Annotated in this window: 51 protein-coding genes (2 of these 51 only partly in view); 25 read left to right on the top strand and 26 right to left on the bottom strand. The window is 62.2% G+C overall.

What is annotated here, in order from left to right:
* Both ahpF and AC0J1C_RS17200 read left to right on the top strand, forming a co-directional pair.
* On the top strand, positions 1-186 hold the 3' portion of the coding sequence (gene ahpF / locus AC0J1C_RS17205; protein WP_473044982.1) for an alkyl hydroperoxide reductase subunit F. 1401 nt of this gene lie to the left of the window's left edge; 186 of the gene's 1587 nt are visible here — the last part of the coding sequence; its start codon lies off the left edge, out of view; the stop codon is at positions 184-186.
* Positions 187-365: 179 nt separating this feature from the next.
* Positions 366-1097: a hypothetical protein gene (locus AC0J1C_RS17200; RefSeq protein ID WP_473044981.1), complete on the top strand. Its 732-nt coding sequence runs from the start codon at positions 366-368 to the stop codon at positions 1095-1097.
* A 77-nt stretch (positions 1098-1174) separates the two neighbouring features.
* On the opposite strand, the gene AC0J1C_RS17195 is transcribed toward AC0J1C_RS17200, so the two are convergent.
* Positions 1175-1843 carry a transglutaminase-like domain-containing protein gene (locus AC0J1C_RS17195; protein ID WP_473044980.1) on the bottom strand — a complete coding sequence of 223 codons (669 nt, stop codon included), beginning with the start codon at positions 1841-1843 and terminating at the stop codon, positions 1175-1177.
* Positions 1844-1958: 115 nt separating this feature from the next.
* Positions 1959-2687, bottom strand: coding sequence for a TrmH family RNA methyltransferase (locus AC0J1C_RS17190; protein ID WP_473044979.1), 729 nt, complete (start codon positions 2685-2687; stop codon positions 1959-1961).
* Positions 2688-2843: 156 nt separating this feature from the next.
* On the opposite strand from AC0J1C_RS17190, the gene rlmE reads away from it, so the two are divergent.
* Complete coding sequence (gene rlmE, locus AC0J1C_RS17185) at positions 2844-3464, top strand: 23S rRNA (uridine(2552)-2'-O)-methyltransferase RlmE (RefSeq protein WP_473044978.1); 621 nt, start codon at positions 2844-2846, stop codon at positions 3462-3464.
* 1 nt (position 3465) lies between these two features.
* On the opposite strand, the gene AC0J1C_RS17180 is transcribed toward rlmE, so the two are convergent.
* Positions 3466-4500: a histone deacetylase family protein gene (locus AC0J1C_RS17180; protein WP_473044977.1), complete on the bottom strand. Its 1035-nt coding sequence runs from the start codon at positions 4498-4500 to the stop codon at positions 3466-3468.
* A 118-nt stretch (positions 4501-4618) separates the two neighbouring features.
* Here AC0J1C_RS17180 and AC0J1C_RS17175 point away from each other — a divergent pair, with 118 nt between their 5' ends.
* The gene (locus AC0J1C_RS17175; RefSeq protein WP_473044976.1) at positions 4619-5167 is read left to right on the top strand and encodes a YgjV family protein; all 549 of its coding nucleotides are present in this window, start codon (positions 4619-4621) and stop codon (positions 5165-5167) included.
* A 7-nt stretch (positions 5168-5174) separates the two neighbouring features.
* Here AC0J1C_RS17175 and AC0J1C_RS17170 read toward each other — a convergent pair whose 3' ends face one another.
* The gene (locus tag AC0J1C_RS17170) at positions 5175-6044 is read right to left on the bottom strand and encodes a carbohydrate kinase family protein (protein ID WP_473044975.1); all 870 of its coding nucleotides are present in this window, start codon (positions 6042-6044) and stop codon (positions 5175-5177) included.
* Positions 6045-6257: 213 nt separating this feature from the next.
* Between AC0J1C_RS17170 and AC0J1C_RS17165 the strand changes: the two genes are divergently transcribed.
* Positions 6258-7784 carry a flavin-containing monooxygenase gene (locus AC0J1C_RS17165; protein WP_473044974.1) on the top strand — a complete coding sequence of 509 codons (1527 nt, stop codon included), beginning with the start codon at positions 6258-6260 and terminating at the stop codon, positions 7782-7784.
* A 13-nt stretch (positions 7785-7797) separates the two neighbouring features.
* Here AC0J1C_RS17165 and AC0J1C_RS17160 read toward each other — a convergent pair whose 3' ends face one another.
* Positions 7798-8865: a transporter substrate-binding domain-containing protein gene (locus AC0J1C_RS17160; RefSeq protein WP_473044972.1), complete on the bottom strand. Its 1068-nt coding sequence runs from the start codon at positions 8863-8865 to the stop codon at positions 7798-7800.
* Positions 8866-8917: 52 nt separating this feature from the next.
* Positions 8918-10291, bottom strand: coding sequence for a membrane-bound lytic murein transglycosylase MltF (gene mltF / locus AC0J1C_RS17155; RefSeq protein ID WP_375193619.1), 1374 nt, complete (start codon positions 10289-10291; stop codon positions 8918-8920).
* A 358-nt stretch (positions 10292-10649) separates the two neighbouring features.
* Here mltF and AC0J1C_RS17150 point away from each other — a divergent pair, with 358 nt between their 5' ends.
* Complete coding sequence (locus AC0J1C_RS17150; RefSeq protein WP_473044971.1) at positions 10650-11972, top strand: DEAD/DEAH box helicase; 1323 nt, start codon at positions 10650-10652, stop codon at positions 11970-11972.
* Positions 11973-12113: 141 nt separating this feature from the next.
* On the opposite strand, the gene AC0J1C_RS17145 is transcribed toward AC0J1C_RS17150, so the two are convergent.
* Both AC0J1C_RS17145 and AC0J1C_RS17140 read right to left on the bottom strand, forming a co-directional pair.
* On the bottom strand, positions 12114-12830 hold the full coding sequence (locus AC0J1C_RS17145; RefSeq protein WP_473044969.1) for an OmpW/AlkL family protein: 717 nt from the start codon (positions 12828-12830) through the stop codon (positions 12114-12116).
* 158 nt (positions 12831-12988) lie between these two features.
* The gene (locus AC0J1C_RS17140; protein ID WP_473044967.1) at positions 12989-13459 is read right to left on the bottom strand and encodes a winged helix-turn-helix transcriptional regulator; all 471 of its coding nucleotides are present in this window, start codon (positions 13457-13459) and stop codon (positions 12989-12991) included.
* Between the two features lie 89 nt (positions 13460-13548).
* Here AC0J1C_RS17140 and AC0J1C_RS17135 point away from each other — a divergent pair, with 89 nt between their 5' ends.
* A complete protein-coding gene (locus AC0J1C_RS17135) occupies positions 13549-14661 on the top strand; it encodes an NADH:flavin oxidoreductase (RefSeq protein ID WP_473044966.1) in 1113 nt (370 codons plus the stop codon).
* 140 nt (positions 14662-14801) lie between these two features.
* Complete coding sequence (bamE, locus tag AC0J1C_RS17130) at positions 14802-15113, top strand: outer membrane protein assembly factor BamE domain-containing protein (protein ID WP_208603390.1); 312 nt, start codon at positions 14802-14804, stop codon at positions 15111-15113.
* A gap of 72 nt (positions 15114-15185) precedes the next feature.
* Here bamE and pntB read toward each other — a convergent pair whose 3' ends face one another.
* The 3 genes from pntB to AC0J1C_RS17115 all read right to left on the bottom strand — a co-directional run bounded on the left by pntB (position 15186) and on the right by AC0J1C_RS17115 (position 18926).
* Positions 15186-16577: a Re/Si-specific NAD(P)(+) transhydrogenase subunit beta gene (gene pntB / locus AC0J1C_RS17125; RefSeq protein ID WP_473044964.1), complete on the bottom strand. Its 1392-nt coding sequence runs from the start codon at positions 16575-16577 to the stop codon at positions 15186-15188.
* Between the two features lie 12 nt (positions 16578-16589).
* Positions 16590-18167 (bottom strand): Re/Si-specific NAD(P)(+) transhydrogenase subunit alpha, encoded by a 1578-nt coding sequence (locus AC0J1C_RS17120; protein WP_473044963.1) that lies wholly within the window; start codon positions 18165-18167, stop codon positions 16590-16592.
* 123 nt (positions 18168-18290) lie between these two features.
* Complete coding sequence (locus tag AC0J1C_RS17115; protein WP_473044961.1) at positions 18291-18926, bottom strand: TetR family transcriptional regulator; 636 nt, start codon at positions 18924-18926, stop codon at positions 18291-18293.
* 391 nt (positions 18927-19317) lie between these two features.
* Between AC0J1C_RS17115 and AC0J1C_RS17110 the strand changes: the two genes are divergently transcribed.
* The 7 genes from AC0J1C_RS17110 (at position 19318) to AC0J1C_RS17080 (ending at position 31417) form a co-directional block, all read left to right on the top strand.
* Positions 19318-20919 carry a flavin-containing monooxygenase gene (locus AC0J1C_RS17110; protein WP_473044959.1) on the top strand — a complete coding sequence of 534 codons (1602 nt, stop codon included), beginning with the start codon at positions 19318-19320 and terminating at the stop codon, positions 20917-20919.
* A 109-nt stretch (positions 20920-21028) separates the two neighbouring features.
* Positions 21029-22090 carry a zinc-binding metallopeptidase family protein gene (locus AC0J1C_RS17105; RefSeq protein WP_473044958.1) on the top strand — a complete coding sequence of 354 codons (1062 nt, stop codon included), beginning with the start codon at positions 21029-21031 and terminating at the stop codon, positions 22088-22090.
* A gap of 9 nt (positions 22091-22099) precedes the next feature.
* Positions 22100-23560 carry a circularly permuted type 2 ATP-grasp protein gene (locus AC0J1C_RS17100; protein WP_473044957.1) on the top strand — a complete coding sequence of 487 codons (1461 nt, stop codon included), beginning with the start codon at positions 22100-22102 and terminating at the stop codon, positions 23558-23560.
* Position 23561: 1 nt separating this feature from the next.
* On the top strand, positions 23562-24500 hold the full coding sequence (locus AC0J1C_RS17095; RefSeq protein ID WP_473044956.1) for an alpha-E domain-containing protein: 939 nt from the start codon (positions 23562-23564) through the stop codon (positions 24498-24500).
* Positions 24501-24545: 45 nt separating this feature from the next.
* Positions 24546-27854, top strand: coding sequence for a transglutaminase family protein (locus AC0J1C_RS17090; protein ID WP_473044955.1), 3309 nt, complete (start codon positions 24546-24548; stop codon positions 27852-27854).
* A gap of 97 nt (positions 27855-27951) precedes the next feature.
* Positions 27952-30453 carry a circularly permuted type 2 ATP-grasp protein gene (locus AC0J1C_RS17085; protein ID WP_473044954.1) on the top strand — a complete coding sequence of 834 codons (2502 nt, stop codon included), beginning with the start codon at positions 27952-27954 and terminating at the stop codon, positions 30451-30453.
* A 10-nt stretch (positions 30454-30463) separates the two neighbouring features.
* Entirely contained in the window at positions 30464-31417 is a 954-nt protein-coding gene (locus tag AC0J1C_RS17080) for a transglutaminase family protein (protein WP_473044953.1), read from the top strand.
* Here the strand turns inward: AC0J1C_RS17080 and AC0J1C_RS17075 are convergent.
* Positions 31375-32328: an alpha/beta hydrolase gene (locus AC0J1C_RS17075; protein ID WP_473044952.1), complete on the bottom strand. Its 954-nt coding sequence runs from the start codon at positions 32326-32328 to the stop codon at positions 31375-31377. The genes AC0J1C_RS17080 and AC0J1C_RS17075 overlap by 43 nt on opposite strands.
* 109 nt (positions 32329-32437) lie before the next feature.
* Between AC0J1C_RS17075 and AC0J1C_RS17070 the strand changes: the two genes are divergently transcribed.
* The 4 genes from AC0J1C_RS17070 to AC0J1C_RS17055 all read left to right on the top strand — a co-directional run bounded on the left by AC0J1C_RS17070 (position 32438) and on the right by AC0J1C_RS17055 (position 35391).
* On the top strand, positions 32438-33439 hold the full coding sequence (locus AC0J1C_RS17070) for a GlxA family transcriptional regulator (protein WP_473044951.1): 1002 nt from the start codon (positions 32438-32440) through the stop codon (positions 33437-33439).
* A gap of 120 nt (positions 33440-33559) precedes the next feature.
* A complete protein-coding gene (locus AC0J1C_RS17065; protein ID WP_473044950.1) occupies positions 33560-34183 on the top strand; it encodes a MarC family protein in 624 nt (207 codons plus the stop codon).
* 34 nt (positions 34184-34217) lie between these two features.
* A complete protein-coding gene (locus tag AC0J1C_RS17060) occupies positions 34218-34793 on the top strand; it encodes a gamma-glutamylcyclotransferase (protein ID WP_473044949.1) in 576 nt (191 codons plus the stop codon).
* Between the two features lie 148 nt (positions 34794-34941).
* Positions 34942-35391, top strand: a complete 450-nt coding sequence (locus tag AC0J1C_RS17055; protein WP_473044948.1) for a hypothetical protein — start codon at positions 34942-34944, stop codon at positions 35389-35391.
* A 63-nt stretch (positions 35392-35454) separates the two neighbouring features.
* Here AC0J1C_RS17055 and AC0J1C_RS17050 read toward each other — a convergent pair whose 3' ends face one another.
* The 4 genes from AC0J1C_RS17050 to AC0J1C_RS17035 all read right to left on the bottom strand — a co-directional run bounded on the left by AC0J1C_RS17050 (position 35455) and on the right by AC0J1C_RS17035 (position 37458).
* Positions 35455-35751 (bottom strand): type II toxin-antitoxin system RelE/ParE family toxin, encoded by a 297-nt coding sequence (locus AC0J1C_RS17050; protein WP_473044947.1) that lies wholly within the window; start codon positions 35749-35751, stop codon positions 35455-35457.
* Entirely contained in the window at positions 35751-35990 is a 240-nt protein-coding gene (locus AC0J1C_RS17045) for a type II toxin-antitoxin system ParD family antitoxin (RefSeq protein ID WP_226597236.1), read from the bottom strand. Before AC0J1C_RS17045 ends, AC0J1C_RS17050 begins: the two co-directional genes overlap by 1 nt.
* Positions 35991-36140: 150 nt before the next feature.
* Positions 36141-36497, bottom strand: a complete 357-nt coding sequence (locus AC0J1C_RS17040; protein WP_014420763.1) for a DUF3703 domain-containing protein — start codon at positions 36495-36497, stop codon at positions 36141-36143.
* Positions 36498-36561: 64 nt separating this feature from the next.
* Positions 36562-37458, bottom strand: a complete 897-nt coding sequence (locus AC0J1C_RS17035; protein ID WP_014420764.1) for a cation efflux transmembrane domain-containing protein — start codon at positions 37456-37458, stop codon at positions 36562-36564.
* A gap of 172 nt (positions 37459-37630) precedes the next feature.
* On the opposite strand from AC0J1C_RS17035, the gene AC0J1C_RS17030 reads away from it, so the two are divergent.
* Positions 37631-38098 (top strand): hypothetical protein, encoded by a 468-nt coding sequence (locus AC0J1C_RS17030; RefSeq protein ID WP_041343552.1) that lies wholly within the window; start codon positions 37631-37633, stop codon positions 38096-38098.
* Between the two features lie 315 nt (positions 38099-38413).
* Here AC0J1C_RS17030 and AC0J1C_RS17025 read toward each other — a convergent pair whose 3' ends face one another.
* Positions 38414-39295 carry a DMT family transporter gene (locus AC0J1C_RS17025; protein ID WP_375192553.1) on the bottom strand — a complete coding sequence of 294 codons (882 nt, stop codon included), beginning with the start codon at positions 39293-39295 and terminating at the stop codon, positions 38414-38416.
* 249 nt (positions 39296-39544) lie between these two features.
* Here AC0J1C_RS17025 and AC0J1C_RS17020 point away from each other — a divergent pair, with 249 nt between their 5' ends.
* On the top strand, positions 39545-40504 hold the full coding sequence (locus AC0J1C_RS17020; RefSeq protein ID WP_473044946.1) for a LysR family transcriptional regulator: 960 nt from the start codon (positions 39545-39547) through the stop codon (positions 40502-40504).
* A 134-nt stretch (positions 40505-40638) separates the two neighbouring features.
* Positions 40639-40944 (top strand): hypothetical protein, encoded by a 306-nt coding sequence (locus AC0J1C_RS17015; RefSeq protein ID WP_473044945.1) that lies wholly within the window; start codon positions 40639-40641, stop codon positions 40942-40944.
* Positions 40945-41011: 67 nt separating this feature from the next.
* Here AC0J1C_RS17015 and AC0J1C_RS17010 read toward each other — a convergent pair whose 3' ends face one another.
* On the bottom strand, positions 41012-43519 hold the full coding sequence (locus AC0J1C_RS17010) for an acyl-CoA dehydrogenase (RefSeq protein WP_473044944.1): 2508 nt from the start codon (positions 43517-43519) through the stop codon (positions 41012-41014).
* Positions 43520-43740: 221 nt separating this feature from the next.
* On the opposite strand from AC0J1C_RS17010, the gene AC0J1C_RS17005 reads away from it, so the two are divergent.
* On the top strand, positions 43741-45384 hold the full coding sequence (locus AC0J1C_RS17005) for a methyl-accepting chemotaxis protein (protein ID WP_473044942.1): 1644 nt from the start codon (positions 43741-43743) through the stop codon (positions 45382-45384).
* Between the two features lie 28 nt (positions 45385-45412).
* On the opposite strand, the gene AC0J1C_RS17000 is transcribed toward AC0J1C_RS17005, so the two are convergent.
* A complete protein-coding gene (locus AC0J1C_RS17000; RefSeq protein ID WP_091990988.1) occupies positions 45413-46300 on the bottom strand; it encodes an AEC family transporter in 888 nt (295 codons plus the stop codon).
* A 211-nt stretch (positions 46301-46511) separates the two neighbouring features.
* On the opposite strand from AC0J1C_RS17000, the gene AC0J1C_RS16995 reads away from it, so the two are divergent.
* Positions 46512-47711, top strand: a complete 1200-nt coding sequence (locus AC0J1C_RS16995) for a MalY/PatB family protein (protein ID WP_473044940.1) — start codon at positions 46512-46514, stop codon at positions 47709-47711.
* A 3-nt stretch (positions 47712-47714) separates the two neighbouring features.
* Here AC0J1C_RS16995 and AC0J1C_RS16990 read toward each other — a convergent pair whose 3' ends face one another.
* From AC0J1C_RS16990 to AC0J1C_RS16975, 4 genes are all read right to left on the bottom strand, one after another.
* Positions 47715-48278, bottom strand: a complete 564-nt coding sequence (locus tag AC0J1C_RS16990; protein WP_473044938.1) for a carbohydrate-binding protein — start codon at positions 48276-48278, stop codon at positions 47715-47717.
* A 19-nt stretch (positions 48279-48297) separates the two neighbouring features.
* Positions 48298-49218: a DMT family transporter gene (locus tag AC0J1C_RS16985; protein ID WP_473046580.1), complete on the bottom strand. Its 921-nt coding sequence runs from the start codon at positions 49216-49218 to the stop codon at positions 48298-48300.
* 92 nt (positions 49219-49310) lie between these two features.
* Complete coding sequence (locus AC0J1C_RS16980; RefSeq protein WP_473044936.1) at positions 49311-50705, bottom strand: succinylglutamate desuccinylase/aspartoacylase family protein; 1395 nt, start codon at positions 50703-50705, stop codon at positions 49311-49313.
* A gap of 243 nt (positions 50706-50948) precedes the next feature.
* The gene (locus AC0J1C_RS16975; protein ID WP_473044935.1) at positions 50949-52586 is read right to left on the bottom strand and encodes an MBL fold metallo-hydrolase; all 1638 of its coding nucleotides are present in this window, start codon (positions 52584-52586) and stop codon (positions 50949-50951) included.
* Between the two features lie 293 nt (positions 52587-52879).
* Between AC0J1C_RS16975 and AC0J1C_RS16970 the strand changes: the two genes are divergently transcribed.
* Positions 52880-53305, top strand: a complete 426-nt coding sequence (locus tag AC0J1C_RS16970; protein WP_091988948.1) for a thioesterase family protein — start codon at positions 52880-52882, stop codon at positions 53303-53305.
* Here AC0J1C_RS16970 and AC0J1C_RS16965 read toward each other — a convergent pair.
* The 3 genes from AC0J1C_RS16965 to AC0J1C_RS16955 form a co-directional block, all read right to left on the bottom strand.
* Positions 53291-54628 (bottom strand): MATE family efflux transporter, encoded by a 1338-nt coding sequence (locus AC0J1C_RS16965; protein ID WP_473044934.1) that lies wholly within the window; start codon positions 54626-54628, stop codon positions 53291-53293. The genes AC0J1C_RS16970 and AC0J1C_RS16965 overlap by 15 nt on opposite strands.
* A gap of 220 nt (positions 54629-54848) precedes the next feature.
* Entirely contained in the window at positions 54849-55346 is a 498-nt protein-coding gene (tpx, locus tag AC0J1C_RS16960; RefSeq protein WP_473044932.1) for a thiol peroxidase, read from the bottom strand.
* A gap of 309 nt (positions 55347-55655) precedes the next feature.
* Positions 55656-56426, bottom strand: partial view of a Bcr/CflA family multidrug efflux MFS transporter gene (locus AC0J1C_RS16955; RefSeq protein ID WP_473044931.1) — the 3' portion only. Its footprint extends 462 nt past the window's final position; the window shows 771 of its 1233 coding nt (coding positions 463-1233); its start codon lies beyond the right edge, outside the window — the gene reads right to left on this strand; its stop codon occupies positions 55656-55658.

The following is a 56426-nucleotide window of genomic DNA, read 5'->3' as shown; positions in this document are numbered from 1 at the left end:
GGCGAGATCATCGTCAACGACCGCAACGAGACCTCCATTCCGGGTGTTTTCGCGGCCGGCGATGCCACCACCGTGCCTTACAAGCAGATCGTGATCTCCATGGGTGAGGGTTCCAAGGCGGCACTGAGCGCCTTTGATTTCCTGATCCGCAACTCCGTGGAAGAAAGCGAAGACGAAGCGGCGTAAATCCAAAGAACAGCCGCCTGATGAGAGAGCAGGGCACCGGAGCGATCCGGTGCCCTTTTTTGTGTTAAAACCACACATTTAACAAGGTTTTTCTGGCCCCGTGAAAGCAAGCGCGTCATACTGTGAAACCTGTATAGAAAATAACCATTAGTGCGTCGTCATGGACCGATAAGCGAGTCATGAAAGCTTTCCGTTATTCACTGCAGATTCTCTTTTTCAGCGCCAGCCTTCTCAGCGCGACTGCGATGGCAGAGCCGGTGGTCCGCATCGCGGTGCCGGACATCACCAGCCTGCTGACAGATGATCGGGACGGTGTGTACCAGAAAATCCTGCACAGGGCTCTCGCAGGGCTTGATGTGGCGGTGACCGAACGCTTCTATCCCTACAAGCGGGCCATGCTGGTGTTCGAAGAGGGCGGTGCTGACTGTATCTATTCCTTCACGGACGTTCTGAAGCGCCGGCTTGGCGAAGACGCGGTGATTGCGAGTTTCCCGCTTGGCAAGTTCAGCTACTTTCTGTTCACACCCGGGGATGAAGCTCCGGTGAGCGATCTGTCGCAGCTTGAGGATAAAGCCGTGGGCGCAGTGATTGGCCACGAGGTCTATCTGGACAAGGTTCTGGAAGGCCGGGACCTGAACGTGATCTGGTCCAAGAGCGATGCCCAGAACCTGGCCATGCTTGAGCATCAGAGATTCGACGCCATGATCGCTGCCGTGCCGGATGTGCGGCCATTACTGGACAACCTCAGCTACGATCCGCAAGCGCCCCTGCTCGAAAGTTACGATCGCCTGACCTGCCACAACACCGACGCCAACCGGCAGTTCCTGAACCGCCTGTCGGCCCGCTTGAAGGCGTTGAAAGAGGCCGGCGTATACCGGCAACTGGCTGGAAGCCTGTATCTGGATTTCTAGCGCCGAAAAGAGCCCTCTAGCACCCAAAAAATAGCCTTCGAGCCGAAAAGAAAGCCCTCAAGCCCAAGAAAAAGCCCTCAAGACCCCGGAATTTCCTGCTCCAGGCTGCGGTGGCCGCTGTCCCGGACCTCCTGATCGTTGAACAGGTGGCCATAGGCGTCCCGCACGCCCGAGACGATGAAATCGTGGGGCACGTCGTCGAACAGACCGTGGTCGTTGACGTACTCCATGTGGGCCTCACCTTCCTCGGTGTATTCCTGGAACATGGAGTCGTGCACGCCATCAAACTCCAGCGGCGCCACCTTCATCAGTTCGCACAGCTGGCGATTGAAGGCCGGCGTGGCTTTTACCCACCGGTCGTTGAGAAACAGCTCGATGTAGCCGTGCATCCGGAAGATATCCGAACGCAGCCATTCGATCAGCCTGGGGCTGGAGAGATGGTTGCGGACATCGGCCAGGCCCAGCCGGCTGGGAATGCCCAGGGAGCGGGCGGCGGCGCCCAGCAGTACCGCCTTGGGAATGCAGTAGGTTTCGCCGCTTTTCAGCGCGTAGCTGGCGCTGAAGGTGTGGGCGTCGGTCTGGAACACGTAGGGGTTGTAACTGATGCCATCGCGCACCGCCAGGTAGAGCGCTTTGACCTGTTCTACCGGGTCTTCGGGCACGCCTTCCAGCCGGGATTCCATCCAGGCTTGCACGTCGGGGTGCTCGTAGTCGAAGAAGTCGGTGGGCTGGAGGTAGCGTTGCATAATCGTGGTCCGGTCTTTTGATCAGTTCCTGATCCTGCGCAATCCGCACCCGGGAGGCAATGGCGGGATCCGCCAGAAACATTGCCGAATCTGCTCAGATCGTGAGCTTTGCAGCTTAACGGTCCCGCATTAATTCGTAGGTGCACATATTCACCGCCGATGCCAGGTTCAGGGATTCGATCTGGCCCTCGCCTTGAATGCTGTAGGGCGATGCCTTCAGATGGTCGAGAGCTTCGCGCGGCACACCCCGGGCTTCGTTACCAAACAGATAACAGTCGTGCTGGCGGAAAGCCTGCGATGTCATCGAACTGCCATTGAGGTCCAGGCAGGCAAGGCTCTGGTAGCGGTCGGCAAGGCTGGCCAGATTAATGTCGGTTTCAAGAGGCACGTGAAAGAGCGCGCCCATGCTGGCACGCACCACCTTCGGGTTGAAGGGGTCGACACTGCCCGGGCTTAGCAGGCACCGGAAACCGCCGAACCAGGCCAGAGTGCGCAGTATGGTTCCCAGGTTGCCGGGGTCCTGAACCTCATGCAGATAAATCGCTTTTTCCCCGGGTACCAATCCGGCCGGTCGTTCCGGCATGGGGACTACCGCCAGAATCCCCTGCGGTGTTCGGGTGTCGGCCAGCTGGGCCATCTGGCGGTCGCTGATGACATGGGTTCGGAATGGGCTCTGCCAGTGCTCATAGGCACGGGTGACGTAAAGTTCCGAAGCCTTGAGGGCAGTTTCCCGGGCCGCCGCTTTCTGCAGCTCCAGGATCAGGTGCTCGCCTTCCACCAGGTAATGACCGAACGACTGCCGGTACTTTTTCTGGTGCAGCTTTTTGATGTCGGCGAGGTTCACAGGGCCAGTCTCCCGTCGTGTGGGCGTGGTCGGTGGCAGAAATCACCGGAAGCTGGCGGAATTGTACGTGTGGCCGACCCGGTTGTCAGGATTTTGCCGCTTCCCCGCGCGCCACGTACAATTAACCTCACGTATTCCCCGATCTGAAGAGACCCAATGGCCCGATCCAAAAGCAGTAACCGCTGGCTGGAAGAGCACGTTAACGACCCCTTCGTGAAACAGGCGCAGGTGGACGGCTACCGCTCCCGTGCCAGCTACAAGCTCCTGGAAATCAACAAGAAAGACCGGTTGATTCAGCCCGGCATGGTGGTGGTGGACCTGGGCTCGGCGCCCGGCGGCTGGTCCCAGGTGGCGGCCAACCTGGTGGGCCACAAGGGCCGGGTGGTGGCCTCGGATATCCTGCCCATGGACGCCATTGCCGGAGTCGAATTCATCCAGGGCGACTTCACCGAGAACGACGTGTTCGACGCCCTGATGGCCACCCTCGGCGACGACCCGGTGGACGTGGTGATCTCCGACATGGCGCCAAACATCAGCGGCGTGACCGTGGCCGACCAGGCCGCCTCCATGTACCTCGTGGAGCTGGCCCTGGATATGGCCAGCCAGGTGCTCAAGCCCAAAGGCAGCTTCCTGGCCAAGGTGTTCCAGGGCGAGGGCTACGACGAGTACCTGAAATCGGTGCGCGCCGTATTCGACAAGGTGGTGGTGCGCAAGCCCGATTCCTCCCGGGCACGGTCCCGGGAAGTCTACATTCTGGGCAAGGGCTTCAAGGGCTGAGTCAGCCGGCGGCCCGGTCAAACCCCTCCATCACATTCACCGCATTCACGCCGATGGCGTCGACATCGTAGCCGCCCTCCATGGTGAACACTGTAGGCAGCCCGAGCCGGGCCAGGCGCTCGCCCAGGGTCAGATAGTCGCCGGAGGTCAGCTTGAAGAAGGAAATCGGGTCGTCCTCGAAGGTATCGACGCCCAGCGCCACTACCAGGGCGTCCGGCTGGAACGTGGCGATTCGCTCACAGGCGGTTTCCAGGCCCTGGCTCCAGACGCTGTAGGGCGTGTTGGGCGGGTAGACGATGTTCAGATTGTAGCCCTCCCCGTCGCCCTCGCCGGTCTCGTCCTCAAACCCCAGGAAATGCGGAAATACCAGGTCCGGGTCGCCGTGCAGGCTGAGGGTCAGCACGTCGTTGCGCTGGTAAAAGATGGCCTGGGTGCCGTTGCCGTGGTGAAAATCCACATCCAGCACGGCCACCCGGCCATACCCCTGGTCCCGGAAGGCCTGGGCCACGATGGCCGCGTTGTTGAAGAAACAGTAGCCCCCGAACAGGTCGGCATGGGCGTGGTGGCCCGGGGGGCGGCACAGGGCAAAGGCGGCGCGCTCGCCCCCTGCCACCAGTTTCTGGGCGGTTAGGGCGACGTTGGCGGAGGCCCGGGCTGCTTCCCAGGTGCCGTCGGAGATGGAGGTTTCCGCGGCAAAACTGTAATAGCCTAGCCGGCCGTCGATGTCTTTGGGCATCCGGTGGCGCATGCCACGCCCGGCCCACACGGCGGGAATGGCCTCGCCCGGCTTGCCGGCTGCCTGCCAGTCCTGCCAGCAGGTCTCGAGAAAGGCCACATAGTCGGCGGTGTGCACCCGCTGGACTGGCCCAAGGCCGAACTCTTCCGGCTCAAGGATCTCACCGAGCCCCTGGTCCTTCACCCGCGCCAGAATGGTTTCCGCCCGGGAGGGCTTCTCGTGGGGTTCGATCAGCAGGCCGCCGTCCAGTTCGGTTTTTACATGGCGGCGGCTGTGCAGGGGCGAGAAAACGGTTTTCATAGTCGGGTCCTTGCTGAGTGTTCCGGGGGCCTCGTGGCTCAATACCGGCAAGTGTGGCAGGCTGGGAGCGTAAACAGGGACAAGGGATTACCGCAATGGCACGCAACACCGGTGAACCATGATAGAGCTGCTCACGGAACTGACCCTGGCGGAAACACTGGGCCAGATATGCGGCCTGGTGGCGTTGGCGTTCTGTATCGCCGGCTTTGCCAACAAGAACGACGACCGGCTGCTGGTGCTGCTGATCTCCGCCAACGTGGCCTTTGCCCTGATGTTCGCGTTCTTCGAGAGCTGGACCGCCTCGGCCCTCACCGTGCTGGTGATCGTGCGCATTACCCTGGCCCGCAAATACCAGGGCAACTGGCCGATCATGCTGGCGATGCTGGCAGTCAACCTGGTGGTGGCCTGGTTCACCTGGAAATCGCCCACCGACGTGTTTCCCCTGGCCGCCGCGGTCTTCGGCACGGTGGCCATGTTCATGCTCCGCGGCATTCCCCTGCGCATCGTGCTCGGGCTGGCGGCCCTGTGCTGGATGCTGAACAACATCGTGATCGGCTCCGTGGGCGGCACCCTGGCCGAGGGCATGGTGCTGGTTACCAACCTCATCACCATCATCCGCCTGTACCGGCTGCAGAAAAAGTACCCGGACTTTTCACCGGGCCGCTGATCCCGCTCTACCCCAGCCGGTCCGGACTTAACCCGGGAGAGGCCAGGGCCCGACTGGTCACACACAGCGCCCCGCAGATCGCCGCCGCCCGCAGGCACTCCGGCCAGTCGGCGCCTGCCAGGTACCGGTACAGGAAACCACTGAAAAACGCATCGCCTGCCCCATTGGTGTCGACCACCTCGGCCACGGGCACCACGGGCTGCTCGAACCATTGCCCGTCTTTGGTCAGCAAGGAGGCGCCCTTCGATCCGTGGGTGCAGACCACAAAGGCCTTACCACGTTCGATCAGCCGTTCCATGGTGCTGCGATAGTCCGGCAGGTTGTCGCTGGACAGGAACACCGCGTTCGCGGCCTCGATGAACGGTTCGTGATAAGGCTTGCGGCCGTCGTAATCGTGCAGGTCGGTCCAGATCGGCACGCCGGCCTCAACCAGCCAGGGCAGGGCGGAGCGCACGTAGCCCAGGATATTGACCACCGCCAGAGAACAGCCGGCCAGCGCTTCCTGTACCGGCGCCCAGTTGACCTCAGGAGGTTCTGGCGGCGGCTGGACGAACAGCGAAAGGCGTTTGCCGTCTGCCGCCATCAGGTTCACGTGCTGCTCGGTTGGCGCCCGGGTTTCCTCCGCCAGCAGGTGGATTTGCCGGTGGCGGAGGGCATCACGAATCTGCCCAGCCTCCGGATCCTGGCCGAGCAGGGTATGGAACACCACGGGCTGGCCGAGCGCCGCCAGGTTCAGGCTCTTGCCGGCACCGGTACTGCCGACGGCCCGGTAGCTTTCCCGGGGCCAGAGGGTCTGGGGGCGTGGCTCGGGCAGCTGCGCCAGGTGAATGATGGTATCGAGGGATGCGCCCCCGAGAATCAGGACCGGTTGTGTCATCTGGATTTCTTCCCTATGGCTGGTATTGCATCATTCTGGGCCCGGCGGCTGGCGTCGTGATCCTCCCTCGCCCTACGCCTCTGCCTGGTAGCGACTGGCTGAAACAACCGGTGCCGGTGTCCGTTCTGGCCAATTTCCGCGCAGCCACCCCTGGGCTATCTTGAAACCACACCATCAATGATAAAAAGCGGACAGTAATTCCAGAGGACAGGTATGAGCAACCAGCACTTCGATGTTCTGATCATCGGCGCCGGCGTTTCCGGCATCGGCATGGCGTGTCACCTCAAGCGCGAGTGTCCCGGCAAGTCCTTTGCCATTCTGGAACGGCGCCAGTCCCTGGGCGGCACCTGGGATCTGTTCCGTTACCCGGGTATTCGCTCGGATTCCGACATGTTCACCTTTGGCTATAACTTCCGCCCCTGGACCGGTGGCAAGGTGCTGGCCGACGGCGCGTCGATCAAGAACTACGTGGCCGAAACCGCCCGGGAACACGATGTGGAGCGTCATATCCGCTATGGCCTGGCCGTGAAAAGTGCAGACTGGTCGAGCGTCGACAAGTGCTGGAAGCTCACAGCCCTGAACGAGGTCACCGGAGAGACCGAGCACTACACCGCCAGCTTCATGGTCGGCTGTACCGGCTATTACAACTACGACCAGGGCTATAAGCCTGATTTTCCGGGTGAAAGCGATTTCCGCGGCCAGATTGTGCATCCCCAGCACTGGCCGGAGGATCTGGATTACACCGGCAAGAAGGTGGTGGTCATCGGCAGTGGCGCCACCGCCATCACCCTGGTGCCAACCATGGCCGAAAAGGCAGCCCACGTGACCATGCTGCAGCGCTCACCGACCTACCTGATGCCATTGCCCTCAACGGACAAAATCACCCTGGCGCTGCAGAAAGTGCTGCCAGAAAAAGCCGCCTACCGGCTGACCCGGGCCCGCAACATTTCCATCTCACGGTTCCTGTACCAGCGATCGCGTAAGAGCCCCCAGTTCATGCGGAAGCTGTTCCTGGGGATTATCAAGCGGCAGGTCCAGGGCAAGGCCGACATGCGCCACTTTACTCCCGACTACAACCCGTGGGACCAGCGCCTGTGCGTGGTCAAGGACGGCGATCTGTTCCAGGCGATCAAGTCGGGTAAGGCCTCCATCGCCACCGATCATATCGAGCGCTTTACCGAAACCGGCATCCGCCTGAAATCCGGCGAGGAGCTGGCGGCTGACATCATCATCCCGGCCACTGGCCTGGAGATCCAGATGCTGGGAGGCATCAGGCCGACCGTGGACGGCCAGGAGGTGGTGATGAAAGACAAGGTCATCTACAAGAACGTGATGGTGGAGGGCGTGCCCAACGCCGGCATGATCTTCGGCTACACCAATATTTCCTGGACCCTGAAGGTGGACATTGCCGCCGAGTACCTGTGCCGGCTGATGAACCTGATGGACAAGCGGGGCTACCGAATGGTGGCGGCCCGGGATCTCGAGAACAGTCGGGGCGAGGAGACGGTGCTGGGCTCACTCAACTCCGGCTACATTCGCCGCGCCGCGGACCGGCTGCCCCGCCAGGGCACCCACGGGCCCTGGCGATCGTCACAGAACTACCTTGAGGACGTGAAAATCCTGCGGTTCGAGCCAATCGAGGACGGTTATCTGGAGTTCGACGGCAAACGCACCCACGCCAGCAGCCGTGACACCGGCGGGTTCCTGAAGCCCCTGCGCTCGGCCCTGTTCGGAGCCTGAGCCGGGGCTTTCCTCAGTCCCTGCCGAGATAAGCCGCCTTGATAGCCGACCAGTCGTCAGACTCGGTCACCCGGAGTATCTGCTGGGACACCGGTGCCCGCAGCGGGCTGCCTTCCGGTAGCGCCAGGGCATACAGCTGCTCGGCAAACACGCCGGGCAGCAGGCTCAGGCGCCTGGGCCCCAACTGCCGGTTCCGGTACTGCAGCAACGGGCGGTCGTAGACAATGGCATCGCTTTCGCCGTCCGCCACCGAGGTCATCGCCGCAGTCAGGTTCGGATAGGTCTGATAGCGAATGCGCTGCTCTTCCAGATAACGCTGGCTGGCGGTCTGGCCGATGGTGGCCACCACTTTGCCCGGCAGGTCGCTCACGCCCTCGATTCCGCTGCGCAGGTTGCTGACCGTCAGGGATGAGGTAATGGCTGCAGTAAAGCTGGCCACCATGATCAGTCCGGCAAACATCCACACCAGCGCAATCACTCGCCCGGTGAAGGTGGTCGGTGCCTTGTCGCCATAGCCCACGGTGGTCATGGTGACCGCCGCCCACCAGAAGCTGGCACCAATGCCCTGGGCGGCGGAACCGCCAAACTGTTCCGGGTTGCGCCGACGTTCGGCCAGCCAGAGTACGAAGCCGACCGCCAGAAGCAGGACGCCCAACGCCAGGATCACGCTCACGAACTGCCAGCTGATCAGGGCCCTCAGACTGGCCAGAAGCCCCTGCTCGGGCACTGGCGGTACGGCAATGGACAGGCCGGTCTGGTAAAACGGGTGACTGAAGTCGAACCGACTTTCCCGGTCAGCAGTCATGGTCAGCGCGCCAACGGCGACATCAATCTCGCCGGCTTCGGTGGCGTCGAGCAGTTCCCGGAAGCCCAGGGGAACCCATTCGTACTCGCGGCCCATCCCGGCCGCCACCTGTTTCCAGAGGTCGATGCTGATGCCCTCCCAGCGACCGTCCTCGGTCTGCATGACAAAGGGCGGTACTTCGGTGATGCCCACTTTCAGGGGGGCATCCTGGGCGTGCAGGGGATGGCTGGCGGTCAGGGCCAGCAGGGTGATGACAAAAAGAATCCGTTGATGCATGGCTGCGTGCGGCCCCGCCCTGGGGCCGCGCTCCTTGTGGTTGATCGGTACATTATTCGAAGGCGGAACGTATCACGTCCCGGTAGTTACGGATGCGCTGCACGTAGTGCACGGGCTCGTAGCCACGGGCATAGCCGTAACGGGTGCTGGGATAGTATCGCTTGTCCGCCTTCAGGGGTAAAACCTCGCTCATGTCTTTCCAGGAATCGGGGTTCCTGTCGAGGCTGCGGGCCAGTTCCCGGGCATCGAGCAGATGCCCCCGGCCAATGTTGTAGCTGGCCAGGGCCAGAAAAGTCCGGTCCGGTTCCGGAATGGTCTCAGGCAGGCGGCGGTGCCGGTCCGCCAGGTAACGGGCCCCGCCATCAATCGCCGCTTCCGGATCCAGGCGGTTGTCGACGCCCAGGGATTCGGCCGTGCGCTGGGTCAGCATCATGATGCCGCGAACGCCGGTGGGCGATTTCGCGTCCGGGTCCCAGTGAGACTCCTGGTAGGACAGGGCGGCCAGAAGATCCGCAGGCATGCCGGTTTTGGCCTCGGCTTCCCGGAACTCGTCAATGAATTCGGGCAGGCGTTCCTCGATCCGACGGTTCAGGGCCCGAAGATCGACGAAATCGAAGTCTCCGATGTAGGCGTAGTAGCGGTTTTCCATGTCGGCCAGGGCCTCGTCGCCGTCCCGGCTGTTCATCCATTCCCTGGCGTCGTCGGCCAGGTCTGTGGATCCCGCGGGCAGATACCAGCCCAGGTTTCGGCCTTCTGTGAGGGTCATGGCCACCTCAAGGTGGGGGAAGTGGCGCCGCATCACCTGCACGATGTTGGAATCGGCCACGGTACACCCGACATCCTGCTCCGCCACCGCTGAAAGGATCACCTCGGTGGTGCGGTCGGCATCTTCGCGGAAGCCAATGCCCGGATACTGTTCATTCAGTGCGTTCAGGGTTTCCACATAGCTTGAGCCGGCCGTTACCACAATGTCCGTTCCCGGCAGATCTTCCGGTTTTCGCGGCATGGGCCGGGCGTCCCGGTGACATACCAGCTGTTCGGTGATCTCGGTGTGGGCCGGCCCCCGGGCAAAGCGCTTATCCCGGGAGGGCAGGTGCGTCAGTCCGGCGGCTGCCAGGTGCGTATTGCCGGAGGCCAGCGCATCGAGCACGTTGCTGGTGGAATCCAGCATGGTCCATTCCACTTCCCAGCCCCGGGCCTCGGCGTAGGCGCTGATCAGGGCGTGTTCCGGACCAATCGGGTTTTCATGGCGATCAAGATAGTAGGTGGTGGAGCCATTGCGGGTGGCCACTTTCAGAACGCCGGTTTCCGAGGGTGGCTGAAGCGCGGTCTGCGCCGGCTGCTGGCTGTTATTGTCGCTGCAGCCCGCAAGGATCAGGGGCGCGAGGCTGATGGCGAGGGCAGCGAGAAATCTGGAATGGGACATAACAAACGGGTCTTCCGGTTGCGTGAATTCTACGTATTTCTACGTACCTCCCTAGTCGATACTGACCGCTGGTGGGTTTGGATTAGTCTGATCGGGCCCGTCGGCTCTCGTTGCAGAGGCACAATCACCTATGGCTTATTCGCGAAGCCTCTGTTAACGTGCCCGCATCCTGCCTCTAGGGATTCCGCAATCAAGGGCCAGTGGCCTGTGCGACCTTTCCATACGACCTGTCAGAGGACGTCACCCCGTTACCGGCGCGTGACTGTAGTCGTCTCTTATTCCATGACTGTTCATGGCATCTGCCCGCATTCACCGAACACGGTGTTCGTGGAGGCAGCACAATCAAGGTTTGATTTATATGAGTTTTTCTTCACTCGGTTTGTCCGAGCAGCTGGTTCGTGCCACCGCAGACCAGGGTTACGAAACCCCGTCTCCCATCCAGGCCCAGGCCATTCCGGCGGTATTGTCGGGAAAGGACGTGATGGCGGCTGCCCAGACCGGCACCGGCAAGACGGCCGGCTTTACCCTGCCCCTGTTGCAGCGCCTGGGTGAAAACCCGCGCACCGGCAAGGGCCCGCGCGCGCTGATCCTGACTCCGACCCGCGAACTGGCGGCCCAGGTGCACGACAGCGTCACGCTCTACAGCAAGTACATTCCCACCCGCTCCGCGGTGGTTTTCGGGGGCGTGAAAATCAATCCCCAGATGATGAAACTGCGCAAGGGTCTGGACGTACTGGTGGCCACGCCAGGGCGCCTGCTGGACCTGTATCAGCAGAACGCCGTGCGCTTCAACGAGGTGGAAATCCTGGTGCTGGATGAAGCCGACCGCATGCTCGACATGGGCTTTATCCGCGACATCCGCAAGATCCTGGGGCTGCTGCCCGCCAAGCGGCAGAACCTGCTGTTCTCGGCGACTTTCTCCAACGAGATCCGTACCCTGGCCGAAGGCCTGCTGGACAACCCGGTGCAGGTGGAGGTTGCCGCTCGTAACACCACCGCCGAGAAGGTCAAGCAGTCGGTGTACCCGGTGGACCAGAACCAGAAGACCGCGCTGCTGAGCAAGCTGGTGCGTGACAACAGCTGGGACCAGGTGCTGGTGTTCACCCGCACCAAACACGGCGCCAACCGCCTGACCCAGAAGCTGGAGAAGGACGGCATCACCGCAGCGGCCATTCACGGCAACAAATCCCAGGGTGCCCGTACCCGGGCGCTGGCGGACTTCAAGGCCGGCGAGATCCGGGTGCTGGTGGCCACCGATATCGCGGCCCGTGGCCTGGACATCAAGCAACTGCCGCAGGTGGTGAACTTCGAGCTGCCCAATGTGCCGGAAGACTACGTGCACCGCATTGGCCGTACCGGCCGGGCGGGCGAGAGCGGCCATGCCTTGTCACTGGTCAGTGCCGATGAGGGTAAGCTGCTGGCGGGCATCGAGCGGCTGATCAAGAAGCAGCTGCCGCGCACCCAGGTGGAGGGCTTCGAGCCCACCAACAACCTGCCCCTGAAACCCAAGGCCAAGGCGGACCCCAGCCGTGCCCGCAATCGCGGTGGTAACGGCGGCGGTAATGGTCGACCCGGTGGGAAGCCGAAGAGCTTCGGTGCCCGGCCCGGTGGACGCAGCGGTGGCCGAAGCCAGAACGGCGGTGGTCAGCGCGGCCGGTCAACCCAGCGCACCAGCGCGTGACGGCCAGCCTGAATGACTGAAAAGCGGAGCTTCGGCTCCGCTTTTTTTATGGGGATAAAAAAACGGGGCCGGAGGGCCCCGCACAGGAGAACGCACCTCTGGCAGTCCACAGACCATGAAAGACTGCCGCGGGCACGGGGATCAGAAGCGGTAGGACACACCCACCATGTAAACCCAGGGGTCGATATCCACGTCGATGGTGCTGGTGTCGGCCCGGGTGTTACCGGCGTAGGCGTTGATGGTGGCTTCGGTGTCGATGTCGACCCACCAGACGGCGGCGTTGACGCCCACGTTGTCCGTAATCATGTAATCCAACCCGAGTTCGGCGGCCAGACCGAAGCTGTCATCCAGCTCGATGTCGGTTCGGTCCACACCGGATGCGAGCGAGGCATAGGTATCCGTCAGGGTCTGGGAGGTCTTTTCCTCGAAGAAGTTGGTGTAGTTCACACCAATACCCGCATAGGGCTGCAGCTTGCTGGCACTGGGCATCGGGAAGTATTGCAGCGTGATGGTGGGGGGCAGGTGTCTGGTCTCTGCCAGCTTTCCGGCGCCACCCAGCACCGCGCCATCACCCTTGATGTCGTGCTTGAACGGGGTTGCGCCCAGGACACCCACTGCCAGCTGGTCTGTCAGCATGTAGCTGAGGGTCAGCCCGAGCTGCACGTCGGAGTCCACACTGACCCGTGCGCCATCAATCTCGCCCAGGGCATTGGAATTGAGATTGCCGCTGGAGGAATCCGGATCGACCACCGCAATACCGGCGCGCCCGATAATATCTCCTGCCTCATAGGCCTGAACGGCGGGTGCTGCGACCATGATTGCAGCGGCAAGAGCGCCAAGTCTGAATGTGCGGGACATGTGTATCTCCTTAACCTGAATCGTTGATGGACACAGATTAAGGGCCGCGCGAAAGGAAAACTTGATATGGCTCAAGACCGCCCGGCTGCAGGGCAGGCTTCGGGCACGGGATTGATACAACTCAAAAAAAACGGCCGATCCGGGGACAATACGGATGGTCAGGCCGAGTTCTTCTTGTTGGCAGGCAGGCTTTCCTCCGGCACGAACACGTCGCGGATGGACAGGGGCTGGCCATCGGCATTCCGGACTTCAACGGGATGAATGGGCCGGCCGGTCGCGCGATCGCGCAAGTCCAGTGGTGGCTGATCGGGCGCGGGGTTCCATTTGTCACCCCACTGGCGCAGGGCGATGACCACCGGGAACAGATCCCGGCCTTTGTCCGTCAGGCGGTATTCAAAGCGAGAGCCGTGTTCGCCCACATCCACCTTGCGCAGCACGTCGTTGTCCACCAGACGGCCCAGGCGATCGCACAGGATGTTCTTGGCAATACCGAGCTCCTGCTGGAAATCGACAAAGCGGCGGGTTCCGTACATGGCCTGCAGCACAATCAGCAGAGACCACCAGTCCCCCACTTCATTGAGGGCGCGGGCTACGGAGCAGTTGGAATCGTCAAAACGTTTTCTGGCCATGGCGGCAGTGTACCGAATAGGGTTGCATTTTAAAACCAGATTTAATAGGGTTGCTTAACGAAACCAAATTAGTGAGGTTGCACATCACCATGAGCATCAATCTTGGCCCGCTTTTCGAACCCTTTGAACTCCACAACCTCAAGCTGCGGAACCGCGTGGCCATGGCCCCGATGACCCGGAATTTCTCACCAAACGGTGTGCCCGGGGAGGATGTGGTGGCCTACTACCGGCGCCGCGCGGAGGCCGGCGTTGGCCTGATCATCACCGAGGGCACCACGGTGAACCATCTGGCAGCCAACGGCTACCCGAACGTACCGGCTTTCCACGGCGCTGAAGCCCTTGAAGGCTGGAAGAAAGTAGTGGACGCGGTACACGATGCGGGAGGCACCATTTTCCCCCAACTCTGGCACGTGGGCGCGGTGCGTAAGGAAGGTACGCCACCGGATCCGTCCGTTCCCGGCTACAGTCCCTCTGGCCTGTTTGCTCCGGGTAAACCGAACGGCAAAGCCATGAGCAAGGACGACATCGAAGACGTGGTGACGGCGTTTGCTGATGCCGCCCAGGACGCCAAGGCGCTGGGGTTTGACGGTGTCGAGATTCACGGTGCCCACGGCTATCTGCTGGACCAGTTCCTGTGGGAAGGTACCAACCAGCGGGACGACGAATACGGTGGTTCCCTGGAGAATCGCCTGCGCTTTGTTGTTGAGATCGTTGAGGCAGTGCGCCATCGCGTGGGCCCGGACTTCCCGATCATGCTGCGGTTCTCCCAGTGGAAGCAGCAGGATTACGAGGCAAAACTGGTGCACAGTCCGGAAGAGCTGGAGCGTTTCCTCAAGCCCCTGGTGGAAGCCGGGGTCGATATCTTCCATGCCTCCACCCGCCGTTTCTGGGAGCCGGAATTTGAAGGTTCGGACCTGAACCTGGCCGGCTGGACCCAGAAGCTCTCCGGCAAGCCAACCATGTCGGTAGGCAGCGTCGGGCTGACCGAAGACTTTATCAGCGGAACCTTCGCGAGCAAGAAGGACGCCGTTGAAAAGGCCGGCATTGATGAACTGGTAGAGCGCATGAACAACCACGAGTTCGAGCTGATCGCCGTGGGCCGTGCCCTGCTGCAAGACCCCGAGTGGCTTATCAAGGTCAGGGAAGGGCGCCTGGACGAAGTGGGCTCCTTTGCCAAAAAGTCCCTCGCCAAGCTTTACTGATCGACCCTTCGATCAAGGCCTGCCGCAGTTTCCCTCGGGACTGCGGCTTTTTTGTGCCTGCAGATCCTGTCGTGTTTGTAATCGCGTTTGCCAAAGGACACGTTAAGATGGACGAAATTCACCCAATGAGAGGGATCGATATGACAATCAAGGGTTTGTTCAGAACGTTGGCAGTTGCCATGGTCATGGCGGCCATGGTGGGCTGTGCCACGGTGGGACAGGATTTTGCGACCCACAATGTGGACCAGATCCGGATCGGGGAAACCACCCGGGCCGATATCCAGGAGATGTTCGGTGAGCCCTGGCGTACCGGCATTGAGGACGGCAAGCGCACCTGGACCTACGGCAAGTATAAGTGGTCAGCCTTTGGTGATGCCGAAACCACCGATCTGGTTGTGCGCTTCAACCAGGATGGCACCGTGTCGTCCTACGTCTACAACACCACGGAGTAACGGCCGGAAACAAAGAAGCCATGCTCTGGAGGCAGAGCATGGCTTCCGTTGGCAGGCATCTGATCAATCAGATCAGCCCCGCAGGCCTCCAACCAGCTTGTCGATGCTCTCCTTCGCGTCCCCGAACAACATGCGTGTGTTGTCCTTGAAGAACAGCGGGTTCTCGACCCCGGAGTAGCCGGTCGCCATGCCCCGCTTGAGCACCACCACCTGGTGGGCTTTCCACACTTCCAGTACCGGCATGCCGGCAATCGGACTGCCCGGGTCTTCGGCGGCGGCCGGGTTGACGGTGTCGTTGGCACCGATCACCAGCACCACGTCGGTGTCCGGGAAGTCATCGTTGATCTCGTCCATTTCCAGAACGATGTCATAGGGCACATGGGCTTCCGCCAGCAGCACGTTCATGTGACCGGGCAGACGGCCCGCGACCGGGTGGATGCCGAAGCGCACGTTCACGCCCTTGTCCCGGAGAATCTTGGTCATCTCACTGACGCCGTTCTGGGCCTGTGCCACTGCCATGCCATAGCCCGGCACGATAATCACGGATGAGGCATTGCGCAGTTCCTCGCACACGTCATCGGCGCTGGATTCGTGCACGGTCTGGTCGCCGTCAGCGGCAGCCGAGCTGCTGCTGGTCTGGCCGAAACCGCCCAGGATCACGCTGATGAACGACCGGTTCATGGCCTTGCACATGATGTAGCTGAGGATGGCACCGCTTGAGCCCACCAGGGCGCCGGTGACGATCAGCAGGTCGTTGCCAAGCATGAAGCCGATGGCCGCTGCCGCCCAGCCGGAGTAGCTGTTGAGCATGGACACCACCACCGGCATGTCGGCACCGCCGATGGCCATGATCAGGTGAATGCCGAGCACAGCCGCGATGGCGGTCATGATAATCAGGGCGATGACACCCACCGCTGTGCTGTCAGTGCTCAGGAACCAGGCACCGAGCGCCACGCACACCACCAGCGCCGCCAGGTTCATGAGGTGGCGTCCCGGCAGGGTCAGGGCCTTGCTGTCGATACGGCCGTCCAACTTGCCGCAGGCCACCAGTGAGCCGGTGAAGGTGATGGCACCGATAAAGATGCCCACGAACACTTCCACCAGTTTGATGGTGTGCTCGGCACCGGAGGTGGCAATGAGCGGCTCCAGGTAGCCGGCAAAGCCGACAAACACCGCGGCCAGGCCCACGAAGCTGTGCAGCAGGGCCACCAGCTGCGGCATCTGGGTCATTTCCACCTTGTTGGCGATCATGGTGCCAATGCCGGCACCGAGCAGGACCGCAATCAGAATGGCAATAATGCCGCCATCCACGCTGGCCAGGGTTGCGCCAACAGCAATGATGATGCCGGCAACCCCGTAGATATTACCGCGTCGAGCGGATTCCTGGTGGCTGAGGCCGCCCAGGCTGAGAATAAAGAGAATACTCGCGACCACGTAGGCCACGCTCACCAATCCTGTACTCATGTCGGGCGTCTCCTACTTGCGGAACATTTTGAGCATGCGATGGGTAACCCGGAAGCCACCCCCGATGTTGATGCTGGCGATCAGCACCGCGAGAAACGCCATGACGCCCACGGCAATACCGCTGGCCTGGGCCAGGTGAAGGATGGCGCCGATCACGATGATCCCGCTGATCGCATTGGTCACGCTCATCAGGGGTGTGTGCAGGGACGGTGTCACGTTCCAGATCACCTGCCAGCCGATAAAGCAGGACAGCACGAACACGGTGAAGTGCTGCAGAAAGCTTTCCGGCGCGTAGGCACCCACGCCATACAGAGCCAGGGCAGTGACCACCAGCAAGGCGCTCTTGCCGATCACACTGCGCTGGTCCGCCTTTTTCTTGGCGGCGGCCTTGGCTTCCGCCGACGGCTCCTCTGTACCCGGAGCCGGCTTCGGACTGACCGGGGCTTCCGGCTGGGGAGGCGGCCAGGTAACGTCTTTCTCATGAACCACGGTGAGGCCACGGATGACATCGTCTTCCATGTCGACCACCGGCTTGCCGTCTTTCTCCGGTGTCAGCTCGGTGAGCAGGTGCACCAGATTGGTGGCGTACAGGTCACTGGCGACCTTGGCCATGCGGCTGGGCAGATCCGTGTAGCCAATCAGGGTGACGCCGTGCTGGTGCGCCACCTTGCCCGGCTCGGTCAGTTCGCAGTTACCGCCGCGCTCGGACGCCAGGTCGACAATCACGCTGCCCGGCTTCATGGATTTGACCATGTCGGCTGTGATCAGCTTCGGCGCCGGTTTGCCGGGAATCAGGGCGGTGGTGATGATGATGTCCACCTCTTTCGCCTGCTCGGCAAACAGCTCCATCTCGGCCTTGATGAACTCGTCGCTCATTTGCTTGGCGTAACCGCCGCTGCCGCTGCCGTCTTCACCCTCGAAGTCCAGCACCAGGAACTGGGCGCCCATGCTCTCCACCTGCTCCCGTACTTCCAGGCGGGTATCGAACGCGCGCACCACGGCGCCCATGCTGTTGGCAGCGCCGATGGCAGCCAGACCGGCAACGCCGGCGCCGATCACCATGATCTTTGCCGGCGGTACCTTGCCTGCAGCCGTCACCTGGCCGGTAAAGAACCGGCCAAAGTGGTTGGCCGCTTCAATCACCGCCCGATAGCCGGCAATGTTGGCCATGGCGCTGAGGGCGTCCATCTTCTGCGCCCGGCTGATCCGCGGCAGGCTGTCGATGGCGAACGACGTGATGTTCCGGGCGGCCAGTTTTTCCAGCAGCTCCGGGTTCTGGGCCGGCCAGATGTAGCTGACCAGAAACGCGCCTTCCTTCATCAGGTCGGCTTCGTGCTTGCCCAGCGCCGGGTTTTCCATGGGCGCGCGGACTTTCAGGATGAAATCCGCTTCCTGCCACAACGAGGCGGTGTCGGCCGCGATGGACGCACCGACTTTCTCGTAGGCGGCATCGGAATAGTTCGCGGGCTCGCCGGCCCCGCCCTCTACGACAACGTCGTAACCAAGGCCAATCAGTTTATGGACCGAGGGTGGGGTAGCGGCTACCCGACGCTCGCCCTCGAAGATTTCCCTGGGGATACCGATTTTCATGTTAAGTTCGTCCTCCCGAACGATCGACTTAAAGGATGTCTCGGTTTTTACTAAGGTGCGTACGGTACCAGATTTGCAAGCGTTTTCCTAAACGAAAATGATTTCGATCAAGGCGAATGCCGCTTATTCGTGGCTCCGGGACCTGAGGCCAAGAATGTCGGACTCCGACAGGTCATCAAGCAGGGCGCCCCGGAATTGCCGGTTGATAAAATGTTCGGTTTCAATCTGTATAGCCGCCCTCTGATGAGGCTTCTCGATGTAATCCAGGGCCCGGAACAGTATATAGCGAATGGTCATGCGGGAAATCTCGTGGATGGTTTCCGGCGGCACCGCACTCACCAGGTTGCGCTCGATAATGTCTTCCGCCATTTCCCGGGCGCTCGCCTCAAGCTGCGCCTCCAGTGCCCGGCGCAGCACCGGCGACGGGCCATGCAGTTCGCGCACCGCCACGGTGGTGGCCGCCGGGTTGGCCAGGAAGTACCGGTAGACAAACGCCACGGTGTCCCGGGATGCCTGCTCGGAAGTGTCCGCCATCTGGCGCAGCTCCCGAACGCCGGCTTTCATCTCCGCGGCGACGTAGCTCAGAACCTGCAGGCCGAATTCGTCCAGGCCTTTGAAATGCCGGTAAAACGTATTCGGATTTAATCCCGCCTCACGGGCAAGCTCCCGCAATCCCAGAGACGTCAGGCTACGGGTTTCGGTAATCAGCCGCAGCGCCGCTTGTATCAGTTTGAGTTTTCCGCCGGTTATTGCGTTCACGTTGTCCTCTGCTTCCGGTGGAGGGGCCGCGTTGACGGGCGTTCCGAAAACCGCTGCAAGTACGTCCCTGTACGCTTGCTCTCCGCCATCCATGGCTACGAGCATTTTCGGAACGCCCGCCAACGCGGCCCCCCGTGCAATGGCGTAGGTTTGCCCGGTTCAAAACGAGTGTTTAAAGGCGGGCCTTGGTGAGTGTGACGATCGTTTGTGGGGAGGGCCAGCCCCCCAAGCAGAGCCCGCCGAGCGGGCCAGGTATCAGTCAACCGAGGCCAATCGTCGGGTCAATAGTATACGACTGTCTACTTTCCTGTGTATACATGTGTCTACCGGTCATCATGACCAACCGCACAACAACAGACAAGGCCACACGGGCCAACACAGGAGTGCAAAAATGACACAGACCACACGGATCGCCATCATCGGCACCGGCTTCTCTGGCCTCGGCATGGCCATCAAACTCAAGGAGGCGGGCTATCACGATTTCGTGATTCTGGAGCAGAGCGACGACATCGGCGGCACCTGGCACCAGAACCACTACCCCGGGTGCGCCTGTGACGTGCAATCGGCGCTGTACTCTTTCTCCTTTGAGCAGAACCCGAACTGGAGCCGCATGTTTGCCCAGCAGCCCGAGATCAAGGCCTACCTCAAGCACTGTGCCGAGAAATACGGGTTAATGAAGCACATTCGTCTGAACACGCACGTGACGGGAGCCCGTTACGATGAGGCCTCCGGTACCTGGACCGTAGAAACCTGTGACAGCCCGGCGCTGTGGCGCTTCATGCAGGCCAAGGGCCTGAAGCCGGGGGACCGGCTGGATCGCGAGGACGGCGACCTGCCGGCGTTCGATACCCTCAGGGCCAGCGTGGTGGTTTCCGGCATGGGCGGTCTGAGCACGCCCGCCTATCCCGAGATCAAGGGCATCGAAAGCTTTACAGGCAAGCGCTTTCACTCCCAGGATTGGGACCACGACTACGATCTGAGAGGCAAGCGGGTAGCGGTGATCGGCACCGGCGCCTCGGCCATCCAGTTTGTGCCCGAAGTGGCCAGGGAGGCGGCGCGGCTGGATCTGTACCAGCGCACCCCGCCCTGGATCATGCCCAAGCCGGACCGGGCGATCCGGCCGCTGGAGAAGCGCCTGTTCCGGATGGTGCCGCAATCACTGAACGCCCTCCGCCAGAGCATCTACTGGACCCTGGAGGCCCGGGTGCTGGGGTTCGTGGGCAACCCGCGGATCCTGAAAATCGGTGAGCTGCAGGCCCGTCGCCACATCCGAAGCCAGATCAAGGACAAGGAGCTGCGCAAAAAAGTCACCCCCGATTTCCACTTCGGCTGCAAGCGGGTGCTGATTTCCAACAACTACTACCCCGCTCTGGCCCGGGATCATGTGGATGTGGTCACTAACGGCATCCGGGAAGTCCGGGGCAATGTGATCGTCGACGGCCAGGGCAACGAGCGCCAGGTGGACTGCATCATCTATGGCACCGGCTTCAAGGCCCAGGATCCGGTTCCCGCCGGCATGATATTCGGGCGCAACGGGCAGGACCTGCTGGATGCCTGGAAAGATGGCGCCGAGGCCTACAAGGGCACCGCCATCCACGGCTTCCCGAATTTCTTCATGCTGATGGGGCCGAACACCGGCCTGGGCCACAGCTCGATGGTGTACATGATCGAAAGCCAGATCCAGTACGTGCTGGACGCCCTCAAGCGCATGGACGGGGAAGGCTGGAGCACCGTGGAGGTGAAGCAGGACGCCCAGAGCCGGTACAACGCCTCGATTCACGCCAAACTGGGCGATTCCGTCTGGCAGACCGGCTGCAAGAGCTGGTACGTGAACGAGAATGGCAAGAACACCACGCTCTGGCCCGGGTTTACCTGGCAGTTCCGACAGCAGACCCGTCGGTTTGACGCTGCCCAGTACCGGGTTGCCGGAGGCGCGGAGGTGGCCGCAGCGCCTGCGTTGGACCGGGAGCCTGCGCTGGCGGTCCAGGGATAAGCCCGGGGGCGGTTCAGGCTGCAAAGCGGCAGACCGAGTTGCGTTTTGGCCCTTTTGGCCAATACTTAAAGTTCGGTCGTGCCGCTTTCGGTCAAGGATTGCCCCTCCGATGAAGCTGTTTCACTGTGGCCGTTGTGCCAACCTGCTGTATTTTGAAAACAGTTGCTGTACCCACTGCGGAGCGGATCTGGGATTCGCCCCCGACGCCATGGAGCTGCTGGCCCTTGAGCCAGCAGGCGACGATACCCGAGTGGCGATTACCAGTGGTCAGCGCTACCGGCTGTGCGCGAACTACCGGGACCACAGCGTCTGTAACTGGCTGATTCCCCTCGACGACACCCACGCCTTCTGCGTTGCCTGCCGGCTTAACCGCACTATTCCCGACCTGGGTATCCCGAAGAACCACGGACTCTGGCTGCGCCTGGAAAAAGAGAAGCGGCGCCTGGTGTATTCGCTGCTTCGCATGCGGCTGCCCTTCGGACCGCTGGAAGAGCAGCAGGGGGGGCTGGCGTTCGATTTCCTGTCCGATCAGCCGGCGCGGTTCGATGAGCGCAATAAGGTGCTGACCGGCCACGCCCATGGCGTGATCACCCTCAACATTGCCGAGGCGGACCCGGTGGAACGGGAGCGCATGCGTAGCGAGATGGCGGAGCCGTACCGCACTGTTCTGGGGCATTTCCGCCATGAATCCGGCCACTATTTCTGGGACCGCCTGGTGGCAGGCAGCGCCTGGCTGGCACCGGTGCGTGAGCGCTTTGGCGACGACACCGCCGACTACAAGCAGGGCCTCGACCGGTATTACCAGTACGGCCCGCCGGTGGACTGGCAAAACCGGTACATCAGCGCCTACGCCACCAGCCATGCCTGGGAGGACTGGGCCGAAACCTGGGCACACTACCTGCATATGCTGGATACCCTGGAAACCGCCTGGCAGTTCGGGTTGCGGGTGAACGCCCATGGTGGCGAGCACCCCGACACGGCCTCGGACCCGTCGTTCGACCCCTACCAGACCGACGATTTCGACGCCCTGGTCCGCCACTGGCGGCCACTGACCCTCGCCCTCAACAGCCTGAACCGGAGCATGGGGCACGAGCACGCCTACCCCTTCGTACTGGCAGAGCCGGTGGTGGAGAAGCTCCGGCTGGTGCATCAGATCGTACACGCCTGTTAAGGACACACCATGAAAAAAAACAGACTCATTGACTGGAAGAATTACGACCCGAACGACTTTTATGACGAACTGATTGCCGCCAAGGGCAAACCCCGGCCCGCCGCCACCGAGATCACCGAGTACCTGGGCAACCTGGATTCGGAGGAGATCCAGGCCCGCCAGCAGGCCGCCGAGCTGGCCATCCTGGAGATGGGTATCAGCTTTACCATCTACAGCGAGGGCGAAAACATCGACCGGGCGTGGCCGTTCGACATCATCCCCAGGGTCATTTCCCTGCGCGAGTGGGAAACCATTGAACAGGGCCTGGCCCAGCGCCTGACCGCCCTGAACATGTTCATCAACGATATCTACAACGACCAGCAGATCGTGAAGGACAAGGTCATTCCCAAGTACGTGTTCGCCAACTCCAAGAACTTCCGCGAACAGTGCCGGGGCTTTACCCCGCCGCTTGGGGTCTGGGCCCACATCTGCGGCTCGGATCTGGTACGCGACAAGGACGGCAAGGTCTATGTGCTGGAGGACAACCTGCGGGTGCCCTCCGGTGTGTCCTACATGCTGGAGAACCGCCAGCTGACCAAACGGGTGTTCCCAGAGCTGTTCGAGAACACCGCCATCCTGCCGGTGGACGACTACACCAACCAGCTGTTCGACATGCTGGCCTCTATTTCGCCGCGGCCCCAGGACCACCCGAAGATTGCGGTGCTGACACCGGGCATTTTCAACTCCGCCTATTTCGAGCACTCCTTCCTCGCCCAGCGCATGGGTGCGGAGCTGGTGGAAGGCGCCGACCTGGTGGTGGGCGAGGACGACTGCGTCTACATGCGCACGGTCGAGGGCCTGGAGCGGGTAGACGTGATTTACCGCCGTATCGACGACGATTTCCTGGACCCGGAGGTGTTCCGGGCCGACTCCACCCTGGGCGTACCCGGGCTCATGCGGGCCTGGCGCAACGGCAAGGTGGGCCTGGCCAACGCGCCTGGCGCCGGGGTGGCCGACGACAAGGTCATCTACGCCTTCGTGCCGGATATGATCCGTTATTACCTCGACGAGGAGCCGATCATTCCCAACGTGCCCACCTACATGTGCGTGAACAAGCAGGACCGGGAATACGTGCTGGAGCACCTGGACGAGCTGGTGGTGAAGCCGGCCAACGAGTCCGGCGGCTACGGCATGCTGGTGGGGCCCCACTCCACCAAGAAGCAGCGCGCCGAGTTTGCCAAATTGATCAACAAGAACCCGCGCAACTACATTGCCCAGCCCACCCTGAGTCTGTCGGTGGCGCCGACCCTCACCGAGGAGGGCCTGGCGCCCCGGCATCTGGACCTGCGCCCGTTCGTGCTGCAGGGGGTGCGGACCTACGTGACCGCGGGCGGCCTGACCCGCGTTGCCATGCGCAAGGGCTCCCTGGTGGTGAATTCCTCCCAGGGCGGTGGAAGCAAGGATACCTGGATTGTGGACGAGGAGAACTGATGTGCTGTCACGTGTAGCAGAGCGACTGTACTGGATGGCCCGATACCTGGAACGGGCCGAGAACAATGCCCGGATGATCATGGCCTTCAATTCCATGGCCCTGGACATGCCCCGGGAAACCCAGCTGTCCTGGAAGGGGCTGGTGGCCGTGACCGGCATGGGGGCGGTGTTCGACGAGCACTATCAAAGGGCCGACGAGCGCAACTGCGTGAAGTTTCTGGTGGCGGACAGCTACAACCCGAGCTCCATTGCCTCCTGCATCAAGGCCGCGCGGGAGAATGTGCGCACCACCCGCGACCAGGTGCCCACCGACGCCTGGGAGGTCATCAACGAGCTGTACCGCTATATCCAGGACCACCTGGACCAGGGCGTTGGCAAGCGGGCCCGCTACGACTTCCTGACGGAAATCGTCGGTCGGTGCCAGATGCTCAACGGATTGCTGGCCGGGTGTATGAGCCATGACATCGGTTACGACTTTATCCGGGTGGGTCGCAATCTGGAGCGGGCCGACATGGCCACGCGCCAGATCGAAGTGGGCGCGTTGCAGTTCCTGGATGGCTGGGACGGCACCGACACCTACGGCGGGATCATGTGGACCAGTGTGTTGCGCTACCAGAGTGCTTTCCAGATGTACCGCCACAATGTCCGGCGCAAGGTCAGCGGCCCGCTGGTGGTCCGGTTCCTGCTGCAGAACGAGCCCTTTCCCCGGTCGGTCTTGCACAGCCTGGGTGAAGTAGCCAGTGCCCTGGGCCGGCTGCCGAGGAACGAGATTCCCCTGCGCACGGCGCTGCAGGCGGTTCGTCACACGCGGGAGGCGGATGTCGACGCGCTGATTCGAAAGGAGGGCGGCATCCTGTTCCTGGAGAACCTGCAGCTGGAGATTGGCGAGCTTCACGAAGACATCGTGGAGACCTGGTTTCCCGTGTACGAGGCGGCCTGAGACCTGTCTGATTTAACGTACTGACGCGATTGCGAGAGAGCCACCATGTCGATTCACGTAGCCCTGAGTCATACCACCCATTACCGCTACGAGCGGCCCGTCACCCTCGGGCCCCAGGTGGTTCGTCTGCGGCCGTGTCCCCACGCCCGCACCCGGGTGCTGAGTTATTCCCTGAGGGTCGAACCCGAGGGGCATTTCATCAACTGGCAGCAGGACCCCCAGGCCAACTACCTGGCTCGGCTGGTGTTCCCGGAGAAAACCCCGGAGCTGAAGATCGTGGTGGATCTGGTGGCCGAAATGGCGGTGATCAACCCGTTCGATTTTTTCCTGGAGCCCCGGGCTGAAACCATTCCGTTCAGTTACGAGGACTGGCAGACGGTGGAGCTGGCGCCCTACCTCCACAAGCTGCCGGAAACGCCGGAATTCCGGAAGTGGATGGCATCGATCGACCGCTCGGAAACCCCCAGCGTGGATTTCCTGGTGGGCCTGAACCAGCGCCTGTCCCAGCGGGTGGATTACCTGATCCGCATGGAGCCGGGCGTGCAGACACCGGAAGAAACCCTGGAGAAAGGCTCGGGTTCGTGCCGGGATTCCGCCTGGCTGCTGGTTCAGACGCTTCGCTATCTTGGCCTGGCCGCACGATTTGTCTCCGGCTACCTGATCCAGCTCAAGGCCGACCAGAAAGCCCTGGACGGGCCCTCGGGCGCCGAAGCCGACTTTACCGACCTGCACGCCTGGGCCGAAGTGTTCCTGCCCGGCGCCGGCTGGGTGGGCCTGGATCCCACCTCCGGCCTGTTCGCCGGGGAAGGGCACATTCCCCTGGCCTGCAGTCCCGAGCCATCCTCCGCCGCGCCCATCACCGGCATGGTGGAGGACTGCGAGGTGGAATTCGAGCACCAGATGAGCGTGGAGCGCATCTGGGAAGCGCCCCGGGTAACCAAGCCCTATACCGAGGAGCAGTGGCAGCAGGTGGTGGCACTTGGCCATCAGGTGGATAGCCGTTTGCGGGAACTGGACGTGCGCCTGACCCAGGGCGGCGAGCCCACCTTTGTGGCCAATCACGACCGCGACGAGCCCGAGTGGAACACCGAAGCCATGGGCCCCACCAAACGCCTGAAGGCCATCGACCTGTACCACCGCATGCGCAACCGTTACGGCGCTGGCGGGCTGGTGCACTTCGGGCAGGGCAAGTGGTACCCGGGCGAGCCCCTGCCGCGCTGGTCGTTGAACTGCTTCTGGCGCCGGGATGGCGAGGCCATCTGGCAGGACGAGCGCTGGCTGGCGGATGAACGCAAGGCCGGCGAGGCCACGGCGGAATCGGCCCGGCAGTTTGTCGAAGCGCTGACCCGGCAACTGGGGGTGGACGCCGGGCAGGTGTTTCCGGCCTTCGAGGACGCCTTCTATTACCTCTGGCGGGAGCGGCGTCTGCCGGTGAATGTGGACCCCTTTGATTCGAAGCTGGACAACCCCCTGGAGCGAAAGCAGCTGCAGCAGATTTTCAGTCGCGGGCTGGATCAGCCGGTGGGTTATGTACTGCCGCTCAAGCGCGGCGAGGATAACGACAACTGGCAGACCGGCCCCTGGTTCCTGCGCAGCGAGCGCTGTTACCTGATTCCCGGCGGCTCACCCATGGGCTACCGCCTGCCCCTGGACAGCCAGCCCTGGGTGGCGGAGGCCGACTATCCATGGATCCACGAGCCGGATCCGTTTGCGCCCCGTGAGGCCCTGCCGCGCAATGAAGACATCCTGCAATGGAACCTGCGAGGGCGCTCCGGCGATGTCGAGATGGCTGTCAGTGAGCCAGACCAGGGCGAATCGGCCACCGAGGTTGTTCGTACCGCCCTGTGCGTGGAGCCCAGGGATGGCATCCTGCGAATTTTCATGCCGCCGCTGGCGGAGCTGGAGCCTTACCTGGCGCTGGTCGGCGCCATCGAGAAAACCGCCGCCGAACTGGCACAGCCGGTGCTGCTGGAAGGCTACGAGCCACCCTCCGATCGGCGCCTGAACCATTTCCGGGTAACACCGGACCCGGGGGTGATCGAGGTCAACGTACAGCCGGTGGATACCTGGGATGAGCTGGTGGAGCAGACCGAGTCGCTCTATGCCGACGCCTACGAATGCCGCCTGACCAGCGAGAAATTCATGCTCGATGGCCGCCACACGGGCACCGGCGGTGGCAACCACTTTGTGCTGGGTTCGCGATCCGCCGAGGATTCACCCTTCCTGCGTCGGCCGGACCTGTTGCGCAGTCTGGTCAGTTACTGGCACAACCACCCGAGCCTGTCCTATCTGTTCTCCGGGCTGTTCATCGGGCCCAGTTCCCAGGCGCCCCGCATTGACGAGGCCCGCAACGACCATGTGTTCGAGCTGGAACTGGCGTTCCAGGAAATGGACCGGGTCTGTCCCATCGGCAAGAAAGTGGCGCCCTGGATGGTGGATCGCCTGCTGCGGGATCTGCTCACGGATGTGACCGGCAACACCCACCGGGCCGAGTTCTGTATCGACAAGCTGTATTCGCCCGATGGCCCGGGCGGGCGCCACGGGCTGCTGGAATTGCGGGCTTTCGAGATGCCCCCCCATGCCCGCATGAGCCTGACCCAGCAACTGTTGCTGCGGGCTCTGGTGGCCCGCTTCTGGGAAGAGCCTTACCGGCCCTCGCGGCTGGTGCGCTGGGGCACCGAGCTGCACGACCGGTTCCTGCTGCCCCATTACGTCTGGCAGGATTTCGAGGATGTGATTGCCGACATGCAGGGCCGGGGCTACCCGCTGGAGCGCGAGTGGTTTGCGCCGCACTTTGAATTCCGGTTCCCAAGGATCGGGGACTATGCGGTACAGGGCATTGCCCTGGAGCTGCGCACCGCCCTGGAGCCCTGGCACGTGACTGGCGAGCACGGCGCCATTGGCGGTACTGCGCGCTACGTGGATTCGTCACTGGAGCGCCTGCAGGTGAAGGTTCGGGGCGCCGCGCCAGACCGCTACCAGGTGACCTGCAACCAGGTACCGCTGCCGCTGCAGCCCACGGGCAAGGTGGGCGAATTCGTGGCCGGCGTGCGTTACCGGGCCTGGCAGCCGCCCCAGTGCATGCACCCCACCATCGGCGTGGATGGTCCTCTCGTCTTTGATCTGGTGGATACCTGGAACGAGCGCAGCCTGGGGGGATGTCAGTACCACGTTACCCATCCGGGCGGCCGGAACTTCGAGACCCTGCCGGTGAACTCCTTCGAGGCGGAAGGCCGTCGCATGGCCCGCTTCTTCCGGATCGGCCACAGTGACGGCCGGCAGCCCCGGCGGCCGGTCCCCGAGCACCGGGAGTTTCCGTTTACCCTGGACCTGCGCTATCACAACGGGGAGTGAATCTGGGGAGGATTGTGCGGATACTGAGGTGCTGGCTCCACGGGTGGCAAAGCGGCTATGCTTCTAGCTCACTGAACCAACGGAGCCCGACCTCAAGGTGGCCAAGCAGCGCGCAGTAACGGACATCATCCACCAGTATCACCCGGTGCCCGACCGGTTTGATGAACTGGGCTCCCGGGCCGGCCCCGGCAGCCACTGGCGTCCGCTGTTGCAGCAACTGAACGGCGAGTCGCTCGAGGGCCTCAACCAGAGGGCCCAGACGGTGTCCACGGCCATTGCCGAAGACGGCGTTACCTACAACGTCTACGAGGATCCCCGTGGTGTCACCCGGCCCTGGGAAGTGGACCTGCTGCCCCTGGTGCTCGGTGCGGATGAATGGCACGGCCTGTCCCGGGCGGTGGCCCAGCGTGCCGAGTTGCTGGATCGGGTTCTTGCTGATCTGTACGGAAACCAGTCGCTGCTGAAAGAGGGCCTGCTGCCCCCCGCCCTGGTCTACGGCCAGTCGGGCTTCCAGTGGCCGTGCCAGGGCATTCGCCCCGCTGGCGGCCGGTTCCTGCATCTGTATGCACTCGATCTTGGCCGGGCACCGGATGGCAGCTGGTGGGTGATGGCCGACCGCACCCAGGCGCCTTCAGGGGCGGGCTACGCGCTGCAGAACCGGTTGGTGATCTCCCGGGCGTTTCCGGCGCCCTTCCACAACCTGCCGGCTACCAACCTCGCCTCCTTTTTCCAGGCCTTCCAGAATGGCCTGGCCACTATGTCGCCGGCGGGCGACGAACGGCCCCTGTGCGTGTTGCTGACGCCGGGCCGGTTCAACGAAACCTACTTCGAACATGTGTTCCTGGCCCGCTATCTCGGCCTGCCGCTGGTGGAGGGCCAGGACCTGACCGTGCGCGACGACACCGTCTACCTGAAAACCCTCCAGGGACTGCGGCGGGTGCACGCCATCTACCGCCGGCTCGACGACGGCTTCTGTGACCCGCTGGAACTGCGGGCCGACTCGGTGCTGGGCATTCCCGGCCTGCTCGGGGCCGTCCGGGCGGGCAAGGTGCTGATGGCCAATGCCCTGGGCTCCGGCGTGCTGGAAAGCGCCGCGCTGTTTGGCTTTCTGCCGGAGATTTCCAAGAAACTGCTGGGTGAGCCCCTGGCCATGCCGTCGGTGGCTTCCTGGTGGTGTGGCGAGAAGCCGGCCCTGGATTACGTGATCGAGCATCTGGATGAGCTGGTGGTCAAACCCGCCTTCGGCAGCATGCGCATGGAGCCGGTGTTCGGTTACAAGCTCAAAGGCGCCGACCGTGATGCCCTGATCCGGAAAATGCACGCCCATCCCCATGCGTTCGTGGGCCAGGAACTGGTGCACCTTTCCCAGGCGCCGGTGTGGCGCGGCCAGCCGGATCGGCCGCTGGCCACCCGATCCATCGGCCTGCGGCTGTTCGCCGCCGCCACCCCTGGCGGCTGGCAGGTAATGCCCGGCGGCCTGACCCGGGTTGCCGCCGATGAAGGGGTGGAGGTTATTTCCATGCAGCGGGGCGGGTTGTCGAAGGACACCTGGGTGCAGGCCCGGGGTACCGCCAGTTCCACCTCGCTGCTCAAGAAGCGGTTGCAGGTATCAGACCTGCTTGATGGCGAACGGGATACCCCCTCACGGGTGGGCGAGAACCTGTTCTGGATGGGCCGGCATTCGGAGCGGGCCGAGGGCACCGCCCGCCTGCTCAGGGCGGCGTTCAACCGGCTGTCCGGCCACGACCAGGCCGGCGAGGAAGCGCTGCTGGGACTGCAGCAGGCGGCCATCCAGTTTGGCACCCTGCTGGAACCAGACGAGGACGCCGAGCTGGAGCCGCTGCCCAAGTCCCTGCTGCGGGCCGTCAGTGATCTCAAGTTGCCCGGATCCATCGCCTCCATACTGCAGGGCCTGCTGTTCAACGCCAGCCAGGTGCGGGACCGGCTGTCGGCCGACAACTGGCACACCCTCAACCGGGTTGGCCGGCCGCTGACCCCGGCGCCAAGAACGCCGGACCAGGCGGTACGGGCCCTGAACCTGGTGCTGCTGGATTGTATTTCCCTGGCCGGCTTTGCCATGGACGACATCACCCGCGACACCAGCTGGGGGTTCCTGGTGATCGGACGTCGGCTCGAACGCTTGGCCAACCTGTGTACGCTGATCTGCGTGCCGCTGTTCAGTGACCGCTTCGGCCGCAACGCCATGCTGGAGTGGCTGCTGGAGGTGGCCAACTCGGAGGTGACCTACCGCACCCGATACCGCCGCACGCCTGAACTGCTCGGGGTTCTGCATACCCTGGTGATGGATGCCAGCAACCCTCATTCGGTCATGTTCCAGGTGCGCCAGCTCCAGAAAGACCTGCCGGAAATGGGCCGGAAGACCGGCCAGCTGTTCCCGCCGGACCTCGGCGACTGCCTACAGAGTTTGCGGGCGGTGGACCTTCACGAATTCGAGCGCAAGCGGCCAGACAAGGCCTGCGAGGCGCTCGCCGAAACGCTTTACGCGGTGCGTGACGAGGTCTATCGTGTATCCGATGAAATTCAGCGCCAGTATTTCATCCATACCCGGTATTCGAACCGGTCCGTGACACCGGATTGAGGCCGCAGCCATGACGTTCGTTCGCTACCATGTGCGCCACGAGACCCTGTACCGGTACGACCAGGTGGTCGGCGAATCTCATCACCTGCTGCGGCTGACGCCCCGACCAATGCCCTGGCAGCGCAATCTGGAACACCATCTGGCCATCGATCCCGACCCCTCGGTGCGGCGCTCCTTCCTCGACAGCTTCGGCAACCGGATCACCGCCATTCATTTCACCGAAGAACACGAGTACCTGGAGATCATCAGTGAGTTCTGGGTGGAGCTGCGAGATCGCCCGAAACCGTCGGGCGAGGCGCTCAAAGTGACCTGGGAGGCGGTGCGTGATGCCCTTCGCTATCGGGCCGACCGACCCTTCACCCCCGAGTTCCTGGAGGCCGCGGCGTTCCGTTTTGTTTCGCCCAATGTGCCCATTGATTCTCAGTACGCCAATTACGCCAGTGCCGCCTTTCGGCCGGGCCGTCCCCTGGTGGAGGCCGCCGACGACCTGATGCGGATGATCCACCGGGATTTCAGCTTCGATCCCACCGCCACCGAGATTTCAACGCCGGTGGAGCAGGCGTTCAAGGCCCGGCGGGGCGTGTGCCAGGACTTCTCCCAGATCATGATCGCCTGCCTGCGGTCGGTGGGGCTGGCGGCCCGCTACATCAGCGGTTATATCCTCACCCATCCACCGGCGGGCAAGGAACGGCTGGTGGGGGCCGATGCCACCCACGCCTGGGTGGCCCTGTTCGTGCCGGGATTTGGTTGGCTGGAGCTGGACCCCACCAACGCGGTGCGGCCGGATCTGGAGCACATCACCCTTGGCTGGGGCCGGGATTTCTCCGACGTTACCCCCTTGCGAGGGGTGCTTCTGGGCGGCGGCGAACACGAGCCGGAGATCGCCGTCACCGTGGTACCGGAGGCAGAGTTCGGATCGCTCTACACCGAGGGCGATACCTTCCTGGAGGAGCTTTCGTCCTGACCGCGCTGGCGCTCTGAGGGCGCGCCCAGATCGGTCAGCACCCGGTCGATTACCAGCGGGCTCCACAGAATGCGGTTATGGCCCAGGCCGCTGGTGCGAAGCAGTTCCGCGTTCTGCCATTGCGCCGCCACCCGCTCGCTGTCCTCCGTTGCGATCGACGCGTCGTCATGGTCGATGACAATCAGACCTCTCTGGGTCATGGATCGGGCAAGGGCCTGCAGGTCGAACTGTTGCCAAACGCTCGCCCCGAACCGCTCCTCCATCAGTTGCAGATGAACAGCCAGCACCTCCGGGCTCAGGGCCAGCTGCCGTCCCAGGCTGCGCATGACCCCGCGCAGTCCGGACGGTGGCGCCAGCAGCGCCAGATACTCCGCATCCAGCCCGTCCTGAATGGCCCTGGCAGCCGCCAGTGCACCCATGGAATGGGCCATCACGCCGTGCACGCCACCAACGCTGGCGGCCACGCTGCGCAGGACATCCGCCATCTCGAACAGATCGGTATTCTCGCCCTGGGCGCGGCCATGGGCCGGCGCATCGTAGAGCACCACGCGATAACCCGCCGCTACCAGTGGTGCCACCCAGGCGCCGAACTGTATGCCCGCGCCGGACCAGCCGTGCACGCCGAGAATAGTCGGCCCCTGGCCCCAGGTGTACACCGGGATGGTGCGGGTACCGTGCTGCAACTGGGTATAGCTGTCGGCGGTGTCGAACAGGTGTTCATAGCGGCCCGGTGCGGGTAGCCGGGAGGGCCGGAAGGCCATCCGGTGCACCAGTCGGCCCGCTTTCACCGGCGACAGGCGGCCATAAAGGCGCAGGGCCAGCTGTGTGGTGGATAACACCCGATTGCGGCGCACCTTCACCTGTGCGCCGGGAGCGATAACCGGGGATTGCACGTTCAGTTTCGAAGTCATGGCACACCTCCTTGATCTGGTGTGGTGAGTGACAGCTTCAGGTTAAGCCTTGTCTCCGATCGCAACGAGTGTCATATTTGACATATAAAGTGCGAAAAGGGCCATTACCATGATGAACGTTGCCGTTGTTGCCTTGCCCAACTGTCACGCTTCGGGGGTGCACGGTGTGATGGATTTCTTCACCGTGGCCAACTTCTGCGCGCAGGTGCCCGGTTCCCGGGATTCGGCGCCGTTCAACGCCCAGGTGGTGACCGTGGATGATCAACCGGTGCGGGGCTACAGCGGCGCCGTAGTGACGCCCACTGTCCCGCGCGCTGAGTTCCAGCCGGACCTGATTGTGGTGGGTTCCTCGGTTGAGGCGGCCGTCAGCCTCGCTGCCCTGGACCGCACGCTGGCACCGGCGATTCCGCTTCATGGCTGGCTGCACCAGGCCTTTGACCGGGGCGTGGTACTGGCCAGTGTGTGCACCGGCAGTTTTGTGCTCGCCGAGGCGGGCCTGCTCGATGATCGGGTGGCCACCACGCACTGGCGGGCGGCGCATCTGTTCCGGGCCCGTTACCCGCATATCCGCCTGGAGGAGGACCAGTTGCTGGTAGACAGCGGCCAGATCATCTGCGCGGGCGGTGCAACGGCGTTTGTCGATCTTTGCCTCTATCTGGTCGAGCGGTTTGCCTCGCCGTCGGTGGCACTGGCCTGCAGCAAGATGCTGGTGCTGGATGGTCGTCGTGTGGAACAGACGCCCTATATGGCCTTCTACAGCCAGAAGGCCCACAGTGATGACGCCATTCGCCGGGCCCAGGCCTGGCTTGAGCAGCACTTCGCAGAACCGGTCAGCATCGACGATGTCGCCGCCGTGGCCGGCCTGGGCACCCGAACCTTCAAGCGGCGGTTCAAGGAGGCCACCGGTGAGACACCCATCGGCTACCTCCAGCACCTGCGGATCGAGGCGGCCAAGCACCGGCTGGAATCGAGCCGGGAGCAGACCGCCCGGATTATCTGGGGCGTGGGGTATGAGGACGCCAGTTCCTTCCGGCGGCTGTTCAAGCGCACCGTAGGCTGTACCATGGAGCAGTATCGCCGGCGTTTCAGTTACGTCACGCCGGCGGCGTAACGGCAACGGCATCGCGGGGGCAGGGCCTGCGCGAGCCAGTCATAGGTTGTCTTCCTTACGGCAAACCGGTCGGCAGCAGGCTATGCTTGCGGGCTTTTGTGAAACCCTGGACCACCCGGAATGATTGACACGTTTTTCTCCACCTACCTCAGCAGCACCATCCGCTTCCTGTTTCTGTTGGCCCCGTTCTTTGTGGTCACCATGTTCCTGGCGCTGACCCGGGGTCTGCCGGCGCCGGAGAAGGCGTCGATCATCCGGCGGGCCTGCGTGTCCGCCTTCGTGCTTGGCCTGGTGCTGTTCTTTGCCGGGCCGCTGCTGTTCAGTGCCATCGGCATTACTCTCAACTCCTTCCGGATCGGTGCCGGCAGCCTGCTGTTCCTCACCGCCATCAGCCTGGTTACCAGTGGTACCCGCAACCACGCCACCGGCCTGCCCGAGGAGGACCGCGACGACATCGCCGTGGTGCCCCTGGCCATTCCGGTGATGATTGGCCCGGCCACCATCGGTGCGATTCTGGTCTACGGCGCCGAGCTCAAGTCCTTTGCCGAGGTAACCGGTGGCCTGCTGGGCCTGGTCTCCGGCCTGTTGATCCTGGCGGTTCTGCTGCATCTGTCCGGTTATCTGGAGCGGGCGCTGGGCAAGACCGGGCTGAACATTCTCTCCAAGATCAGCGGCCTGATCCTGTCCGCCATGGCGGCGGAAATCGTGCTGACCGGCATTGCCGGCTTTATTGCCTCCACCTAAAGTAGGCCTGTCCGGGTTCCGCGCAGAGAGTGTGATGTCCGCAAACACTATTGAACACAACCGCAACCGCTACAATTTCGCCGGCGTGGAGTCGGTGTGGCTGTTCGGCTACGGCTCGCTGATCTACAAGGTGGATTTTCCGTTCCTGGAGCAGCGCCCGGCCTCCATTCGTGGCTGGGAGCGGCGCTTCTGGCAGGGTTCCCACGATCATCGGGGCACGCCGGAGCAGCCAGGGCGGGTGGTCACCCTGATCGAAAAACCGGGCGCGGTTTGCAAGGGCATGGCCTTCCGGGTGTCGCCCAGCGTCTTCGAACACCTCGACGTGCGCGAGAAAAACGGCTACCTGCGCCTGAGCACCACGCTCACCTTCGACGATGGCAGCCACGCCGAGGGCCTGGTGTACATTGCCACCGAGGATAACGAAGCGTTTCTGGGCCACGCCCCGGACGCCGACATTGCCCGCCAGATTGCCGCGGCCTCGGGGCCGAGCGGCCCCAACGCCGAGTATTTGCTGCGCCTTGCCGACTCCCTCCGAGCCCTCGGTGCCGACTGCCCCCACACCTTTGCCCTGGAAGCGCATCTGCGATCTGCCCACTCCAGCGACAGCTGAACGTCAAGCTGGCCCCATCTCACGTAAAAATCCTGCAAAGCCGCCCTCCGGGCGCTGACAACCGCCGCCGGTTCGATAATCTGGCTCAAGAGGCATTCGGCATGGGACCGGATGCGGACTCTGTCCCTGGAAAAACCGGAGGATAATCATGAAGCGATTACTGATTGGAAGCCTGGTCACCGCGTTGCTGACGCTGTCTGCCCCCACCATGGCCGATGAGCGGCGCAGTGTTGGCTGGCAGAACCCCGGCGGGCAGGGGTTGGCGGTGCCACCGGGCCACCAGAAACATCTGCTGCCGGCCCATTACCGCGGCGATTCCCGCGACCGTTACGACCACCGGCGAGGCCATGACCGCCACCACAAATGGAAGCACGGGCACCGCAAGCATCATGGCGGCTACCACAAACGGGATGACAGGCGCGAGTGGCACGGGCACCGGGACCGGCACGATCGTTACGACCGGCACCGTTACGGCTACAAGCACCCGGGCGGCCATTATCGAATCCGGCTGGGCTATGGCGACCACCTGCCGCCCGAGGCTCGCATTGGCCGCATTATTCACGACACTCACGTGCTGATTGAATCGAATCGGCGTTGAGGTCTGGGCTCTGGAGCCGGTGTAGGGGATTAATAAGCCTGAAAACTTACCGGCTTTTATGCCCTAAAGCAGATGCCCCCCGGGCAACATGCGTTTGTGCAGGATGCGGATAATATCGTCAATACCTCCAGGAGCCAGCCGATAGAATATGATGTGGCTCCCTTGAGGATACTGTCGGTAGCCCGGACTTATTTCATCGCAAGCTTGCCCCAGGTTCGGGTTGTCAGCCAGAAGATGGAAGCATTGATCGAACTGAAGAACATAGTGGTTTCGTTGATCTCGTCCCCACTCACGCTCCGTGTAAAGGGCAATAGATTTCAGGTCAGCTTTGGCCTTCCTGGAAAGCTGGAAATTCGTCATCACCGCCCTTCGTTATCCAGTTCACGAATAAACGAATCATAGGAGTAGTCTTCAAAACCACTGTCTTCGCCTTCCTTGAGCAGCTTACGAAGTGTGGTCAGACGTGTTTCAGATTCTTCAAGCAGGCGTAATGCGGCACGAACTACCTCGCTGGTTGAGCTGTATCGGCCACTTTTGAGCTGTTCTGCAATGAACGCATCAAAATGTTGACCGAGAGTGATGCTGGTGTTCTTTTGCATGGTGCCACCCCACTAGTACCAATAATTGGTATATTCTGGTTCAACTGGTGTAGCAATGCAATCCACGCGACAAGAGCGTGTTTGCAGGCGTTATCCCATCATCTCAACGTCTGATATGCGAGTGTTCCGAGCTAAACAAAAGCGAACATTCTAGTCACGCCTTCCCTCCGCCTCCGAAAGCACCACTGCCAAATCCTCGGGCACCGGCATGGGTGCAAACGCGCTGACGTTTGCACGACCGGTGTTTCCGACCGGAACCCAAATTCGGGAAAAGACCAGGGCGGCAATGGTTCGGGTCAACTGCCCCAGCACCTCACGAACGTCTCTTGTTCGCCAACCCAGTCTGAGCATCCGTAAGTGGGTTGCAGCGTGCGCCAGAGCATATTTCTGGCTGAGGATATGGGCACGTTCCAGATGGGTGAAGGCTGTCTGGAAATCGCCTGCGCCTTCCGCCCTGCCTGTCGCCTCAAGCTCCGCAATATAGGATGGCTTCAGTTCACTGTGCATTGATGTTTACTCCCCGTAGATTGGCAACGGCAAGCCGATAATCGACCGCCTGCCCCCGAAAGGTTCAGCCTTTCAGTGCCAGTATGCGTTTGGCACCCATCAAGACGATGCCACCGACAATTCCGCCAATAATCAGATCTGGGTAGTTGGACCCGGTCCAGGCAACGAGCAGCCCCGCAAGTATTACCCCCAGGTTGATGACCACGTCGTTGGCTGAAAATATCCAGCTGGCTTTCATGTGAGCACCGCCTTCACGGTGTTTTGCGATCAGGAGCAGGCAACTGATATTCGCAATGAGAGCAACAGAGGCGACGGCCATCATCATTAACGACTGAGGATCACTGCCGAACAGAAAACGTCTGCTAACTTCAACCAATACCCCAGCGGCAAGGATAAGCTGGAGGATGCCTGCCACATGGGCCGCTCTGACCTGCATTTTGATGCCGTGCCCAACGGCGTAAAGTGCGAGACCGTAGACGGCGGCATCGGCAAGCATGTCTAGCGAGTCTGCAATCAGGCCAGCGGACTGGGCGATCAGGCCCATCGTCATCTCGACCAGAAACATCAGGCCGTTGATTGCCAGCAGTATCCATAAAGTGCCGGATTCTTCGCTTTCGTTGGCCTTAGAAGATTCAGCCGCTCTGACGGATTCAGCGCTGGCGTCTTCTGTCCGCTGCAAGGAAGCACCCAGGCCCAGGTTTTCCAGTTTGCTGGTAATAGGACCGGTTTCTCCATGGTGGATAATTTCCAATGTACGACCCGATAAATCGAATGACAGCGACTGAATGTTTTCAACGCCAGTCAGTGCCATTCGAATCATTCGCTCTTCCGAGGGACAATCCATTTTTGGTATTTTGTAGGTGCTTAGCTGGCTACCTGTTTCGGCGGTGGCGCGTCCCTGAAACTTGTCATCTACGACAGAGTCTTCACTACCACACTGCCCATTGCAGGGTTTGCTCATTTTCTCGGCTCCGGTTTTCGTACAAATGATGCAATTTAAAACCCTGTAGCCACTACAGGGTCAATAACTAATCTACACTAGTAGTCGTCAAAATCGGCGTTTGTCTGGATAAAGATCTACAATGATAAGTGCGATGATGTGGACGTCTAATTTTATTTCGAGGGTAAACTTTATGATTTCATTTAAAGGACTTACAGCAACCGCTGCGTTGTTGGTTTTTCCTGCATTCGTGCTAGCGCATGGTGATCAAGGCTCATGGCAAGGGCATGGTCCTGGCATGATGATGGATCAGGAGCAAATGCAACAGATGCACCAGAACTGGTCTCACATGAACCAGCTGATGCAACGCATTCCTGATGAAGCTTCACCGCAAGAACGGCAACGATTGATGCGAGAACACAGGGAGGCGATGCAAGAGCAAATGGGTTTTATGCATCACGGTATGATGGGCCCCGGCATGATGCGTGGACAAAACGGCATGATGGGAGGTCAGCACATGATGAACGGCGGCGGTAAATCAAAGAATGGTGGTAGTCTGTCTAACGAGCAACAAATTCAGATGATGCAGGAGCGCATGGATCAAATGCAGCTGATGATGGAGCAAATGCTGCAATACCAGCAAAATCTAAAGGTAGAGTGATCGAGAAGCCTTCAAATACTTTTACTTAACAGACGCGTAGTAACTGGCGAGTTTGATAGGCTGAAGTTTGTGAAAACGGCGCAGTAGCTGGGTTTCGGTCTCAACGAAATCCCTGGCCTTTTACGGCTGGAAGATGGCGCTCTGGGCACCACTTCGAATGTTCGCTTTGCGACCACTCTGAACCTCCGCTAATCCGCCTTTAGCGCCCCACTCACTATCGAGTCACCTGTTCCGCCGAATCAATGACCCTAACCCCACAACAGACCCTGCAGATGGGATCGGGCCATTCCTGGGCCTCTCTGATGGCCGCGAGCATCAACCATTCACCGTCTGAACCTGCAACACCCGGTGACTGCGCTGCCGCGAGCGCAGGCCCAGCATAATCAGTGGCACCACAATCATGGCGCTGCCCACGGCGAACCAGACGTCGGGCACTTCGCCGAACCAGATCCAGCCAATCCCCACGGCCCAGATCAGCCCTGTGTATTCGGCGCTGGTTACCTGGTTGGCGTCCACCTGGCGATAGGCCAGCAGCACGGTAATGTTGTAACCGAGAATCAGCAGGGCAGAGCCGGCGGCGCTCACCAGCATGCCGGCGTTCCAGTCGGCACCTTCCCAGTAGGCGAGGGCAGCGGCGGCCGGCAGGATCAGCAGGTAGTTCAGGAACAGCTTGTGCACGGTGCTTTGCTGTCGGGGCAAGGTGCGCACCATGACGGCGTTAAGCGCCAGTGCCAGTGCCGAGCCCAGGGCGGCAATGGCGGCCCAGTTGAACTCAACCGGGCGCAGGATGACGATAATGCCGGCGAATCCGCTGAACACGGCCACCACGCTCAGCGGTGTCAGCCGCTCACGGAACACCAGGGCGGAGAGCACCATGACCAGTATGGGCGCGCCGTAGAACAGGGCGTTGGCTGTGGCCAGCGGCAGGTGGCTGAGGGCAACCACCATGCACAGGATGCCCGCCAGATGGATGTGCGCCCGCAGGGTGTGGATGCCCAGGCCGCTGAACAGGTGCTGGCGGTTGAGTTGGCCGAGCAGGGGCATGAGGAACGCCAGGGTGAACAGGCAGCGCAGGAAGGCAAACTGGAAGATCGGGGCACCCGGTTCCAGCAGTTTGATGAACACATCGGAGCCGATGGCCAGGGCGTTGCCGATGACCAGTAGCAGGATGGCGCTGTTGATGGTCTTGCCTGACATTTAACCTCTCCCTCGCGGTTCATAAACTTTCGAGCAAGAGGCGCTCGGTCAGGTTGCTTCCGAAAACCGCTGCGAGTACGTCCATGTACGCTTGCTTTCCGCCATCCATGGCTCCAAGCATTTTCGAAAGCAACCTGACCGACCACCTCCCGGGACCCGTTCGTGGGTTCCCAATGCAAGGGAATTCTATGTGTGCTTAACTATCCGATAAAATGATCAATATTCTTCCACTATTAGAAAATTCGATAGATGCGTCTGCCACCCCTGAAATCCCTGCCCGTGTTTGAAGCCGTCGCCCGCCTGAAGAGTTTTTCCCAGGCGGCTGAGGAGCTGGCCATTACCCAGAGTGCGGTGAGTCACCAGATCAAGCAGCTGGAAACCTACCTCGGGGAACGGCTGTTCTGGCGTTCGGGGCGGTCGGTGACCTTGACCGATGAGGGACGTCAGTATCTGGACGGGATCAGCTCGGCGCTGTTGCAGATTGAACGGGCGAGCGAGGCGTTGCTGGGGCATGAGGAGTCGCTGTTGCGGCTGTCGGTGTTCAGTTCTTTTGCCGTACGGTGGCTGGTACCAAGACTGCCGGATCTGAAGCGGCAGCACCCGCAGCTGGATCTGTCGCTGGAGATGAGCAGTGCCAACCCGGTGCTGTCGGATCGGGTGGCGGACTGTTTCATCACGGTCAAGCCCAACTCAACCGCGTTCAGTTATGAATTGCTGTACGAGGAACGCCTGTTCCCCGTTTGCAGCCAGGATTACTGGCAGAAGATTCGTCGGGAGCTGGGTCTGGAGGACGTCACCGGGGATCCGGCGTCGGTGTCACTCACGCCGGCCCAGGTCGCGGAATTTCCGTTGCTGTCGACTCACAGCATCTATGATCGGCAGGGTGGTGACTGGGAGGCCTGGTATCGCGAGGCCGGTATGGCGCTGCCGGCCTCAAGCCGCTTGCTACACTCCAGTCATATGCTGCTGTCACTGGAGGCGGCCCGGTTTCACCAGGGCATTGCGCTCACCAACGACTACATGCTCAGCACCCGCCGGGATTCCAGCGACTTCGTACGCCTGCCCTGTCATTCGGTGATGACCGGCGACAGCTTTTTCTTTGCCTGGAAAACCAGCCGTCGGCGGGAGCGGGGCATTCAACTGCTGCGCCGGTGGCTGGTTTCGGAGGCGATTGCCGGGGGGCTGCGTCCGGAAATTCTGCCCGAGTGACGGGTATTCAGGCGAAAGCGGGCGAAGCAGGGAACGAAGCACCGCCTGTGCGCGTGTAGACAACAGGGTCGGGAGAGTAGGAGACTGGTTTATCCATCCCGCCCGAAGCGATTTTCAACAGGAGCAAGGCAACCATGCACAAAGCAGTATTTGCTGTCGCAATCACATGTCTGATGGGCGCGGCTTTGCCCGCAAGCGCAGGTAACCACAGCGCAGAATTGCCGCCCGGTTTGCAGAAGAAAATTGAGCAGGGCAAGCCGCTGCCTCCCGGCTGGCAGAAGAAAGTGAACCTGGGCCCGGGAGATCGTCTGTACAGGGATCTGTACGATTATGGCGAGGTGCGCGACATTGGCGACGGGCGCCAGGAAGTTAGGGTGGAAGACCGGATCTACACGGTGATCAAGGACACCCGCGAGATCATCGATATCCTCGACCAGTAACCGGTACCCGCTCTTACCCCTGTAAGACCGCTGGCGCGCCCATCGTGCGGACGCGCCAGCGCAACGGTCACTCCTCTTCCCGGGGCGGGCGTTCCACCACCTTGCGCTTGCCCTTGGCGCAGCGACTGAGCGCTTTCAGGCCATCGGCGTCGAAGGCATCCACCCGGATCACGTCGTAGAGGGCTTCCAGCGCTTCCAGAAGCTTGTCGCATTCCTCTTTTTTCACGATGCCCTGATCGCAGGCCCAGTCCACCAGTTCCTTGCGTTGATGGCCCATCAGCAGAGCGATACCGTCGATCTGGTCCTCGTCGCGGTTGCGGATGGCTTCGTGCAGCCGGCTGCGCATCTCGGCGGTTTCGTGAGCAAGCTTGTAGGCGTTCAGCACCCGGCCCAGGGAATCCTCAGGATCCATGGTGGTGTAGGCGCCGCGGCTGATGCGCTTGCGTACCGGGGTGTCCTTGACGATGGTTTCGGCCACCCGGGCGCCCAGCTTGTCGTCCGGCCCGTTCAGGCCGGTGGCGCCGAGCGGGAATACCAGCAGTCGCAGAGGCCAGCGCAGGGCTGGCACCGGGAAGTTGATGATCGCCTCGCGCATGGAGCCCTGCAGGTCCCGCAGGCAGGTTTTCAGGCACCATTCCACCAGGGGCCGCTGATCGTCCGGGTAGCCTTCCTCATGCCACTGTTTGATCACCGCGGTGGCGTAGTACAGCTGCACCAGGCAGTCGGCCATTCGGCCGGACAGCCGCTGGCGGGCCTTGAGGCCGCCGCCGACGGTGAGCAGGGTCACATCGGTCATCAGGGCAAACGCCGCCGAAAACCGCGCCAGTTGCCGGTAGCAGGGTTTGATGTTGCCCTGGCGCGGCACCGACTCCAGCCAGCCGTGGCTGAGCCCCAGCACAAGGGACCGGAGCGCGTTGCGGGTGGTGTGGGCCAGGTGGCGGTAGAAGATACCGTCGAATTTCTTCGCCGCGCGGTCTTCGTCTGCCATGCCGGCGGCCTCGATCTCTTCCACGATGAACGGGTGGCAGCGAATCGCGCCCTGGCCGAACACCATCAGGCTGCGGGTCAGGATGTTGGCGCCTTCCACGGTGATGCCGATGGGCACGGCCTGGTAGGCCCGGGCCAGGAAGTTACGGGGCCCGGTAATCACACCCCGGCCGGCGACCACGTCCATGGCGTGGTTGATCACTTCACGCATCAGGTCGGTGTTGCGGTACTTGAGCAGCGCCGAGGGCACCGAAGGCCGTACGCCACGATCCAGCATGCCCGAGGTGAGCAGCCGGGCGGCGTCCATCATGTAGGTGTAGCCGGCAATGGGCTCCAGCGCTTCCTGAACGCCCTCAAACTGGCTGATGGAGCGCCCGAACTGCTCCCGGGTGTAGGCGTAGGAGCCGGTCGCCAGGCTGGCCACCTTGCCGGCACCGGTGCCCAGGGCCGGCAGGGAGATGGAGCGGCCAATGGACAGGCATTCCAGCAGCATGGTCCAGCCCTTGCCGAGCATGTCCTGGCCGCCAATGACCTGCTCCATGGGAATGAATACCTCGTTGCCCCACGTAGGCCCGTTCATGAACACGGTGTTCATGGGCAGGTGCCGCGCGCCGGCGTTTACGCCTTCGGTGTCACGGGGCACCAGCACACAGGTCACGCCTATGTCATCGCTCTCGCCCAGCAGTTTGTCCGGGTCATAGACCTTGATCGCCAGGCCAATCAGCGTCGCCACCGGCGCCAGGGTGATGTAGCGCTTGTTCCAGGTAACTTTCAGGCCCAGCACTTCCTTGCCGTTCCACTTGCCCTTGCAGACGATGCCCTTGTCAGGGATGGCGCCGGCGTCGGAGCCGGCCACCGGAGAGGTCAGGGCAAAGCAGGGAATCTCCTCGCCACCGGCCAGGCGGGGCAGGTAGTGCTGTTTCTGCTCATCCGTGCCGTAGTGCATCAGCAGCTCGCCCGGGCCCAGGGAGTTGGGCACCATCACGGTGACGGCGGCCGAGACGCTGCGGGTGGAAATCTTCATCACGATTTCCGAATGGGCGGTGTTGGAAAAACCCAGACCACCATCCTCTTTGGGAATCACCAGCCCAAAAAACCCGTTCTCCCGGATGAACTTCCAGACCTTGTCCGGCAGATCGTACTGCTCGTGAGTGATTTTCCAGTCGTCGAGCATGGCGCAGAGTTTTTCCACCGGGCCGTCCAGGAAGGCCTGCTCCTCGCTGGTGAGGTGTGCCGGCTTGGCATCCAGCAGCTTGTTCCACCTGGGCTGGCCGGAGAAGAGTTCGCCGTCCCAGTCCACGGAACCCGATTTCAGTGCTTCGGCCTCGGTGTCGGAGAGTTTGGGCAGGCGGCTGCGCACCCAGCCCAGCAGTGGTCGACTCAGCTTGTCGAGGCGCAGGTCGCCCGGAATGACCAGTATCAGGGCCAGAGCCAGCAGGCCGCCACCGAACAGGATGCTGAGCAGGTGCCAGTCGTCCTGGAACAGACCAACAACGGTGGCGATGGCCATCACCGCTGCGGCGGTGGTACCGCCAATACCGAAATAGATTAGCACCAGGGCACTGATCAGCAGGAGAAGAACACTCATGGGCAGACCTCCATATCGTGAATGCAATAACCAGAAGCTGTTATTTACCATCGGCCAAAGTATCGGCGGTTGCAAGGCCCCGGCGGGTGAGATGTAAAGATTGATTGCAGGAATGAAAAGTGTTGTCACATGGGCAGTATTTTCGGGCGATTGATTGATCCAGTCTGCAACTTTTTCTGAATACATAGCCTCATCCAATAAAACGGACCCGGAGTGTATTCATGATTGGCCCGCTCACCGTCGCAAAACGTCTTGCCCTTGGCTTCGGCCTCATTCTTTCGCTGATGATCGCGGTCAGCCTGATTGGTAACCAGCGTGTCGGCTTTATCGACCGGACCCTGACCGAGGTGGGCGAGGGCGCCGCCGTCAAACAGCGCTACGCCATCAACTTCCGCGGCAGTGTGCATGACCGGGCCATTGCCATTCGCGATGCGGTGTTGGTTGAGAACGACCGCGAGCTGCAGACGCACCTCGCGGACATCGAGCGCCTGAAAACCTTCTATCGCGATTCGGCCGGTCCCATGGATGCCATGTTCGCCAGCAAGGGGGCCACCGACCGGGAGCGGGAGCTGCTGAACGCCATCAAGGAGATCGAGCGACGTGCACTGGCCCTGACCGAGGAACTCCTTGAGCTGCGGCTGGCGGGGAAGATCGATCAGGCCCGGGCGTTCCTGCTCAGTGACGTCTCCGGTGCCTATTCCGAGTGGCTCAAGCGGGTCAACGCGTTTATCGATTACCAGGAAGAAGTGGTCACCAGTGGTGTCGACGAGGTCCGGGAGGCGGCCGGTACCTTCAATACGCTGAATCTCACGGTAACCGGCCTTGCCGTGATTCTGGGTGCCCTGGTGGCTGTCGTTATTATCCGCCGACTCAAGAAGATTCTGGGTGGCGAACCGGAAGATGTGGCCAGCGCCATTCGCCATCTGGCCGACGGTGTGCTGGACCAGGATCTGCAGACCCGGTACCCGGACAGCGTGATGGGCGCCCTGCAGGACACGGTTGAGCGGCTTGCCGGCATTATTCACGAGGTTCGGGCGGCGGCAGAGGAACTGTCCAATGCCTCCAACGAACTTGAGGGCACCTCCGAGAACAACAGCCGGCAGATTCGCTTGCAGGCCAGTGAAGCCGAACAGATGGCCACCGCCGTGAACCAGATGGCGGCAACGGTGAACGAAGTGGCCGGCTTTGCCGCAAGCGCCGCGACTGCCACCCAGAAGGCCGACGCCGAGGTTGAGAGCGGTAACCGGGTAGTAGAGGAAACTGCCAGCTCTATCGGGCGGCTGGCCCAGACCCTGGAGCAGGCGTCGCAAACGGTTCAGCGGGTGTCTGAAGACAGTGCCAACATTGAAAAGATCATTGAAGTGATCAACGCCATTGCCGAGCAGACCAATCTGCTGGCGCTCAACGCCGCCATCGAGGCCGCCCGGGCTGGTACCCACGGCCGTGGCTTCGCGGTGGTGGCGGACGAAGTTCGGTCCCTGGCGTCCCGGACCCAGGATTCCACCCGGGAGATCCAGGAAATGATCGGCACCCTGCAGGCCGGCGCCGGCCAGGCATCCAGCGAGATGGAAAGCAGCCGGGAGCTGGCCCGTACCACCGTCGACAAAACCCGTGAGGCCGAGGAGGCCCTGGCCCGCATCCGCAGCGAGGTGGGTGCCATCAACGACATGAACGCGCAGATCGCCAGCGCTTCGGAGGAGCAGAGCTCGGTGGCCGAGGAAGTGAACCGGAACATCAGCCGCATTCACGATGCCACTGTGGAAACCTCCGCCGGCTCCGATCAGGTAGCTGGAGCCAGCCGCGACCTGGCGGTGCTGGCGGGCCAGCTGCGCTCCCGGGTGAGCGTGTTCCAGCTGAAAGGCTGAACCTGATAAGCGTTACAGCGCCGCCGGCTCACACGTAGCCGGCGGCAAACACCAGGCCGAGCACCACTGGCATCACCACCAGGCTCGCCAGGTTACTGAGCAGCACCAGGGAGGCCACCGTGTGCGGTTCCTGCTGGTATTGTTCCGCCACCATGTAGTTGAGTACCGCCGGCGGCAGGGCCGCAAACACCCAGAGCGCGGCGATCTGCAGGCCGGGCAGGTCGAGCAGAGCAATCATCGGCCAGGCCAGGATCAGGCCACTGGCCGGGCAGGCAATCGCGCCGAGCAAACCGAGCTTCCAGTCACTGAAGTCCACATCGAGCATGCGCACGCCCAGGGCGAACAGCATCAGCGGGATACACACCCCGCCGAGCATGTTGAGGGTTTCCAGCAGCCATTCAGGCAATTCCACGCCCCCCAGGTTGACGGCAAGGCCGGCAATGCTGGCAAAGACAATGGGTAATCGCAGTCGCTTGATGATGGAGGTGTGTGGGTCCAGCATGTACAGGCCCACCGAGAAATGCAGCAGCATCTCAACGATGAACAGCACCACCGCCGCCGGCAGCGCGGCATCGCCGAACGCCAGCACCAGAATGGGGATGCCCATATTGCCGGAGTTGTTGAACATCATCGGCGGCAGGAAGGTTTTCAGATTCAGCTTGAGAACCTTCGCCAGCGGGTAGAGCACAATGCCCGATCCCAGCACCACCACCGTGGCTGCCAGTGCCAGCTGGGCGTAATCCTGCAGGGGGGCCTTCTGGTCGGCCAGTACCGCGAAGACCAGCATGGGCACGAACAGTTCCATATTCAGAACATTCAGGCCCTTGATATCGGGCGTGCGGTAACGTCCATACAGGGCGCCGCACCCGGCAATCAGGAAGACCGGCAACATGGTGGACAGAATCTGACCAATCATGGACATGGGCTCCGGGAGGTTGTGGCTCTTGTTTCAGGTTAAACCGTTAGGTTCGCAAGTATCAGCCCATCCGGGCAAGGAAAATTCGCCGGTCTTAGACCAAAGCCGGATGAACGGACCCGATTGAGGGGCCGGTGAGCGCGGTTGCGGTTGCCGGTCCGGCCCACCACAATACCGCTAACCCGTTTTAACGTTGCCGTGGAGAGCGCCCGTGTCCAATCCCTTCGATGTGCCGGTGTCCAGAGAGCATACCTGCTCGGTGAAATTTGATGCCCGCAAGGCGGTGTTTGGCCGTGATGACGTCATTCCGGTGTGGGTTGCCGATATGGACTTCGCGGCCCCGGAGGCGGTCACCCGGGCGCTGCAGGAGAGAGCGTCGCACCCCGTTTATGGTTACACCCTGTTCCCGGACTCCCTGTATCAGTCGATGATCGACTGGTTTGCCGACCGCCACGGCTGGCGGATTGAGCGCGAGTGGATCCTGATGGCGCCGGGCGTGGTGCCGTCCCTGAACGCCGCGTGCATGGCCTATGCGGCGCCGGGAGAGGGCGTGATCATCCAGCCGCCGGTGTACCCGCCGTTCTTCAGTTCGGTCCGGCACAGCGGGCGCGAAGTGATTGAAAATCCACTGGTACCAGACGAGGAGCGGCCAGGCCACTACCGGATGGATCTGGACCATCTGGAGGCGTGCGCGGCGCGGCTGGATGCCCGGATTCTTCTGCTGTGCTCCCCCCACAACCCGGTGGGCCGGGTCTGGTCCGAGAACGAGCTGCGGGCGGTTCTAGCCATTGCCCGGCGACACGAGCTGGTGGTGATTTCCGACGAGATCCACTGCGATCTGACCTTCCCGGACAAACCCGGCCACACGGTGCTTGCCAATCTTGCTGGTCCCGAGGATGCCCTGGTAACGGCGGTGGCCCCGAGCAAGAGCTTCAACATGCCGGGGCTTGGATTGTCGGCCCTGGTGATTGCCGATCCCGAACTCAGGAAGGCCATGAAGTCGGTCTTTGAATCCATGCATCTGCCCCAGTGCAACCCCTTCAGCACCGCCGGATTTGAGGCGGGCTATCGCCATGGTGGGCCCTGGCTCGACCGGCTGATGGATTATCTGCAGGGTAACCGGGATTTCATTGCGCAGGCGGTGGCAGAGCGGCTGCCCGGCATCCGGGTGACGGCGCCGGAAGGCACCTACCTGATGTGGCTGGACTGCCGTGAGTTGTGTCGAGACCGGGACCTGGACGATGCCGGCCTGAAGCGCTTTTTCGTCAGGCAGGCCGGCGTGGGCATGAATCCCGGCCTGTCCTTTGGTGAACAGGGCAGCGGCTTCATGCGGCTGAACATCGGCTGCCCGAGATCGGTGCTCGAACAGGTTGTCGACCGCATAGAAGCGGCACTGAAGACCTCCGGCTGAACCTTACAGCGCTTCCAGGGCGCAGTGCTCCTTGACCAGCTGCCAGCGTGGCGGCTCGGTCATGCCCGGCATATCGCCATTGGTGGGCCGGATGGCCTCCCAGATCTGCCCGCCGTGGGTGGCGAGGCTGCCAACCGTGTAGCTCCGGGAAAACTGCCAGGGATCCGGTTTTTCGCACTGGCCGAGGTCGTTCATACCGCGCTCGGAGGGCCCGGCTTTGGGTGTTTCCGGCACCGCCTTCCCGCCACCGCCATTGGCAGCGCTGCCGGCGGCGTCCTTTCCGGCACCTTCGGGCGCTCGCCCGGGCTTGCCGCAGTCGGGTACGGAATCCAGCTCAATCCATTCAAAGGTAATGCCCGGCTCCAGCCCCTGGTGCAGTTCCCGGGATTCGTACCAGTCGCCCTCGTGAAAAACCACGGTGCCCGCCGGGTAATAGCGGCTGGGAATCCACTCGGAGGCCTCTGGGTCGCAGGGCTGGGCGGCCGCCGAGAGCGAGGTGGTGGCACCCGCGAGAAACAGGACCAGGCAAAAGACGCGTCGAAGGATGGGGGGCAGGGAATCAGTCATGGGCGTTTCCTTTTGCGGGTTAGCGTTGCGGGCGATAGTGTGCACGACGACCGGTCTGTGTGGCCAGCAGCAGGCCTGCGAGGATCAACAGGCCACCGATCACGTGGAACAGGCCAAGGGATTCGCCAAGAAACACGGAGGCCAGAATGGAGGCGAACACCGGAGTCAGGTACATGAAGATGGCCGCCCGTGCCGGCCCGATCGTGTGGACACCGTGGTTCCAGAAACCATAGGCCAGGATACCGGGAAAGATGGCGAAATAGAGCAACGGCAGCGCCGTGCCCTGGGAGAGCTCAAAGCCGCCGGAGAACAACATCAGATCCGCCAGATAGAATGGCAGGATGACCACCGTGCCAAGCAGGATCTGGGTGGTGAGGAACGTCAGGGCCGGCAGTGGTACCGCCTGGCGCCGCAGCAGTACCGAGAACAGTCCCCAGCTGAACACGGCCGCCACCATGATCAGATCGCCGGCCTGGGCCTGGAGGCTGGTCAGTACCGAGAGGTTGCCCCGGGCAACCACGGTGGCGATGCCGACAATGGCCAGGGCGATACCCAGGGCCTGCAGGGGCCGGGTACGGTCGCCCAGGAGCACCCAGGCCAGCAGTGCCACGAAAATGGGAATGGTGGCATTGATCAGCGCAATGTTGGTGGCGGTTGTGGTGGTGGCCGCGAAATAGAGCAGCGAGTTGAACGCGGCCACGCTGAAGGTGGCGAGGGCCAGCATGGAGCCGAACCGCTGACGGATGGTGTGCCGATGACGCCACATACCGGGCAGGCCGAACGGCAGCAGGATTGCCAGGGCAATGATCCAGCGCCAGAACGACATGGAAAGTGGGGGAATGCTGTCTACGGTGCCGCGGGCGACAACCGCGTTGCCGGCCCAGAACAGGGGCGTCAGCACCAGGCCAATGTAGGCCAGGCCAGGAATACGGGCCAGGATTCCCTGGTTCTCTCCCTGTTTCTCACCAGAGCTATCTGAAGACACTGAGGCTCCTATGGGGTCGTGGTCTCGCCCAAAAAAAGCCTAGCATACTACTCTCCGGGCACTTCCGCCTCTGTACCAATGTGGTAGGCGGCGAACCCTGCCATCACCACCTGATCCACCGCCATACCTATCACCCGGCCGTCGCTGGTTGAGCGGATAGGGTGCTGGGCGTTGGTAATGGGGTCGGAGACGTAACCCAGGATCTCGCCCTTGGACACCCGGGCACCCAGTTCGATTTCGCTGAACAGGATGCCCCCGTGATCGGCGCGGATCCAGTCAGAATCGTAATAGACCGGCTCCGGATCACCCCACACGAACATCCGGGAGATCATGCCCTGGCGCTCCATCAGGCTGGTCAGGCTGTTCACGCCGGCACTGATCTGGTGTTGCTGGATGCGGTGGGATTCACCGGCCTCGAGGGTCACCGTGCGGATGCCGGCGGCCACCGCAGCAGAGCGCAGCATGCCCGGTGAGCCGGTGCTGTGCACCACCGCCATGCGGTCAAAGCCGCGGGTGAACTCGGCCACCTCCGGGTTGTTCATGTCGGCCCGCAGCTGGGGCAGGTTGGTGCGCTTGAGCGAGCCGGTGTGGATGTCCACCAGCATGTCGCACTTGCGAATCACGTTCTCGAACAGCGAATGGGCGATGCGATCAGCCAGGCTGCCCTCCGGGTGGCCGGGGAAGTGCCGGTTCAGGTCGCGCCGGTCCGGCAGGTAGCGACTGCCCTGCTGGAACCCGGGCAGGTTGACGATGGGAATGCCGACCACGCGCCCCGACAGCTTTTCCGGGTTGAGGTCGTACATGGTCTGGCGAATGATCTCGATGCCGTTGAGCTCATCACCGTGGATGGCGCCGGTCAGACACAGGGTGGGGCCGGCGTTAACGCCGTTTACCACCAGCACCGGGGTTGGCTGGGACAGACCGGCAATCTGGATGCCGGGGGTCCACGCCAGCCGGGTGGAGGTGCCGGGCATGACATCGCTGCCGAGAAGTGTGAACACTTCTCCGGGCAGAATCTCCGGCTCCGCAGCGGTACCGGTGTCCTCCGTCGCTACCTCCGGCCCGGGCGGTTCCCCCGTCTGGCCCGTCTGGGTGGCAGGCTGGGCTTCAGGCGGCGGCGCCACCTGTTTGAGATCGATGTTCGGTGCCACCTTGCGGGCCGGCGACGAGGGGGTATCGACTCCGGCACCGGTGCGCGCGCTGGCGGTTGCGGCACTGCGTTTCTCCCGGTCGGCGGTTTTCAGTGGTACCGATTCTTCGACATCCGCCACGCTTTCATCTTCTGCCAGCTCGGCAACCAGCACGTCCGACTTCTTGCCGGTACTGGCTGACCCGGTTTCCCCCTGGGCGGGCGCAGCATTGGCCGACAGGGCCAGCCAGGGTGTGACCAGGCCCGCAATCAAGGCATGGCGAATGGGTGATGAAAGCCGCGTAAACAGCATAGTGGTTTCTGTCCCGTCCTCTCGGTTCAACCGTGTGCGTGCAAGGATAGAGTGGCGGTGGCAGTCTTGAATACGGCTGTAACAAAGGTTTAATGCCGTCTACATGAAAGCCTGAGAGCGGCGCAGGGCCGCCCGGAATCCTTACCGCTGGGGCGTTTTGCATTGCTGTTACATTTATACGCCCGAGCGGAGGCCGACAACAGAAGGGTTTTGCGAAATCCGGTGTGCGTCTGTTACGTCCGGTTAGTTCGCGTGTACCAGGTGCCATTGGTCGCCGTCCTGGTAGGCCCGGTGTTCGGCCTCCAGCTTCAGCAGGTGCGCCAGGGCCGACCGTGCCGCCAGGCCGTGAATGGCGGCCGGTACGTCGTCATAGGCCCTGGCCGTTAGCGACTTGAGATCCGTCGGCGCCAGGGTCTCCAGGGCCCGCATCACCTTGTGCTCCCGGGACAGCCGGTGGGTAATCAGGAAATCGATGACCGCCGGCGGGTGCCCGATCAGAAAGCCATGGGCCGGCGCAATGAACCGGATGGACTCTGCCAGCAGATCGTACAGCGACTCGATGTAGGCTTTCATATCGCCGTCCGGCGGATTGATCACCACCGTGGAGCCCTGCATGATGTGGTCGCCGGAGAACAGCAGCTGCTGGTCTGCGAGCAGGTAACACAAATGGTTGGAGGCGTGCCCGGGGGTATGCAGCACCTTCAGGATACCGGCCTCGGTCACGATCAGATCGCCATGCTCCGGCTCATCGTCGGCCACAAAGGTCTGGTCCTGGCCCGCACCCTCCGGCGCCGGCCAGCCGAACACCCGGCAACCGGTCCGCGCTTTCAGCTCGGCCACCGCCGGTGAATGATCCTGATGGGTGTGAGTCACCAGCACCTGATCAATCACCCCGCCGGTCAGTTCCAGAATCCGCTCGATGTGGGTGTCCTTGGCCGGGCCTGGATCTATCACCGTAAACTGCTCGTGGCCCAGGATGTAGGTATTGGTGCCAGGCCCGGTCATCATGCCCGGGTTGGGCGCTGTCAGCCGCACCACCCGCGCGGCCACCTCAACCGGCTCCCCCGGGACGATCTCCGCCTTCGTCGAGCCCTCGCCCTCCGGATCCAGCTTCACCGCCTCATCGTAGGCCGGCGCACCGGGTTCCAGGGTTACCGGTTTGCCCTTTTTCATGGCCGGCCATGTCTCGCTCGGATAGGGCTCCGGCGGATTGGCATGGGCGTAACGCATCAGTGCGTCGGTGGTGTCAAAGTCACTGAGAATCCGCAGCGTGCGTATGGTTGGCAGCCCCAGCAAACGCCGGCCGTTGCGATGCTCTTCCAGCGCCTGCTCCGGCCGCAGCCAGACATGATCGATGGTCTCAATGCCATCGTGACTGGCCAACTGGCCCTCCGGCAGCGGCGTCACGAAAAACCGCGTATCAAACCGCCGCGGCGGCCCCGGAGGCGTAATCCAGTGCCCGAGATAGGCCAGCCGGTCCAGAGGAATCGACAAACCGTGCTTCCGGCACAGCTGGGCCAGCGTCAATTCGCCATCAAACAACGCCTGCCTGTCACCATGGGCCGGATGATCCCCGGCAACCGGCTTGCCCTGTTGATCCATCGCCACCAGAATCCCGGACTCCTCGAAACACTCCCGAACCGCCGCCAACATGTAATCCGCGCCGCCTTCGTCGACGCTTAACGTCTGACTGATCTCGGCGTCGCCGGCCCCGATCGCGTGCTCCCGTCCATGGGGTTCATGTTCCTCAACCCGGCCACCGGGAAACACAAAATACCCGGGCATAAACACGGCGTCCCAGGTGCGTTGAAGCAGCAGGACTTCTATGCCTACCGATGTATCTCGGGCCAGAACAAGAGTGGCAGCAGGGCGAATTTCCATAAAACTCCAGATGCGTTCGTTGTTTTTCAGCGCGCGAAAAGAGTAAGAATGATGGTTGGGAAAGGCCTTCCAAAACTGTCTGTCGCCACGGATGGTGACAGTCAAGCGTCACAGGGACGTGCCGCCAGGAGCGCGTTTTGGAAGGCCTTTCCCAACCATCACGCCGCCGCAGTCTGGCGCGCAAAGGTTTCATCTCAAGATAACCGATTTATACGGCAAGATCTCAGGATGAACACCAAAGTCGAAGGGCGTATCATTCACGCCCCAATGCCCAGCAAGAACAGGACACCCCAGTGGCCCGAATCAAACTCGCCTTCCCCGACGACGCCTTCTGCTTCGAAACCCGCATGCCCGTGCGCATCACCGACATCAACGGCGCCAACCACCTGGGCAACGACGCCCTGATCTCCATGCTCTCCGAAGCCCGCGCCCAGTTCCTGGTGAGCTACGGTCTTCAGGAAGCCGGCAAGGACGGCACCGGCATCATCGTCACCGACCTGGCCACCATGTACCAGTCGGAATCCTTCTTCCCGGAAATGCTGCGCTTTGAAGTGGGCGTGATGGACTTCAACAAGTACGGCGGGGATTTCGTGTTCCGGGTTACCAAGGCTGAAAGCGGACAGCCGGTGGCCCTGGCCAAGTATGGATTCGTGTTCTTCAACTACCAGCGCAAGGAAGTGGTGCCCATGCCCGAGAGCTTCCGCTCACGCTTTGCCTGAGGCCATCTCGGCCTTCAGCCGCGTCATACCCGCCCGATAGAAACTGTAGGCCATGGCGCCGGCGCACAGGTTGCCCACCAGGGCACCGCTCATCAGGCCATAGATGCCGTTAAGCTGGCTGCCAACCCACAGCAGAGGCAGGAAACACAGAAACAGCCGAAGGGTGGACACCAGCAGCGCCCGCATCGCCAGCCCCAGAGCATTGCACACCGACACCATCAGCATGCACACGCCCAGGCCACTGTAGCTCAGGGGCACACGCACCAGGTACCCGGCCAGCACCTCCTGAACCGCCTGGTCGCTGGAGAACAGCTCGGACACCAGCCCGGACGCGACCACCCAGATCAATCCAATGGCCAGCTGCCAGACCACCACAAAGCGCACCGCCAGCCGTACCAGCCGCCGGATCTGCTCAATGTCGCCGGCCCCCAGCATGCGACCAATCATTGGCGGCATGGACATGGTCAGCGCAAGCACCACCACAATCGAGAAAAACTCCAGACGGGTGCCCAGGCCCCAGGCGGCTACCGCAGCCGAGCCAAAGCCGGCCACCAGGGCGGTGGCAAGCATGGCCGAGACTGCCGGCATCAGCTGGCTGACCATGGCCGGGGCCATGATGCCGTTGAGCTGTTTGAGGGCCTTCCAGAGTGCCAGTTCCTGCAGGTCAAACCGCACCCAGTGCCGCTTCAGCAACTTGGGGTAGATCACCAGGCAGCCCATACCAAACGAGGTTACCGTGGCCCAGGCGGCACCGGGGAGGCCCCAGTCGAATACGAAGATGTAGAGCGGGTCCAGGGCAATGTTGGTGAGGCTGGTGGCGACCATCATGTACCCCGGCAGTCTGGTATCGCCGTGGGAGCGGCACACGCTGTAACCGAAATAGAGAAAGGCCCCGGTCCAGGCGGCGATCAGCCAGGGAATCCAGTACTGGTGAATGAGCGGCAACAGCGACTCTTCCGCGCCCAGGGCGGTCATGATCACTTTCTGCAGTAACCAGAGGGTGACGCAGATAACGAGTACCAGACTGCCGCCCACGGTGATGATCAGCCCGCCGAGCCGGAAGGCCCGCAGTTCGTCGCCGGCGCCGAGCGTGCGGGAGACGATGGCCGTGGTGGCAATGCCCAGGCCCACCTGCAGGCCGATGATCAACTGCTGCATCGGTAGTGTGAAGCCCAGGGCAGCCAGTGGGTCCCGGCCGAGCTGACCCACAAAGGCGCTGTCCGCCAACTGGAACGTCATCAGCGACAGCACCCCGAAGAGCATGGGCCAGGTCATGCTGTAGAGCTGGCGGGCCAGTGATGGGTTCTGGGTGGTGGTTTGCACGAGGTGTTGGGGGCCTTCGGTTTTTGGGGAGGGAATTCTAACAGGTCCGCGCCTCGGTGTTAGCAAAGCAGCCGGCACGGCTTTCCAAGACACGCCGTGAACCCGTCCATGGGGGCTTGGCATCGCCATCCCTGGCAATGCACAGTCTTGGAAAGCCGCGCCGGCTGCTTCGCCCGAACCCCGGCGATACGGCCAGCGGCCGGATCATTGATTGCCGACTTTATAATGCCTTCAAGGCGGCGTCGTAATCCGGCTCGTTCTTGATCTCGTCGACCAGCTGGCTGTGCAGGACCTTGTTGTTCTCGTCCAGTACCACCACCGCTCGGGCGCAGAGGCCGGCCAGGGGGCCGTTCTGGATGGCCACGCCGTAGTCCTGCTGGAAGCTGTAGTTGCGGAAGGTGGAGAGGGTTTCCACGTTCTTCAGGCCCTCGGCTCCGCAGAATCGGGCGGCGGCGAACGGCAGGTCGGCGGAGACGACCAGTACCACGGTGTTGTCCAGGTTGCCGGCTTTTTCGTTGAACTTGCGGGTGGAGGCGGCGCAAACGCCGGTATCGATGCTGGGGATGATGTTCAGGATCTTGCGCTTGCCGGCCCAGTTGTCCAGCTTCACTTCTTCCAGGCCGCTGTTGGTCAGGGTAAAGGGCGGGGCGTTGTCGCCTTGCTGCGGGAATTTGCCGCTCAGTTCCAGGGGGTTGCCGTCCAGGGTGACGCTGCTCATGGTGTGCTCCTTGGTGTCTGGGTGAGAGTCTTACGTACTCTGTGTAGACCACTTTGGATGATTTTGCATTCGGGCTTCGGTCAAGGGGCAGGCGGTGGATGGCTCTCGAAAACACGCTCCTTGCGGCACATCCCTGTGACGCTTGGCTGTCGCCCCTCAGCGCTAACTGCTCCTGCGTCGCACTGAGGGTCCTGGGCAGGCCATCCCTGACCAGCCCGTGAAGAGCTCTCGCTCTTCACCCCTGGCGACAGACAGTTTTCGAGAGCCATCCACCACCTGCCCCCAGAGTATCTGGGAAACTCGAAGCCCTCAGTTTTTTGCGAGCGAACGGAGACTTTCCTGAGTTTCAAAGCCCTTGGCCGGAAACCGCTGAACCAGCAGCAGGTAACAGGCCATCGCAAAGGCTGCGCAGGCGGCGATGATGGTGGCCATGACCAGGGAGGTGCCATCGTGCAGATGGCCGACGAGTACGCCGGCGAGGGCAGCGATGGCCATCTGGGTGAAGCCGAACAAGGCCGAGGCGGAGCCGGCCATGGAAGGGAAGTTGGCAAGGGCGCCGGCCATGGTCTGGGGCAGCACCATGCCGGTGCCGATCATGAACAGGGCCTGGGGCAGGATCACCGCCCAGACGTTGTACACCTCGCTGACGGCCAGCACCGCCATCAGGCTGCCGCCAGCGACGGCAATGATCAGCCCGCGAACGAGGATCTGGTCTGGCGACAGACGGCTGCCCAGGCGCACCGCTGTCAGGTTGCCGGTAATGTAGCCGGCTACCATGCAGGCGAAGTACAGACCGAACTGCTCCGTGGGCACGCCCAGGAAATCGATTAGCACGAACGACGAGCCGGACAGGAACGCGAACAGACCGGAGAAAATCAGTGCATTGGTCAGGGTATAGCCCAGAAAGCTGACATCCCTGGCGATCGTCCGGTAGTTACGCAGCAGGCTGCAGAGTTTCAGGGACTGGCGATGCTCCGGGCGCATGGGCTCGGGAATCCCGAAAGCTACCACCACCGCCATCACCAGCGCATAACCACCCAGCGCCAGAAACACCGAGGCCCAGCCCAGGTTGGCGGTCAG

The organism is Marinobacter sp. E2, from assembly GCF_055755345.1.
The sequence above is the reverse complement of the archived record's forward strand: the minus strand, read 5'-3'. Positions and strand labels throughout refer to the sequence as shown.

What these genes read in the sequence shown, in the direction of transcription:
- AC0J1C_RS17200 (WP_473044981.1), top strand. Translation starts at nt 366, where the DNA reads ATGAAAGCTTTCCGTTATTCACTGCAGATTCTCTTTTTCAGCGCCAGC.
- AC0J1C_RS17195 (WP_473044980.1), bottom strand. Translation starts at nt 1,843, where the DNA reads ATGCAACGCTACCTCCAGCCCACCGACTTCTTCGACTACGAGCACCCC.
- rlmE (WP_473044978.1), top strand. Translation starts at nt 2,844, where the DNA reads ATGGCCCGATCCAAAAGCAGTAACCGCTGGCTGGAAGAGCACGTTAAC.
- AC0J1C_RS17180 (WP_473044977.1), bottom strand. Translation starts at nt 4,500, where the DNA reads ATGAAAACCGTTTTCTCGCCCCTGCACAGCCGCCGCCATGTAAAAACC.
- AC0J1C_RS17175 (WP_473044976.1), top strand. Translation starts at nt 4,619, where the DNA reads ATGATAGAGCTGCTCACGGAACTGACCCTGGCGGAAACACTGGGCCAG.
- AC0J1C_RS17170 (WP_473044975.1), bottom strand. Translation starts at nt 6,044, where the DNA reads ATGACACAACCGGTCCTGATTCTCGGGGGCGCATCCCTCGATACCATC.
- AC0J1C_RS17165 (WP_473044974.1), top strand. Translation starts at nt 6,258, where the DNA reads ATGAGCAACCAGCACTTCGATGTTCTGATCATCGGCGCCGGCGTTTCC.
- AC0J1C_RS17160 (WP_473044972.1), bottom strand. Translation starts at nt 8,865, where the DNA reads ATGCATCAACGGATTCTTTTTGTCATCACCCTGCTGGCCCTGACCGCC.
- mltF (WP_375193619.1), bottom strand. Translation starts at nt 10,291, where the DNA reads ATGTCCCATTCCAGATTTCTCGCTGCCCTCGCCATCAGCCTCGCGCCC.
- AC0J1C_RS17150 (WP_473044971.1), top strand. Translation starts at nt 10,650, where the DNA reads ATGAGTTTTTCTTCACTCGGTTTGTCCGAGCAGCTGGTTCGTGCCACC.
- AC0J1C_RS17145 (WP_473044969.1), bottom strand. Translation starts at nt 12,830, where the DNA reads ATGTCCCGCACATTCAGACTTGGCGCTCTTGCCGCTGCAATCATGGTC.
- AC0J1C_RS17140 (WP_473044967.1), bottom strand. Translation starts at nt 13,459, where the DNA reads ATGGCCAGAAAACGTTTTGACGATTCCAACTGCTCCGTAGCCCGCGCC.
- AC0J1C_RS17135 (WP_473044966.1), top strand. Translation starts at nt 13,549, where the DNA reads ATGAGCATCAATCTTGGCCCGCTTTTCGAACCCTTTGAACTCCACAAC.
- bamE (WP_208603390.1), top strand. Translation starts at nt 14,802, where the DNA reads ATGACAATCAAGGGTTTGTTCAGAACGTTGGCAGTTGCCATGGTCATG.
- pntB (WP_473044964.1), bottom strand. Translation starts at nt 16,577, where the DNA reads ATGAGTACAGGATTGGTGAGCGTGGCCTACGTGGTCGCGAGTATTCTC.
- AC0J1C_RS17120 (WP_473044963.1), bottom strand. Translation starts at nt 18,167, where the DNA reads ATGAAAATCGGTATCCCCAGGGAAATCTTCGAGGGCGAGCGTCGGGTA.
- AC0J1C_RS17110 (WP_473044959.1), top strand. Translation starts at nt 19,318, where the DNA reads ATGACACAGACCACACGGATCGCCATCATCGGCACCGGCTTCTCTGGC.
- AC0J1C_RS17105 (WP_473044958.1), top strand. Translation starts at nt 21,029, where the DNA reads ATGAAGCTGTTTCACTGTGGCCGTTGTGCCAACCTGCTGTATTTTGAA.
- AC0J1C_RS17100 (WP_473044957.1), top strand. Translation starts at nt 22,100, where the DNA reads ATGAAAAAAAACAGACTCATTGACTGGAAGAATTACGACCCGAACGAC.
- AC0J1C_RS17090 (WP_473044955.1), top strand. Translation starts at nt 24,546, where the DNA reads ATGTCGATTCACGTAGCCCTGAGTCATACCACCCATTACCGCTACGAG.
- AC0J1C_RS17080 (WP_473044953.1), top strand. Translation starts at nt 30,464, where the DNA reads ATGACGTTCGTTCGCTACCATGTGCGCCACGAGACCCTGTACCGGTAC.
- AC0J1C_RS17075 (WP_473044952.1), bottom strand. Translation starts at nt 32,328, where the DNA reads ATGACTTCGAAACTGAACGTGCAATCCCCGGTTATCGCTCCCGGCGCA.
- AC0J1C_RS17070 (WP_473044951.1), top strand. Translation starts at nt 32,438, where the DNA reads ATGATGAACGTTGCCGTTGTTGCCTTGCCCAACTGTCACGCTTCGGGG.
- AC0J1C_RS17065 (WP_473044950.1), top strand. Translation starts at nt 33,560, where the DNA reads ATGATTGACACGTTTTTCTCCACCTACCTCAGCAGCACCATCCGCTTC.
- AC0J1C_RS17060 (WP_473044949.1), top strand. Translation starts at nt 34,218, where the DNA reads ATGTCCGCAAACACTATTGAACACAACCGCAACCGCTACAATTTCGCC.
- AC0J1C_RS17055 (WP_473044948.1), top strand. Translation starts at nt 34,942, where the DNA reads ATGAAGCGATTACTGATTGGAAGCCTGGTCACCGCGTTGCTGACGCTG.
- AC0J1C_RS17050 (WP_473044947.1), bottom strand. Translation starts at nt 35,751, where the DNA reads ATGACGAATTTCCAGCTTTCCAGGAAGGCCAAAGCTGACCTGAAATCT.
- AC0J1C_RS17045 (WP_226597236.1), bottom strand. Translation starts at nt 35,990, where the DNA reads ATGCAAAAGAACACCAGCATCACTCTCGGTCAACATTTTGATGCGTTC.
- AC0J1C_RS17040 (WP_014420763.1), bottom strand. Translation starts at nt 36,497, where the DNA reads ATGCACAGTGAACTGAAGCCATCCTATATTGCGGAGCTTGAGGCGACA.
- AC0J1C_RS17035 (WP_014420764.1), bottom strand. Translation starts at nt 37,458, where the DNA reads ATGAGCAAACCCTGCAATGGGCAGTGTGGTAGTGAAGACTCTGTCGTA.
- AC0J1C_RS17030 (WP_041343552.1), top strand. Translation starts at nt 37,631, where the DNA reads ATGATTTCATTTAAAGGACTTACAGCAACCGCTGCGTTGTTGGTTTTT.
- AC0J1C_RS17025 (WP_375192553.1), bottom strand. Translation starts at nt 39,295, where the DNA reads ATGTCAGGCAAGACCATCAACAGCGCCATCCTGCTACTGGTCATCGGC.
- AC0J1C_RS17020 (WP_473044946.1), top strand. Translation starts at nt 39,545, where the DNA reads ATGCGTCTGCCACCCCTGAAATCCCTGCCCGTGTTTGAAGCCGTCGCC.
- AC0J1C_RS17015 (WP_473044945.1), top strand. Translation starts at nt 40,639, where the DNA reads ATGCACAAAGCAGTATTTGCTGTCGCAATCACATGTCTGATGGGCGCG.
- AC0J1C_RS17010 (WP_473044944.1), bottom strand. Translation starts at nt 43,519, where the DNA reads ATGAGTGTTCTTCTCCTGCTGATCAGTGCCCTGGTGCTAATCTATTTC.
- AC0J1C_RS17005 (WP_473044942.1), top strand. Translation starts at nt 43,741, where the DNA reads ATGATTGGCCCGCTCACCGTCGCAAAACGTCTTGCCCTTGGCTTCGGC.
- AC0J1C_RS17000 (WP_091990988.1), bottom strand. Translation starts at nt 46,300, where the DNA reads ATGATTGGTCAGATTCTGTCCACCATGTTGCCGGTCTTCCTGATTGCC.
- AC0J1C_RS16990 (WP_473044938.1), bottom strand. Translation starts at nt 48,278, where the DNA reads ATGACTGATTCCCTGCCCCCCATCCTTCGACGCGTCTTTTGCCTGGTC.
- AC0J1C_RS16980 (WP_473044936.1), bottom strand. Translation starts at nt 50,705, where the DNA reads ATGCTGTTTACGCGGCTTTCATCACCCATTCGCCATGCCTTGATTGCG.
- AC0J1C_RS16975 (WP_473044935.1), bottom strand. Translation starts at nt 52,586, where the DNA reads ATGGAAATTCGCCCTGCTGCCACTCTTGTTCTGGCCCGAGATACATCG.
- tpx (WP_473044932.1), bottom strand. Translation starts at nt 55,346, where the DNA reads ATGAGCAGCGTCACCCTGGACGGCAACCCCCTGGAACTGAGCGGCAAA.